General features: G+C 44.5%; 50 protein-coding genes (2 of these 50 cut by a window edge). 25 read left to right on the top strand and 25 right to left on the bottom strand.

Annotated elements, in window-relative coordinates; all coding sequences use genetic code 11:
- The 3 genes from RLN88_RS01665 to RLN88_RS01675 all read left to right on the top strand — a co-directional run.
- Positions 1–601, top strand: partial view of a TMEM175 family protein gene (locus RLN88_RS01665; RefSeq protein WP_350219631.1) — the 3' portion only. It extends 149 nt beyond the left edge of the window; the window shows 601 of its 750 coding nt (coding positions 150–750); its start codon lies beyond the left edge, outside the window; its stop codon occupies positions 599–601.
- 69 nt (positions 602–670) lie between these two features.
- Entirely contained in the window at positions 671–2,278 is a 1,608-nt protein-coding gene (locus RLN88_RS01670) for an amidohydrolase family protein (protein WP_350219632.1), read from the top strand.
- 217 nt (positions 2,279–2,495) lie between these two features.
- Entirely contained in the window at positions 2,496–3,488 is a 993-nt protein-coding gene (locus RLN88_RS01675) for a CBASS cGAMP-activated phospholipase (protein ID WP_350219633.1), read from the top strand.
- Here RLN88_RS01675 and RLN88_RS01680 read toward each other — a convergent pair.
- A complete protein-coding gene (locus RLN88_RS01680) occupies positions 3,485–4,027 on the bottom strand; it encodes an LOG family protein (RefSeq protein ID WP_350219634.1) in 543 nt (180 codons plus the stop codon). The two genes, RLN88_RS01675 and RLN88_RS01680, sit on opposite strands and share 4 nt — an antisense overlap.
- Before the next feature lie 296 nt (positions 4,028–4,323).
- On the opposite strand from RLN88_RS01680, the gene RLN88_RS01685 reads away from it, so the two are divergent.
- The 5 genes from RLN88_RS01685 to RLN88_RS01705 all read left to right on the top strand — a co-directional run bounded on the left by RLN88_RS01685 (position 4,324) and on the right by RLN88_RS01705 (position 11,405).
- On the top strand, positions 4,324–5,325 hold the full coding sequence (locus tag RLN88_RS01685) for a pirin family protein (protein WP_350219635.1): 1,002 nt from the start codon (positions 4,324–4,326) through the stop codon (positions 5,323–5,325).
- Positions 5,326–5,418: 93 nt separating this feature from the next.
- Positions 5,419–6,621: a DNA polymerase IV gene (gene dinB, locus RLN88_RS01690; protein ID WP_350219636.1), complete on the top strand. Its 1,203-nt coding sequence runs from the start codon at positions 5,419–5,421 to the stop codon at positions 6,619–6,621.
- A gap of 247 nt (positions 6,622–6,868) precedes the next feature.
- A complete protein-coding gene (locus RLN88_RS01695; RefSeq protein ID WP_350219637.1) occupies positions 6,869–9,847 on the top strand; it encodes a DNA polymerase III subunit alpha in 2,979 nt (992 codons plus the stop codon).
- Positions 9,848–9,897: 50 nt separating this feature from the next.
- Positions 9,898–11,001 (top strand): TRAP transporter substrate-binding protein, encoded by a 1,104-nt coding sequence (locus tag RLN88_RS01700; protein WP_350219638.1) that lies wholly within the window; start codon positions 9,898–9,900, stop codon positions 10,999–11,001.
- 2 nt (positions 11,002–11,003) lie between these two features.
- Positions 11,004–11,405, top strand: a complete 402-nt coding sequence (locus tag RLN88_RS01705; RefSeq protein ID WP_350219639.1) for a nuclear transport factor 2 family protein — start codon at positions 11,004–11,006, stop codon at positions 11,403–11,405.
- A gap of 53 nt (positions 11,406–11,458) precedes the next feature.
- Here RLN88_RS01705 and RLN88_RS01710 read toward each other — a convergent pair whose 3' ends face one another.
- The 8 genes from RLN88_RS01710 to RLN88_RS01745 all read right to left on the bottom strand — a co-directional run bounded on the left by RLN88_RS01710 (position 11,459) and on the right by RLN88_RS01745 (position 25,044).
- Complete coding sequence (locus RLN88_RS01710; RefSeq protein WP_350219640.1) at positions 11,459–16,471, bottom strand: cadherin domain-containing protein; 5,013 nt, start codon at positions 16,469–16,471, stop codon at positions 11,459–11,461.
- A 133-nt stretch (positions 16,472–16,604) separates the two neighbouring features.
- On the bottom strand, positions 16,605–18,047 hold the full coding sequence (locus RLN88_RS01715) for a tetratricopeptide repeat protein (protein ID WP_350219641.1): 1,443 nt from the start codon (positions 18,045–18,047) through the stop codon (positions 16,605–16,607).
- Complete coding sequence (locus tag RLN88_RS01720) at positions 18,028–19,599, bottom strand: tetratricopeptide repeat protein (protein WP_350219642.1); 1,572 nt, start codon at positions 19,597–19,599, stop codon at positions 18,028–18,030. The genes RLN88_RS01715 and RLN88_RS01720 overlap by 20 nt, the downstream gene beginning before the upstream one ends.
- Positions 19,596–20,897: a TRAP transporter large permease gene (locus RLN88_RS01725; RefSeq protein WP_350219643.1), complete on the bottom strand. Its 1,302-nt coding sequence runs from the start codon at positions 20,895–20,897 to the stop codon at positions 19,596–19,598. Before RLN88_RS01725 ends, RLN88_RS01720 begins: the two co-directional genes overlap by 4 nt.
- Entirely contained in the window at positions 20,897–22,201 is a 1,305-nt protein-coding gene (locus RLN88_RS01730) for a hypothetical protein (protein WP_350219644.1), read from the bottom strand. Before RLN88_RS01730 ends, RLN88_RS01725 begins: the two co-directional genes overlap by 1 nt.
- Positions 22,170–22,679: a TRAP transporter small permease subunit gene (locus RLN88_RS01735; protein WP_350219645.1), complete on the bottom strand. Its 510-nt coding sequence runs from the start codon at positions 22,677–22,679 to the stop codon at positions 22,170–22,172. Before RLN88_RS01735 ends, RLN88_RS01730 begins: the two co-directional genes overlap by 32 nt.
- Positions 22,680–22,741: 62 nt before the next feature.
- A complete protein-coding gene (locus RLN88_RS01740) occupies positions 22,742–24,226 on the bottom strand; it encodes a serine hydrolase (protein WP_350219646.1) in 1,485 nt (494 codons plus the stop codon).
- Between the two features lie 68 nt (positions 24,227–24,294).
- A complete protein-coding gene (locus RLN88_RS01745) occupies positions 24,295–25,044 on the bottom strand; it encodes a helix-turn-helix domain-containing protein (RefSeq protein ID WP_350219647.1) in 750 nt (249 codons plus the stop codon).
- Between the two features lie 126 nt (positions 25,045–25,170).
- Between RLN88_RS01745 and rlmN the strand changes: the two genes are divergently transcribed.
- Positions 25,171–26,211: a dual-specificity RNA methyltransferase RlmN gene (gene rlmN, locus RLN88_RS01750; protein WP_350219648.1), complete on the top strand. Its 1,041-nt coding sequence runs from the start codon at positions 25,171–25,173 to the stop codon at positions 26,209–26,211.
- 1 nt (position 26,212) lies between these two features.
- On the opposite strand, the gene RLN88_RS01755 is transcribed toward rlmN, so the two are convergent.
- The 5 genes from RLN88_RS01755 to RLN88_RS01775 form a co-directional block, all read right to left on the bottom strand.
- Positions 26,213–26,584, bottom strand: a complete 372-nt coding sequence (locus RLN88_RS01755) for a hypothetical protein (RefSeq protein WP_350219649.1) — start codon at positions 26,582–26,584, stop codon at positions 26,213–26,215.
- 36 nt (positions 26,585–26,620) lie between these two features.
- Positions 26,621–27,529 carry a rhomboid family intramembrane serine protease gene (locus RLN88_RS01760; RefSeq protein WP_350219650.1) on the bottom strand — a complete coding sequence of 303 codons (909 nt, stop codon included), beginning with the start codon at positions 27,527–27,529 and terminating at the stop codon, positions 26,621–26,623.
- Positions 27,530–27,532: 3 nt separating this feature from the next.
- Positions 27,533–28,321 (bottom strand): rhomboid family intramembrane serine protease, encoded by a 789-nt coding sequence (locus RLN88_RS01765; RefSeq protein ID WP_350219651.1) that lies wholly within the window; start codon positions 28,319–28,321, stop codon positions 27,533–27,535.
- Between the two features lie 83 nt (positions 28,322–28,404).
- Entirely contained in the window at positions 28,405–30,228 is a 1,824-nt protein-coding gene (mutL, locus tag RLN88_RS01770; protein WP_350219652.1) for a DNA mismatch repair endonuclease MutL, read from the bottom strand.
- Positions 30,225–30,569: a hypothetical protein gene (locus RLN88_RS01775; protein WP_350219653.1), complete on the bottom strand. Its 345-nt coding sequence runs from the start codon at positions 30,567–30,569 to the stop codon at positions 30,225–30,227. Before RLN88_RS01775 ends, mutL begins: the two co-directional genes overlap by 4 nt.
- Before the next feature lie 83 nt (positions 30,570–30,652).
- On the opposite strand from RLN88_RS01775, the gene RLN88_RS01780 reads away from it, so the two are divergent.
- The 3 genes from RLN88_RS01780 (at position 30,653) to RLN88_RS01790 (ending at position 34,770) form a co-directional block, all read left to right on the top strand.
- Positions 30,653–32,890, top strand: a complete 2,238-nt coding sequence (locus tag RLN88_RS01780) for a serine hydrolase domain-containing protein (protein ID WP_350219654.1) — start codon at positions 30,653–30,655, stop codon at positions 32,888–32,890.
- A 71-nt stretch (positions 32,891–32,961) separates the two neighbouring features.
- Positions 32,962–34,107 (top strand): N-acetyl-alpha-D-glucosaminyl L-malate synthase BshA, encoded by a 1,146-nt coding sequence (gene bshA / locus RLN88_RS01785; RefSeq protein ID WP_350219655.1) that lies wholly within the window; start codon positions 32,962–32,964, stop codon positions 34,105–34,107.
- A 48-nt stretch (positions 34,108–34,155) separates the two neighbouring features.
- Positions 34,156–34,770 (top strand): sterol desaturase family protein, encoded by a 615-nt coding sequence (locus tag RLN88_RS01790; RefSeq protein ID WP_350219656.1) that lies wholly within the window; start codon positions 34,156–34,158, stop codon positions 34,768–34,770.
- A gap of 3 nt (positions 34,771–34,773) precedes the next feature.
- Here the strand turns inward: RLN88_RS01790 and RLN88_RS01795 are convergent, their stop codons facing one another.
- The gene (locus tag RLN88_RS01795; protein ID WP_350219657.1) at positions 34,774–34,935 is read right to left on the bottom strand and encodes a hypothetical protein; all 162 of its coding nucleotides are present in this window, start codon (positions 34,933–34,935) and stop codon (positions 34,774–34,776) included.
- A gap of 104 nt (positions 34,936–35,039) precedes the next feature.
- On the opposite strand from RLN88_RS01795, the gene RLN88_RS01800 reads away from it, so the two are divergent.
- The 6 genes from RLN88_RS01800 to RLN88_RS01825 all read left to right on the top strand — a co-directional run bounded on the left by RLN88_RS01800 (position 35,040) and on the right by RLN88_RS01825 (position 41,696).
- Positions 35,040–36,137 carry a vWA domain-containing protein gene (locus tag RLN88_RS01800; RefSeq protein ID WP_350219658.1) on the top strand — a complete coding sequence of 366 codons (1,098 nt, stop codon included), beginning with the start codon at positions 35,040–35,042 and terminating at the stop codon, positions 36,135–36,137.
- Positions 36,137–37,642: a sigma 54-interacting transcriptional regulator gene (locus RLN88_RS01805; RefSeq protein WP_350219659.1), complete on the top strand. Its 1,506-nt coding sequence runs from the start codon at positions 36,137–36,139 to the stop codon at positions 37,640–37,642. Before RLN88_RS01800 ends, RLN88_RS01805 begins: the two co-directional genes overlap by 1 nt.
- The gene (locus RLN88_RS01810; protein WP_350219660.1) at positions 37,632–38,282 is read left to right on the top strand and encodes an AlbA family DNA-binding domain-containing protein; all 651 of its coding nucleotides are present in this window, start codon (positions 37,632–37,634) and stop codon (positions 38,280–38,282) included. Before RLN88_RS01805 ends, RLN88_RS01810 begins: the two co-directional genes overlap by 11 nt.
- Before the next feature lie 94 nt (positions 38,283–38,376).
- Positions 38,377–39,711: a PhoH family protein gene (locus RLN88_RS01815; protein ID WP_350219661.1), complete on the top strand. Its 1,335-nt coding sequence runs from the start codon at positions 38,377–38,379 to the stop codon at positions 39,709–39,711.
- A 72-nt stretch (positions 39,712–39,783) separates the two neighbouring features.
- A complete protein-coding gene (locus RLN88_RS01820; protein WP_350219662.1) occupies positions 39,784–40,446 on the top strand; it encodes an ABC transporter ATP-binding protein in 663 nt (220 codons plus the stop codon).
- A gap of 83 nt (positions 40,447–40,529) precedes the next feature.
- The gene (locus RLN88_RS01825) at positions 40,530–41,696 is read left to right on the top strand and encodes a mechanosensitive ion channel (RefSeq protein WP_350219663.1); all 1,167 of its coding nucleotides are present in this window, start codon (positions 40,530–40,532) and stop codon (positions 41,694–41,696) included.
- 55 nt (positions 41,697–41,751) lie between these two features.
- Here RLN88_RS01825 and RLN88_RS01830 read toward each other — a convergent pair whose 3' ends face one another.
- Positions 41,752–41,934 (bottom strand): hypothetical protein, encoded by a 183-nt coding sequence (locus tag RLN88_RS01830; protein WP_350219664.1) that lies wholly within the window; start codon positions 41,932–41,934, stop codon positions 41,752–41,754.
- 159 nt (positions 41,935–42,093) lie between these two features.
- Here RLN88_RS01830 and RLN88_RS01835 point away from each other — a divergent pair, with 159 nt between their 5' ends.
- From RLN88_RS01835 to RLN88_RS01865, 7 genes are all read left to right on the top strand, one after another.
- Entirely contained in the window at positions 42,094–43,545 is a 1,452-nt protein-coding gene (locus tag RLN88_RS01835) for a BatD family protein (protein WP_350219665.1), read from the top strand.
- A 5-nt stretch (positions 43,546–43,550) separates the two neighbouring features.
- On the top strand, positions 43,551–44,633 hold the full coding sequence (aroC, locus tag RLN88_RS01840) for a chorismate synthase (RefSeq protein ID WP_350219666.1): 1,083 nt from the start codon (positions 43,551–43,553) through the stop codon (positions 44,631–44,633).
- 36 nt (positions 44,634–44,669) lie between these two features.
- A complete protein-coding gene (locus RLN88_RS01845) occupies positions 44,670–45,986 on the top strand; it encodes a dicarboxylate/amino acid:cation symporter (RefSeq protein WP_350219667.1) in 1,317 nt (438 codons plus the stop codon).
- 2 nt (positions 45,987–45,988) lie between these two features.
- On the top strand, positions 45,989–47,401 hold the full coding sequence (locus RLN88_RS01850) for a dicarboxylate/amino acid:cation symporter (RefSeq protein ID WP_350219668.1): 1,413 nt from the start codon (positions 45,989–45,991) through the stop codon (positions 47,399–47,401).
- A 217-nt stretch (positions 47,402–47,618) separates the two neighbouring features.
- A complete protein-coding gene (locus tag RLN88_RS01855) occupies positions 47,619–48,206 on the top strand; it encodes a NifU family protein (protein ID WP_350219669.1) in 588 nt (195 codons plus the stop codon).
- A 34-nt stretch (positions 48,207–48,240) separates the two neighbouring features.
- A complete protein-coding gene (locus RLN88_RS01860) occupies positions 48,241–48,720 on the top strand; it encodes a YciI family protein (protein ID WP_350219670.1) in 480 nt (159 codons plus the stop codon).
- Positions 48,717–48,986: an acylphosphatase gene (locus RLN88_RS01865; RefSeq protein ID WP_350219671.1), complete on the top strand. Its 270-nt coding sequence runs from the start codon at positions 48,717–48,719 to the stop codon at positions 48,984–48,986. Before RLN88_RS01860 ends, RLN88_RS01865 begins: the two co-directional genes overlap by 4 nt.
- On the opposite strand, the gene RLN88_RS01870 is transcribed toward RLN88_RS01865, so the two are convergent.
- The 9 genes from RLN88_RS01870 to RLN88_RS01910 form a co-directional block, all read right to left on the bottom strand.
- Positions 48,983–49,951, bottom strand: coding sequence for an endonuclease/exonuclease/phosphatase family protein (locus RLN88_RS01870; RefSeq protein WP_350219672.1), 969 nt, complete (start codon positions 49,949–49,951; stop codon positions 48,983–48,985). The genes RLN88_RS01865 and RLN88_RS01870 overlap by 4 nt on opposite strands.
- A gap of 65 nt (positions 49,952–50,016) precedes the next feature.
- Positions 50,017–50,778: a hypothetical protein gene (locus RLN88_RS01875; protein WP_350219673.1), complete on the bottom strand. Its 762-nt coding sequence runs from the start codon at positions 50,776–50,778 to the stop codon at positions 50,017–50,019.
- Positions 50,779–50,897: 119 nt separating this feature from the next.
- Positions 50,898–53,879, bottom strand: coding sequence for a protein translocase subunit SecDF (gene secDF / locus RLN88_RS01880; protein ID WP_350219674.1), 2,982 nt, complete (start codon positions 53,877–53,879; stop codon positions 50,898–50,900).
- Positions 53,880–53,964: 85 nt separating this feature from the next.
- Positions 53,965–54,321 carry a hypothetical protein gene (locus RLN88_RS01885; protein ID WP_350219675.1) on the bottom strand — a complete coding sequence of 119 codons (357 nt, stop codon included), beginning with the start codon at positions 54,319–54,321 and terminating at the stop codon, positions 53,965–53,967.
- 21 nt (positions 54,322–54,342) lie between these two features.
- Positions 54,343–54,951, bottom strand: coding sequence for a uridine kinase (udk, locus tag RLN88_RS01890; protein ID WP_350219676.1), 609 nt, complete (start codon positions 54,949–54,951; stop codon positions 54,343–54,345).
- Positions 54,944–55,528: an RdgB/HAM1 family non-canonical purine NTP pyrophosphatase gene (gene rdgB / locus RLN88_RS01895; RefSeq protein WP_350219677.1), complete on the bottom strand. Its 585-nt coding sequence runs from the start codon at positions 55,526–55,528 to the stop codon at positions 54,944–54,946. The genes udk and rdgB overlap by 8 nt, the downstream gene beginning before the upstream one ends.
- Positions 55,529–56,155, bottom strand: a complete 627-nt coding sequence (locus tag RLN88_RS01900; protein WP_350219678.1) for an FKBP-type peptidyl-prolyl cis-trans isomerase — start codon at positions 56,153–56,155, stop codon at positions 55,529–55,531. It lies immediately after the preceding gene.
- Positions 56,156–56,164: 9 nt separating this feature from the next.
- The gene (locus tag RLN88_RS01905) at positions 56,165–57,064 is read right to left on the bottom strand and encodes an FKBP-type peptidyl-prolyl cis-trans isomerase (RefSeq protein ID WP_350219679.1); all 900 of its coding nucleotides are present in this window, start codon (positions 57,062–57,064) and stop codon (positions 56,165–56,167) included.
- Positions 57,061–57,671, bottom strand: the 3' portion of a protein-coding gene (locus tag RLN88_RS01910) for a DHH family phosphoesterase (protein WP_350219680.1). It continues 400 nt past the right edge of the window; only the last 611 of its 1,011 coding nucleotides appear in the window; the start codon falls outside the window, past its right edge — the gene reads right to left on this strand; the stop codon is at positions 57,061–57,063. Before RLN88_RS01910 ends, RLN88_RS01905 begins: the two co-directional genes overlap by 4 nt.

The following is a 57,671-nucleotide window of genomic DNA, read 5'->3' on the forward strand; positions in this document are numbered from 1 at the left end:
TGACGAGCTCAGAAAATCGATTGAGGACATCATCCCCTCGTTCATTTGCATTGTGCTCATCGTAGTGATTTGGTACCAACATTATGTCTTTTTCATTAGATATGGGCTGCAAAACACCAAAACCGTCACCGTAAATACCTTATTGCTTTTTACGCTTCTGATCTACGTTTATCCCTTGAAGTTTCTGGCAAGATTTCTTGTGGAGCTATACGGAGGGTTGATTTTTGGGAAGCCGGACAATTTCATGAATGATTTTGGTGGGGAGATGAATGGGGAAAACATGACTCTGCTGATGACTGCCTATGGAGCAGGTGCCACGCTGATCTTCATGACTATGGCCTGGCTTTACCGCCATGCTTACAAAAAGCGGGATGAATTGGAACTGGACGACTATGAATCTTTTGCCACCAAGGTAAGCCTGTGGCAAAATGTGCTGATGAGTGCTATTCCTTTTCTTTCTACTATCACAGCGTTTTTTCACCCATTCGGTCAGGGTGCATTGAACTTTGCTGTTGCAGGGTTCATCTACATGCTGTATCCTCCGGTTATGATCACGTTTGGTTACAGGGTAAGGAAAAAATCGAAGCAACTTTTTGGGTAGAAAACTTACCAGTTTTTAGGTATTGAGTTTGAAGTGAGGAATGAGGAACTTAGCCTCTACCTACTCACTATGAAAAAATACGCTGACCTACACTGTCACCCTCATTCGCGTGCATTTCACTGGATGCGCCACACAAAGAGTGAAAAAAGAGCGGATAAGTACCACCCCTGGAATATTGTCCTGAGCAACTTCAAAAAACAGGAAAAAGGCAAGAGGGCCTTTAGCTATTCACAATGTGACCCTGTAAAGCTCTGGAACGGGAAAACCAAGCTGGTATTTGCCTCGCTCTATCCATTTGAAAAAGGCTTTTATAAAGGTGGCCAGATTGATCAGAACAAGCTCATCAGACTCCTTGATGTACTTTCTACCTCAGGGCTGGGTTTTTTAAATCCACTCAAATGGGTTCAGGCCATCTTTGCGCTGGTCACAGGTGCACCCACCATCCTGAAAATAGCCAGGGCTTTTTTGCAGTCTCTACTAATGCGCATGCCCATCCGACGGATCAAGTTCTTTATTTCAAAAGATTATGACTACTATGACGAGCTGATCCTTGAGCGTGACTTTCTGCTCAGCAAGAGTGGAGCGAAGAAGCAAAACAATATTTACATACCCGGCATTCGGAGGCTCTGGAAGCGCACAACCAAGCTCCGGAAGACTTACCCCGAATCCCTGGATGCCACTGGAAAGTATGTGGTTTGCTCGGATTATGCGGAAGTAAAATCTACACTTGACAGCAACGAAATTGCGATGGTGCTGACCATTGAAGGGATGCATGCTTTAGGAACTGATACCAATCTGGACAAAGTCAACGATCGGATTGCAGCTTTAAAAAAATGGCCCAAGTCGGTTTTATTCATCACCTTCGCGCATCATTTCAACAATTTTCTGGGAGGCCATGCACACAGCATGCCGGATGCGCTCCGAATCCTATCTGATCAGACAGACGGAATGAACGAAGGAATGAGGCCCGAAGGGGAAAAGGCCCTTAAGCATTTATTGGGATTGAATGATCAACTTCAAAAGGAGAGTTCCCTGGGCAGAAGAATACTGATCGACCTGAAACATACAGCCGCCAAATCGAGGAAATGGTATTATGAAAAAATCGTAGCACCATGTATGGATAAAGGTGACACGATCCCTGTGATTTTAAGTCATGTGGGATATAGCGGATGGCAGACGCTCGATGAGACCATCGCCTATGCAGACAGGGAAAATGACTTTGACAACAAGGATGGCTTCTACCCCTGGAATATCAATGCCTGTGGGGAGGATGTCGTTTGGGCGGCTAAAACCAGCGGATTGATTGGGATATGTTTTGATCAGCGCATCCTGGGAGACCCCAAAGACAAGGTCAACAGCATCGATCTGATCTGGAAAAACCTGAAAGCCATGGTGGATGAGATTTTGGCTAGTGATCAGCTAGACTTAAATCAAAAAGCGAAATGCTGGAGCATCTTCACGCTGGGGACGGACTTTGAAGGATACATTGACCCCACGCAAGATTATGGAAACTCCCTACTATTCGATGATTTTGAGCATGATCTTTTCCAACGAATGAAAACACTAAGCGAAATAGACGGAGCGAAATATCACTTACAAGATGAAGCGGCAGTTGAGACGGCAGTAAGAGGTATATGTTTCGAGAATGCACATCAGTTTTTGAAGGCCCACTTTTAGCTTTCGATATACAGATGATTTCAATCGGTGAATGGGAGCGTGATTTGCCAGATTACCCAATTTAGGGTATTGATATACAGGCACATACCTGTCGATCTTTATGGAACATTTAAACATCACTATTATGAAAAAGTTAACCCGCCTGGTATTTATCGCATTAGCGCTCCTTTTAGCCCTCTTCGGATTCAAAAAAGTACGAGTGAATAAAAACTAACCTATGGCAGAACTAAAAAGAATTTTATCCATCGATGGTGGAGGCATTCGCGGGATCATTCCCGGTCAGATTCTGGTAGAAATGGAAAGAGAGTTTGGTGTTCAGGTTGCCAGAGACTTTGACCTGGTTTCAGGCACCAGCACGGGAGGCATCTTGGCATGCGCTTTCCTTTTGCCGGGCCAAACATCGCCAACAAATCCGAAATTTTCTGCTAAGGAGGTCGTAGGCCTCTACTTTGAGCGGGGAGATAAAATCTTTGACGTTCCATTCTTTCATAAGATCAGGACAGTGGCTGGGATTCTTGATGAGAAGTATCCGGCCAAAGGAATTGAAAATGCCCTCAACGATTACTTTGGAGATGCTTGGCTAAAGGACTTGCTCAAACCCTGTGTCATTACCACCTACGATATTGAAAACCGAAAGGGCCACTTCTTTGGTCAGCATAAGGCTAAGAATGACCCGGATTACAACTTCAAAGTGAAAGATGTGGCACGCGCTACCTCGGCAGCACCTACCTATTTTGAGTGTGAGCAGGTGACCTCAGAAGCTGGTAACTCTTTTACCCTCATAGACGGAGGAGTTTTTGTAAATAACCCCGCACTAGTCGCTTATGCGGAGGGCAGAACCATCTTCGAGATGGATGGTGATGAGGCCACTGCCAAAGACATGAAGATCTTATCCATTGGCACAGGCCACAACCGCAAATCATACAAGTACTCCAAAGCCAAAAACTGGGGGATGGCCGAATGGGTGCAACCAGTGATCGACATCATGATGTCCGGCTCTGCGGATGTAGCGCATTACCAGTTGGACAAAATTTATGGTACCATTGATAATCCTGATCAGTATCTACGCATAGATGGAGATTTAAAATCCACTGATATCGATCCTGATATGGACTGTGCCACACAGGAAAACATGAGCAAACTCAAAGCATTCGGTCAGCAGCTTTTTGAAGAGAATAAGGAGAAAATTGAGGAGTGGCTAGCCCTTTAGCTCTTAGCAACCAACCGTGCGATCAATTCGACAGGCTCACTCTCTACTATCGCTTGATCACTCAAAGATTTATACAAAAAGCCCTCGGCTTCCATGTGATCAAAAAAGGCAATGAAGTGATCGTAATAGCCTTTGGTATTGAGGAACGCACAGGGTTTGTTGTGGTAACCGATCTGTGCCCAGGTCATCACTTCAGTCATTTCTTCCAGCGTACCCACACCCCCCGGTAAAGCAATGAACCCATCTGATAGATCAGCCATTAGAGCTTTACGTTCATGCATATCTTTCACACGGTATAGTTTAGTGATGCCCGTATGAGCAACCTCCATTTCATAAAGTTTATCGGGGATTACTCCAGTGATGATGCCATTGTTTTCCAAAGCGGTTTCAGCAACTACGCCCATCAGCCCCACATCTCCGCCACCATACACAATCTCGATTCCTTTTTTCACCAATGCTTCGGTCAGCTCCCGTGCTGCTTGTTCATAGACCGGCTCATTACCCATTTTAGACCCACAGAAAATGGCGATTCGTTTCATAGAGTAAAAATAGTAAACCGATTACTCCAAGTAATCGGTTTACTGCGCTGAACTCTACCTATCCGTTCTGAGTTAATCATTAAAGTAACGTGAATATCGAATAAGGTTAAAAGAAACAGCATTATTCCCCTCTTCGGAGGGGTAGGTCAGTAAAAATAAATGTTTCTTTTAACCACCAATATGATTCAAAATGCTCTTTCTGTTAACCCACCTCTTCCTCCTCCAGGGGAGGAGACTAAAAGTGTCATTTTGAATCTATTGTCGATGCTTATCTAATATCAAAAACATCAAACAACATGTCAGCAATCAAACAAATTAAGCCGCTCGGCTTTCCATGGGAGACCCAAGATCCGTTCCTGTTTTGTGTGTACCATCGAGATCTTTTTCCAAAAGGAAACGATGAAATGGGCCCTGATCCGGAACATTTGAGAGGTCGTATGATTGGGCAGGATTTTACCATCAAAGATGGCTGGCGTATGTACCATGGCAGCAAAGTGCCAGGCTTTCCACAGCATCCGCATCGTGGATTTGAAACGATCACTGTAGTGCCTGAAGGCCTGGTGGATCACTCCGATTCCATGGGCGCGACCGGACGGTTTGGTCAGGGAGACGTACAGTGGATGACCGCAGGAAAGGGAGTGCTCCATTCAGAAATGTTTCCGTTGATTAACGCTGACAAAGACAATCCCATGTTGCTGTTCCAGATTTGGCTGAACTTACCGCGAAGAAGCAAGTTTGTGGAGCCTCATTACAAAATGCTCTGGGCGGAAGACATTCCGGTTCACAAAACCGAGGATGCGGAAGTAACAATTGTGGCGGGTGATTTCAACGAAACCAAATCACTGGACACCACGCCGGATTCCTGGGCGGCAGATCCCGAAAATGGAGTGGCCGTGTGGCTTATCAAGATCAAGCCGAATGGCCAGTTAGAGCTACCAATCGCTGACGCAGCAGTAAATCGATCCATCTATTTCTATAAAGGGGAAACATTGGATGTAGATGATCAAACCCTCAATGAGCAACAAGGGGCAGACCTGCATGCCGATCAAAAAGTGGTACTGAAAAACGGAAGCAAAGAAGCACATCTTCTTTTACTGCAGGGCAAACCAATTGGCGAACCAGTAGTGCAGCAGGGACCTTTCGTGATGAACAGTCAGGAAGAAATTTATGATACCATCCGTGAGTTTCAGCGTACCCAGTTTGGTGGATGGCCATGGCCGAAAGATGAGTTTGTGCATCCCAGAGAGAAAGGTCGCTTCGCCCTCCATGCCGATGGCAGGGAAGAGGTGAAGAGCTGATCCCATTTTATCTGATAAAAATCTACGGGAAAAAGACCGCTAACAATTACTAATAATTTTAGTATTACCAAAATAAGTAGCTAAATTTACGATATGGAGCGGTCAATTCTTCACATGGATTTGGACACGTTTTTCGTGTCTGTAGAGCGGTTGAGAGACAGTCGGCTGGAGAAAAAGCCTATTCTCATCGGTGGGTCCAGCGACCGGGGGGTAGTTGCGGCCTGTAGTTATGAGGCGCGCAAGTTTGGCATTCATTCGGCTATGCCGATGAAGCTGGCCATGCAGCTGTGCCCGGAGGCTATCGTGATCAAGGGTAGCCACGAAGACTACACCAAGTTTTCTAACGAGGTAACAGAGATCATCAGTGAAAATGTACCTGTTTTCGAGAAGACGTCTATCGATGAGTTCTATGCGGACCTGTCGGGGATGGATCGGTTTTTTGGCTGCTACAAAATGGCCAGTGAGCTGAGGGAAAAAGTGATCAAAGAAACGAGTCTTCCAATTTCTTTTGGCTTATCAATCAACAAGACGGTTTCCAAGGTAGCTACCGGAGAAGCCAAACCAAACAATAAGCTGTGGATCGAGACGGGCAGGGAGCGAAATTTTCTGGCGCCTCTTCCGGTGAATAAAATTCCGATGATCGGTGAAAAAACCCATCAGACCTTGATTGGTCTGGGTGTGCGTTTGGTACAAACCCTTCAGGAAATGCCCCGTGATTTGTTGGCGCAGATCTTTGGTAAAAATGGGGTTGCCATGTGGGAGAAAGCAAACGGGATTGACAACTCCCCGGTGATCCCATACTCCGAGCGAAAGTCGATCTCTACTGAGCGCACCTTCGATCAGGATACGACTGATGTTGTCAGGCTCAGAGAAATCATACTGGCCATGACGGAACACCTGGCCTTTCAGCTTCGATCAGAAAACAAGCTCACCTCGTGTGTGGCGGTGAAGATCCGGTATGCCGACTTCAACACGTACACGCAGCAGATCAGGGTGCCCTACACGTCGGCGGATCATATCCTGATCCCTCGAATTTTGGAACTGTTCGATAAGCTCTATGATCGACGCTTACGAGTGCGATTAGTCGGTGTGCGTTTCAGTAGTCTGGTGCATGGTAACTATCAGATCAACCTGTTTGAAGACACGGGCGAGATCATCAATCTCTACCAGGCCGTAGATCAGATGCGGATGAAACATGGTGACCGCTCGGTGGTCCGGGCAAAGACAATGAATGTGAAAGCCCTACGTACTTTTAATCCGTTCAAAGGGGATTTGAGGATTTCCAAAACGGGGTGAAAGTATCCCCCGTGGCGGGGAGCCAATGCTATTAGGCTAAGCTGCAAAATGTCCCTCTCTCGGAGAGGGTGAAGGGAGAGGACAGAAGAGAACTGCTTAGCGTAATGGCATTGTGTCGGGGATTTAAATATGAACTATGAAAATATCTAGCCAAAACAACTACGAATACAACAAAACTTTAAAGCCGAAGTGTTTTCCTCCCCCTTACCCCCTCCAGAGGGGGAGATTGCTAGGTGAGTAATTGATCATGTACCTCAACACCCATTCATATTACAGCTTTAAGTTCGGCACCCTCTCCGAGGAGGATCTGCTGGCAGAGGCTAAAAGGTGTGGAATTAATGAGCTGGCACTAACCGATATCAACTCCACTGCAGGCAGTCTCAACTTCGTTCGATTAGCCAAGGAACAGGAAATCAAACCTGTTCTCGGAATTGATTTTCGAAATGGGAACGAGCAGAAATTTATCGGGATCGCAAAGAGCAATGAAGGATTTCAGGAGCTGAATGAGTATCTGTCTGAGCATCTTCATAAAGAGAGAGACTTTCCAGATCGGGCGCCGGTATTTGAGCAGGCATTTATTATCTATCCATTTCAATTTGATTTTGACCGGGAGCTGGAGTCGCATGAATATTTGGGCGTGCGTCCCCGGGACATGGTGAAGTTTACCATGACAAAGTGGAGCAAGCAACTCGACAAGCTGGTGGTGTTACAGACGGTTTCTTTTCGGGAGGAAAAAGTCAGCTTCAATATGCACCGTCTGCTTCGCGCGATGGATCAAAACACCTTGCTGAGCAAGCTTTCGAAAACACAGGAGGGTAATCCTGATGATGTGATGTATCCACTTGGAAAATTGCTCGAGTGTTATCGAGACTATCCCGAGATTATCGTGAACACCAAGCGGTTGTTTGACCAATGTGCAATCGATTTTGAGTTTGGAAATTTTGAGCGGCACCAAAACATCAAAACGTATACCGGATCGGATGAGGAAGATTGGAAGTTGTTGGTGGATCTATGCGAGAAAGGGCTACCCTATCGATATGGGGATCATCCCGAATCGGAAATTCACGAACGACTGAAAAAAGAGCTTGACCTGATCAAAACCAAGGGGTTTATCTCTTACTTTCTGGTGAACTGGGACATTCTGAATTATGCCCGGAAGATGGGATATTATTACGTAGGACGCGGGAGTGGGGCGAATAGCATCGTAGCATATCTACTTCGAATCACAGATGTAGATCCGGTGAGTCTGGATCTGTATTTTGAGCGTTTCATCAACCTGTTTCGTCAGAATCCACCGGATTTCGATATTGACTTTTCCTGGAAGGATCGGGACGACATCACCCGCTACATCTTTGAACGTTTTGGTCAGTCTGAGAACGGATTGAAGGTGGCGCTTCTTGCGACTTACAGCACCTTTCAGCATCGGGCAGTAATGCGGGAGCTGGGGAAAGTATTTGGATTGCCTGGGTATGAGATTGATAAAATTGCCACAGAAACCGACCAATCCAAGCTGGATCATATCGGTCGTCTGATTCACCGGTATAGTGCCCGGCTGAAGGATTTTCCCAGCCACCTGAGTATACATGCGGGCGGCATCTTGATTTCTGACAGACCCATTCACTACTTCACGGCGACCAGCCTTCCGCCAAAGGGCTATCCGCTCACCCATTTTGACATGATCATCGCAGAGGATGTGGGACTTTATAAGTTTGATATCCTAAGTCAACGTGGGTTGGGCAAGATCAAAGACACACTGGAGGTGATTGCAAGGAATTGTCCGGATGTAGGTGATATTGACATTCATGATTTTAAACGATTTAAGGATGATCCGGTCATTCGTGAGCGGTTGAAAAATGCAGACGCGATTGGATGCTTTTACATTGAGTCACCAGCCATGCGGATGTTGCTAAAAAAGCTGCAGGTGCAGGAGTACATGGGATTGGTAGCCGCCAGCTCCATCATTCGTCCGGGCGTAGCTAAGTCAGGAATGATGCGGGAATACATCCTCCGCTATCGCTATCCCGAGCGAAGAAAAGAAGCACATCCGGTGTTGTGGGAAATCATGCCCGACACGTACGGTGTGATGGTGTACCAGGAAGATGTGATCAAGGTGGCGCACTATTTTGCTAAACTAACGCTTGGTGAGGCAGACGTGCTGCGTCGGGGGATGTCGGGAAAGTACCGGTCGAGGGATGAGTTTCAAAAGGCACGTGATCGATATTTTGAAAACTGCAAAGATCTGGGTCACCCGTACGAGCTGGCAGCAGATGTCTGGCGGCAGATTGAAAGCTTTGCCGGGTATGCATTTGCCAAAGGGCACTCAGCATCCTACGCCGTGGAGAGTTATCAAGCGTTATTTCTCAAGACCTACTATCCGCTCGAGTACATGGTGGCGGTGATTAATAACGGTGGAGGTTTTTACCGGGTGGAGTTTTATGTGCACGAGGCACGGATGCAAGGTGCAGAAATTGAGGCGCCTTGTGTCAATCATAGCGAAGGACTGACAGTTATTTTGGGTAAGACGATTTACCTGGGGTTAGGAATGGTCAAGGGGTTGAATACCGAGGTGATTGAAAAGATATTGATGGAGCGTGAGATCAACGGGCAGTACCTGGATTTGGGTGATTTCATTGAGCGCGTGGATGTTTCGCTTGAGCAGATCAAGCTACTGGTGAGAGTAGGAGCACTTCGCTTTTGTGGGCTTTCAAAAAAGGAGACGCTTTGGCAAGTGCATTTCCAGTTAGGGTCTGGTGTGTCGAGAGAAAAGAACCAGCTATTTCACACACCAATGAAATCCTGGAAGCTACCAAACCTGCATCAGGACCCCAGGGAAAGTGCTTTCGATGAAATGGATCTGCTGGGGTTTCCGCTGTGTAATCCTTTTGATTTACTGGAGGCGGACGAAAGAGGCATCCTTTCACGGCAGCTGCCTGATTTTCTGGGGCAGAACGTAACCATGCTGGGCTATCTGGTGGCTGTTAAAAATACAGGCACATCAAATGGTAAGCGGATGAACTTCGGCACGTTTGTAGACCGGGAGGGTCAGTTTATTGACACGGTACACTTTCCGCCATCAGCAGCGGCCTGGCCATTTCGGGGATCAGGCGTGTATCGTCTTCAGGGTAAGGTGGTAGAAGAGTTTGATTTTTACTCCCTGGAAGTGACCAAGATGGAGAAGCTGCAATATGTGAATATGGAGAAGGAGTTGCTTCGAATAGAATATTAAACCGATTACTCGAAGTAATCGGTTTAATGGTTCTTATTAGCTTTAGTGCCATGAAACGTCGCAACTTTCTCACCAAATCTGCTCTGGCTGCAGCAGGCGCTACCACATTGGCATCCTGCATAGAACCCGAAGAAAAAAGCCAGGGTCCCTACATTAATTTCAACAACACCTATCGGTGGAAGATGACCACCACCTGGCCACCTAATTTCCCGGTCGTGGGAGAGGGTTGCAAGCTCCTTGCGGAGTGGGTAAAAAAAATGTCGGGAGGACGAATGGAAATCACCGTGTACGGTGGAGGTGAATTGATTCCGGCGCTGGAAGGGTTTGATGCGGTGAGCAATGGAGCAGTGGAGATGAATCATGGTGCAGCGTATTACTGGGCAGGAAAGGTGCCTGCTGCACAGTTTTTCGCAGCAGTTCCTTTTGGAATGAATGCCCAGCAGATGGGATCGTGGATTATTTCGGGCGGAGGTGCGCAGCTTTGGGAAGAGCTTTATGAGCCGTTCAATATTCAGCCAATCCTTTGTGGAAACACGGGTGTTCAGATGGCTGGATGGTTCAAGAAAGAGATTAAAACGATTGAAGATCTTCAGGGATTGAAAATGCGTATTCCGGGACTGGGAGCGAAGGTGTTGGAAAAAGCAGGGGGAACGCCGGTATTGGTTTCAGGGGGTGAGATTTATACCAATCTGGAGCGAGGCGTGATTGATGCCACAGAATGGATTGGTCCGTTTCACGATTATCTGATGGGCTTTTACAATGTGGCTAAATACTACTATTATCCTGGATGGCATGAGCCAGGACCCGCTTTAGAGATGATGATCAACAAACCCAAGTTTGATGCATTGCCATCTGATTTACAAGAGATCATTCGCACCGCCTGCTATCGTACGAACCGATGGATGGGGGCGGAGTTTGACGCAAAGAACGGTCAGTATTTGCAGAAAATTATTAATGAAACTGATGTGGAAGTAGCGCCTTTTCCAGTGGAAGTGCTGGAGGCATTGAAGGGATACACCAAGGAGGCATTGACTGAGCTGTGTGAAAAGGATGCGCCTAGCAAAAAGGTGTATGAGGCCTTCGATAAATTCCGAAAAGATGTGAGCGTGTGGATGAATGTGAGTGAGCGAATGTTTTACGAACGAATCATGTAGTTATGAAAAAAGCAGTTTTTACCATGCTGGCCATTGTATGTGCCAACCTGCTATTTGCTCAGACACCCGAGGAGCTTGCCAATGAGCAACTTGAAGCCTACAACAATCGGGACATTGAGGCCTTTCTCAAACCCTATTCTGATTCGGTGAAGGTTTACAATGATAAAAGAGAACTACTCTATCAGGGCAAGGAAACTATGCGAGTACAGTATGGAAATATGTTTGCACGCACACCGGAATTGAATTGTAATCTCCTTAATCGAATTGCAGTGAATAACACAGTCATTGAGCATGAGGAAGTAACATTTGGAGAAGGGAGAAAAATTTATGCTATCGTGATGTATAAAGTGGCTGAAGGAAAAATTCAGGAAGTTTATTTCCTGGATAGAAAAGACGCAAAATAAAAAAAGGCGACTCCTGGAGCCGCCCCATCGCAATAGCCATAGCTAATGCTGCCTTAGTTTGCCTTTATGATTCGCTTAGTTTCGGTTGAGTTACCATCACTGATTTTTAACAGATAGATGCCGGCCTTAACTGCTCCCAGGTCTAGTTGAATATGCTGACCATTGGCGATTTGCAGGATTCTTCCATTGAGATCAATCAGCTGCACGTTCAATGATTTGTTTGCTCCAATGTTGATAAAATCAGCTGTTGGATTTGGATAAACCTTGAGATTTAAATCTTCAGTTAATCCAAGTGGAGCCTCCGTCACTGTGAAAGTGAAATCATCAGATATTGTGCCTCCATTGCCATCGTTCGCAGTAACGGTAATCGTGCTCACACCAACACCGACCTCTAAAATTTGAATTTGATTTCCACTGATAACCGATGCAGTTACTACACTTTCGCTACTGCTGGAGACAGAAATATTTAAGTCATCGCCATCAGGATCCGAAAATACACCAGCATAGCTGATGGATGTAGAGCCAAAACCTTCTTCTGCGCTTTCATCATTAAGAGATGCAATCACTATTGGAGCTTCATTAACATTGGTGATTGAAATGGTGAATATTTCCTCACTCGTCAAACTTCCATCGTCCACCATCACTCGTATGCTGTAGCTGTTCTTTATTTCGAAATCGAAACTTTCACTAGTCAACAGTTGATCATTCGAAATCGAAAATGAAGCATTATCATCACTACCTGAACCGTCTACCAAGTCATAAGTAAAGCTACCAGACAGGTCTTCCCCGAAGGTGCTCAAGTTGCCCACCAATGTTCCGGCATTCTCATTTTCATTGATTGAGGAGTTATCCAATTCAATAGCAGTGATTTGAGCAGGCAGGTCATTTACAGAAATTGCAAATTCCTGCTCGAAAGTTAAGCCTCCTTGATCGGTTACGATGATCTCGAGATTGTACGTTGATTTTGTTTCGAAATCAAGTAATTCAGCCGTCACCAGCTGGTCACCGCTGATGTCGAAGGCTTCATTGTCTGTGTTGCCTTCTTTTAAAGCGTAGGTGTGGGTATCCACTTGATCTTCGTCTTGTGGAGAAAGGTTACCAACGATTGATCCTGTTGGATTACTTTCATTGATAGTGAGGTTTGAAAGAAAAACATCCGTAGGTGCTTCGTTCACATCCAGAACATTCACCCGAATGGTTGCTGTCTCTACAAATTCACCATCAGTGACCTCCGCTTCAAATTCAAAGAAATCAGATTCTTCAAAATTCAGGAATGAGCCGTCTTCCACGGTCAATTGCCCATCCGATGAAATTTGGAATACTGCGCCGATTTCTCCGGCTAGATCCGAGAAGGTAAGAGTGCCCTCCTCAGGGTCATTGGCAGCAATTTGACCAATCAAAGTTCCGTTTGATGAGTTCTCATTAATCTCAAAAATCTGATCGGCAAACTCTGGTGCTTCATCTACGTCATAGACAAAAATTTGAACAACGAACTCATTTAATAAACCTCCAGCGTCTGTGACTCTCATTCGTACTGAAAATTCACTTTGAGATTCGAAATCAAAATCGACTAACGTAATAAGGAAATATTCCTCATCAATTTCATCAAAACCAAACTCAAATTTGCCATTGTCATCATCTCCTTCACCGGCGACAAATGCTAATGAGAATGTATCACCATCATCTTCATCATCGATATAAAGGGTGGTGAACATAGTGCCTGTTTCTACTCCTTCATCAAACTCATTTTCATCAACATCCAAACCATCCGGTGCTTCATTGAGATCATTGATCGCAATTTCACGAATGAATTCAGTTGATAATCCTCCCTGATCCGTCACTCGAATCCTCACAGAACGAGTGGCTTTTCCCTCATGGTTGAGGGAAAATCTGGCATAAATGATATTGTCAGTAATGCTAAATGAATTATTGTCATCGTCACCGTCACCGGATACAAGATCGAAATCATGAGTATCAGCACTATTAGGATCGTACGGAAGTAGCACACTCACGATGGCATCATTACCGGCATTTTCGTCCACCTCCGGGCTGGACAAGGTCAGTCCTTCCGGGGCAACATTTCTTTCTGAGATAGTAACAGACCATACTTTGTCAATGTCATCTTCCGATGTAACCGTATACGCAACAGGGCTTGTGTAGTCTCGGGCTATCGTAGGGTCGGGGGTGATACTAGCGCCAGGAGGAACGAGAATATCAACTGCCAGGCTTGATAAATCTGTGTCCGGATGAGCACTTGCCGACACAGTGGCATTCTCAGCGTCGATGACCAGATCAGCTGAATTTTCAAAAGTAAGTCGAAGTATATCATTGAATCCACTTCCCGGGACTTCATAGGCTCCTTTCATCGGGAAAGAACCTCTGGCAATACCATTGATGTCGTTTGGTATGCCGGCATCAAGGATGGTACGGATTTGCGAATTGTTATTGAGGCTGCTATTGAGCGACAAATCACCAACTGATGGATCATTAAAACTTACATCCTCTGCACTTGAATTGATATACGTTGACTTAAAATCAGTAGTAGAGGTAATGCCTGTGGTAAACTGAAGAGGTAGTGTGCCGGACACATTATTATAATCTACATCCCTTGCACCAGTACCTGTAGTCCACTGAAATCCCCGTCTGGTCCCAGGACTTGTATTGGCAATGATGTTGTTCTTGATTTGCAAATCTGAAGGATCTCCTAAAACCTCAATCCCCGTGTAAATACCGGTAGCATTGCCACTACCTGAATCTTCGATATTGATAGTATTGTGAAATACTTTGACTGATCCTGAAACTTGCTCTTGTAACCGAATCCCAAAATTTGCTCCGGCCCGTTCCGGAGCTAACGAGATGCTATTATTGAATACATCCACAGTGCCCTCCACAGTGCCTCCAATATCGATCGCCGCAAGGTATGAAACGGATGAGCTTGGCCTGTGCGTAATGTCGTAAAATTTATTGTTGGAGATGCTTACACTCTCAGCACCATTAATGAAAACCCCTTGTAGAATGCCGCGTTGTTCAAAGCCATTTGTTGTGAAGTCGCAATTTTCAACAACCACATTGGCTGTGTTGCCGATTACCCTTAGTCCATACAGATTTTGGCCGTTGATACCAGTTAGGTTCAAAAATTTAACATGTCTGATTTCTGCAATGGAACCGCCGTTAAATACTGCGAAGCTCAAACTTTTGAAGGTAAGTACGGATTCCCCCACACCTCCGGGTCGTCCATCCAGTATGATATTGTATCCACCAGTGCCGTGAAAAGACTGGGTGATTTCTGTAGCTCCAGCCTCCGGTCTTATAGTAATTGTATGATCTACAAGGCCCGATCCTGTAAAAAATGAAGTCCATTCACCATTATATCCGTCTTCCAGTTCAAGAATGACATCATTGTCAATTCCGAATATTGCAAAGGCATTTGATGCTTCAGTTATGCTTGCAAAATCTCCTCCTGTGCCAATGCTGTAGGTGCCACCCGACCATGGGTTTTCCCCGGTAATGTTTGCAAACCAAATGAAAGAATCTGTTCCATTGGCAGCAGTTACGGTGAAGTACGGGGAGAACTGAATGGTTTCACCAAAATCAAAAGGCTGTCCACTTTCAGGTGAAATAGTTGCACCTGGTGCTAAGGTGAAAACCGGTGAAAAGGTAAGGTTGGCCGTTGGGTTTTCAACCCGAACAGTAAAGCTGCCCGTGGTGGTAAATCGTTGGATTGTTACCCCGGAAAATTCCGGAGCGGTTACATTGTAAATGTTATTATCTGCGTCCGAAAACGGAGATTCTACCGCTCCTCTGGTGGCTAGGCCAGCATTTCTTGCGTCTCCATTGATATCAGTGGTTTGGCTTGGGTTCAGAGTCCTGAATCCTGGCTCGTTCAAAAGCGCAGATTCGGTAAGACTCAAGTCATTATTTGCGAAATCAACAAAATTGAATAGGGTGTAGCCGAGGAATTTGTTATCGGGGAACTCGGATACGACATTTCCAACTTCATTGTTGTAAAGGTAGTAAGCGTTTAGTGCGGCCGTGCTAAAGCTAAGACCGAACGCATTATTTTCAGCAGTAAGGCTGCCTCCATAAGAAATGAATTGCTTTATGGCTCCTCTGGTGCATCCTGAGCCACAATCAAAGCTATTGTAAATAATGTTGTTGCTTACAGTAGCGGTTCCGGAATGATTGAAATACAAGGGGTAAACTTCAGTAGTGGCGTTGGAAGTTGACCCACCATCAAATGCGATCGTATTGTGGCTTATTTCTCCGCCGATACCATAATCAACGTAAATACCATATATTTTTTCTACATCAATGTCCCCTACAGCGATCACATTGTTATAAGCATTCAGTCCGCTTCTGGAACTTATAGCGGTGTAAGTACCAATGCTTCCTGTGCTCACATTTGGACTTTCGAAAATGTTGTTTCTAATAGTAACACTTGATGCCTTTGTGTTGTCATGGTTGATGGCGAGCATATAGGGAATTGCTGTATCAATTACTGATGTTGAGAACCTACAGTTCTCAATGATCAACTCTTCAGGATCATTGATGCCCCCACCAATTGTTCTTATTCCTTGCACTTTGAATACAATATTGCAGTGAGAAACAGTGACGTTTTCGGTTTGACCTTCAAAGCTGATCCCCGCCAAAGCTCCTGAAGTGGAATTATTAGTGAGCGTTAAAACTGGTGATCCTATCCCCCCTGCTCTACCATCAAGAGTCACATTTCTGGCCCCTGTGAAATCCAGAATTTTCCCATTAGCTGAATTTATGATCTCTACAGAAGCGGCACCTGCTTCCGGCCGTATGACCAGTTCATAGTCTGCGTTTCCGTCATAATTGCCAATGATATTATAGCCATCTTCTACATGGCCATCCATAAACTCCAATGTAACATTCCCGGAGATACCTGTAGAGTTGAGCTCCGTAATAGCATCTGCTAATGTTTCATAGGCTCCTCCAGAGCCTACAGAATAGACGCCACCGGCTATTTGAGCACTCGCCACGCCCATCATGAGGAGCATGAAGGCGAGCAACGAAATTTTGTTAACTAAGATTCTTTTCATGGCATTGCGATTTTGTTTGACTCAAACTTCTCGCAATACCATAAGAATTCTCCTGACCTAATGGGCTAGGTTTTGACTACCCGCGCGGGTAGTTTTTTAAAAATCATCGAATAGAGGCTATAATTGACGATTATCAGGAACGACCAACAATAAGATGAAGCGCTTCTTTTCTATTGTTAACACCCAACTTATCGTAAATATTCTTAAGGTGATACTTTACTGTATTAACAGAAACAAAGACTTCCTCTGCAATTTCCTGATTGGTTTTATCTGAGGCTGTCAGGTTTAGAATTTCAAACTCCCGCTCACTTAGTGGTTGATGAAGCTGTTCATTTAGCTCCTCAAGGCTAAGCTTTATGGCACTGCTATCTCCAAGCAAGGAATTTATTTTAAGTCGTAAATTTTCAATTTCTTCTGCAAGCAGCTTTTGTTTTAGTTGTGCTTTTTGTTTGAGTGAGAGGATGATAAACCCACCCACAGTCACACTGAAAATCAAAGCACCTATCAGGAAATACTTTTCTCTTTGCTGCTGCAATAATCGCAATGAAGCAATAGCCAATTCCTGCTCCTTTTTTTCGGTCTGGTATTTTGTTTCCAGCTCAGCTATTTGTCTGGATTTTTCTTCTGTAAATACCTCCCCTTCAATCTCATTCTTCGATCGGAGATAGCTTAATGCAGAACGGTAATCACCTGTCTCCAGTGATATCTGACTCAGAAGTTCATAAGTATATATTTCATCTTGGGCAAATTGAAATTCCTTGGCTATTGCCAATGCTTCTTCAGCCATTGTTTGTGCATCGCTCAGCCGACCCATGTACATAAGGTTTTCCGCTTTGCTTTGCAACGTATTCTGAATGCCTGAGGACATATCAATTTCTTTGAAAACTGCCAGAGCTTCGTCATAAAGCTCATTGGCTTTTTGGTATTGCTCCAGATAAAGTGTGTATACGGTTCCTGAGTTCAGTAACGTATTGGCATATCCTTCTTTTTCGTTAATGGCACGGAATAGTGCTGCGGCTTGTTCGTAAAAGCGTAATTCGGCTTGAGCATCATCATTGTATCCGGCCATCATACCCAAATTGTTGAGCGCATGACCCCAGCGTAGCGTGTCATTGAATTGTCTGGAAAGCACCTCTACTTTCTGAAAGTATGCTACAGCTTTTTGATCATCCTCCTGCATCATGTAATCAATCCCAAGATTATTGAAGGCATCAATGAGCGTGACGGTATCCATAAATTCTTCTGCGACTTCTATTGCTTTAAAAGAAAAAGCGGTTGATTTATCATAGTCTGCGAGAAAACTATAGCTAGTTGAAAGTGCAACATAGATTTGGCCTTTCTCCTTATTCATTTGGAGTAATTCGCTAATCCTAAGTGCTCGATTACAGATAATTAAGGCAGTATCCGGGTGCGTTTCTGCATATTCCTTGGCTAGTTTGGTCAGGTTAATTAAATATAATGGGTCTGACTCCTTCAGGTTGCTCAACTCATTCTCCAGACTGTCGATGGAGGTTTGAGAGGCAGCATTTAGAGATAAAAGAATGAGAATAAAACACTTAAGATGTTTTAACCACATAGTCTAAGGCTTCTTTGCGATTGTTCACGCCTAATTTACCATAGGTATTTCTCAAATGAAACTTGACTGTGCTTACAGAAACAAAAAGCAAATCAGCTATTTCACCATTGGATTTGCCTTCCAATGTTAGCTTCAGGACTTCAAATTCCCTTTCTGAAAGGGGAGTGTTTATTTTCTCATTTAGTTGATCGGCATCAACCTTAGGTTCAGACGGACTAATATTCAGGTCAATTAATCGCTTTTTTAAAGCCTCTATTTGAAGGTCCTGGGCTTCTTGTTCTGCCTTCATTTTTCGTGTCCGCTGACGATAAAAAAGTACTAATAAAATGACAATCAAAATGGCACTACCACCGCCTACGAGGATGATGATTCTCGTATTTTGAAGTTCTGCCTTTTGAAGATCAGTCTCTAGTGAAAGCCGTTCAATCTCAGATTCTTTTCTTGCCGTTTCAAACTGGACTTCAAGATCGGCAACTTTATTATTCAGGTCTTCATTAAGCTCTTCTTCTCTTAATCTGTAAGCTTCTTGAAGTGCCTTGTATGCTTCTTCAGGATTCCCAAGCTGGTTATAAATATCTGCTTTAAATCTGCTGATCTTGGAAGAATAAAGGTTTTTGCCCAGTTCTTCATTTAAAGCCTCGGCCTTTTTAATGTATTCAATGGCTTTAGAGGGTTTGCCGGTATCCATCATCCATTCAGCATAATTGCCAAACGTATTTGCCAGGCCAGCCTTATCCCCCATTTCTTCCTTGAGAGCAATTGACTTCTCATAGTGAGGTCCGGCCAGGTGTATCATATCCGGTGTGTCATGATATACTGAGGCGAGGTTGTTGTGTGCATTAGCTTCTTTGATTTTGTCATTGAACTCAATAGCGATACCAAGTGATTGTTCATAGTACGGAATTGCTTCTGAGTATTTGCCCATGTTTTTAAGTACTATCCCAATGTTATTCAGTGTATTACTTAAAGAAAGCTTTTGGTCATATTGTTCTTTGAGCTTGGCTGCTTCCTTGTAGTACTCCAATGCTTTTTCCCATAATTCCATTTTTTGATATACAATACCAATATTGTTCACCGAACTAGTAATGCCCTCGTCTTCCAGATTCTTTCGTATTTCATATGATTTATGAAGAAGTTCAAGGGCCGTATCATATTTGGCTTGATAGGAATAGACTAGTCCGATATTGTTGAACATCGCCCCCATCCTTGTGCTGTCATTCAACTTCATAGACGTCTTCAAACAGGATGAAAAGTAGAATATGCAGGAATCATAATTTGATTGAAAGAAATGAATATTTCCCATTCCATTATCCATAGAGGCAAGGCAGGTTAAGTTACCTATTTCTAGAGCGATTGATTTGCCCTTTGATATATAATAAAATGCAGAGTCGGGATTGGAGCGTCCAAATTGCATGGCCAACTTGCCATATAGCAAGGATTTAACTGAATCACTTGAGCACGTATCAATCTGTTGTTTCAGGTCTGACGTACTTTGGGCTTGCACAGGATGGATAATAATTGAAAAGAGTACAAATATGAAAAGTGGCTTCATCCAACCAATTTAACCAACCCCGGGAATACAATCAATAAAATGAGGAATAACAACTGGATGATCACGAAGGGAATGATGCCCCGGTAGAGGTGACTGGTCTTCACTTCTGGTGGTGCTACACCTTTGAGGTAGAAAAGCGCGAATCCAAATGGTGGTGTGAGGAAAGAAGTTTGAAGGTTAACCGCTAGTAAGATCCCAATCCAAATTAAGTCCACCTCCAGTGCCACAAAAATGGGGGCCACTACCGGCACAATGATGAAAACAATCTCGATGAAATCAATGAAAAAGCCGGAGATGAAAACAATGATCATGACCACAATCAGAAAGCTGGTGGCGTCAAGGTTAGCGCTTTCAATAAGTGCGAGCAAAAATTTGTCTCCTTCCAACCCTCTGAACACAAGAGAAAATGCGGTGGCACCTACCAGGATCATAAAGACCATAGAAGTGAGCATGGTGGTTTCTTTCATCACCTCTTTCAGCATGGAAAGGTTAAATTTCTTACTCACAACTGCCAGGATCATTGCGCCGAATGCCCCCACACCGGCTGCTTCTGTGGGCGAGGCAATGCCTGCGAAAATGGATCCCAATACGATGACAATCAGCAGAAATGGAAACAGAAACGATTTAAACACTTCCTTAGAAAAGCCCGCATCCCTGAAAGCCTGAATTTCTTCTCTCGGCACAGCAGGAACAAGAGCCGGCTTGAGCTGACCCATCGCCAGAATGTAGAGGAGATAAACGACCACCAACCCAACGCCGGGCACCACAGCGGCTAAAAACAAATCGCCCACCGAAACATTCAGCACACTCCCAAGCAACACCAAAACCACCGAAGGTGGAATGATCTGGCCCAAGGTGCCCGATGAGGCGATCACTCCGGTGCTGAGTTTTGGTGAGTAGCCTTTCTTCAGCATGGTTGGCAAGCTGATTAGCCCCATCGTGACCACCGTCGCTCCGACGATTCCGGTAGATGCCGCGAGCATCGCCCCTACCACCACCACTGCTATGGCCAAACCCCCTCTGATGTTTCCAAAAAGCATGCTCATGGTGTGCAGCAACCTTTCTGCAATGCCGGACTTTTCCAGCATCATGCCCATGAAGATAAAGAGCGGCACGGCCAGCAAAACGAAGTTTTGCATGGTGCCAAAAATCCTGAGCGAGAGGAGGTAAAAGAAGTCTGAATCAAAGACAATTAGCCCCACAATCACGGACAAGCCTCCCAACGTAAAGGCCACCGGATAGCCAAAAAGAATGGCCAGGAAAATCACACCAAACAATATGAGGGGCAGGTATTCCATCAGGGCTTATCGTAGATAAAGTAAATGTTGCTGATCGTCTGCAGCGAATAATTGTCCTTCTCTATTATCTTCTGTGATAGCTCCTTCATGCCTGTCGTATCTATACCAATCCTCAGGAAATGAGGTCCTCTTTCCAATTCCTTGATATCAATGAAGGCCGTAAACCCAAATTGAAAATTTGTGGGATGTTGGGTTTTGAACCAATTGACGTTTTTGACCTGATTATCGTCGATTTGGACATTTAGCCACTCATCAAAAAGGGCACTGACAGAATCTGACGGAAGCTGATGCCATTCATTTTTATCACGGCTTTTTCCTTCTGCAAAATAGATTCCCCCGAAGGAGCCCATATCTTTTAGGAATATTTTCAATGTATTGTCATTGATAATATCCGATTGGATGGTGGCAGCTAGAAAGTCATTGGCGTCTCTTGTTGATTCGTAGTTTGCCGAATTGTAATCTCCCGATTTTGCTGACATATAGTATCGGTCTCTTGCAGCATCTGTGAAGTTATTTTTTAACCACATGTATCCACCCGTAATACCTAAAACGATAATTGGGATGAGATAGGATTTCCAGCCCTTCGTATTGGAAATAAGCACCAAAAGCGACCTGCGGTAGAGAAATGAAAGCGTAACAACCCTGAAAAAGAGCGCCACATAATAAAACCAGTCTGCCGACCAGTTCATTCTTCTAAACCAGCCGTTTGTCAAAAAGTCGATAAATACCAATAACGCAAGGAAGAAGTAGAAAAGGATCAAAATTCCTACAACCCCTGCAAAGTAGGAGTTGCTTTCCATCAGGGGCTGGATCAGTTCGAAAGCAAAAATGAATGAGAAAATAAATCCCCCAAAACCAACAAGTGTACCAAAAAAGATGAATGAAATACCATAAATGATCGAAGACAGTTCTTCCAGTCTTAGCACCATTTTTACCAGCGAACCTGATTTGGATAGCTCTTTCCTGAATTTACCTTTAAATTTTAGCGACTCCTGATTTACTCCACCAGGAAATACATAGCTAAGCCCCACAGATGCTACCCACACACCCCTGACCAAAATGTGGAGGATGTATCCGAAACTCAGGAGCCGGACGGCATTTTTGATCAGTGAGGCCAGGTTGTGTATTTGGCTGCCCCGCTCAAAATGCTGAAGGGAGGTTCTGTCGATGTAGTCTGGCACCTGATACAATGCATAGAGCACAAGCGCAGAGATGAGCAACTCGGCTTCCCAGCTATTTAGCTGGATCGTCTTTAGCCACTTAGGTGTTTGTTCAGCTTTTTGTGACTTCTTGCCTTCTTCCATTTCTTATAATATTTATGGCCTTTAAGATCAGGGAAATTCCTTGCAATCCAAGGAGAAAAAAACCTACAGGAATGGTGGATTTGATGATCCAGCGTGCAGGCAGCCCGCCAGGTTGGGGGCTGGTTTCCCCCAATGAATAGGAGCTCTCTACGAAAGATAAAGACTCCCAAAACCCAACCGCACAAAATGGCAATAGCAGGAGCAGAGTCCCAATCAAATTGACCCAGGCCTTTTTGCTTTCTGAAAAACTGTGGTAAAAAACATCCACTCTCACATGCTTATCCTCCTGGAGTGTCCAGGCGGCACCCAGCAGAAAGATGACCGCAAACAAATGCCACTCCAGCTCAAAGGAAGCGGCGGAAGTAGCGTTGAAAACGTAGCGGAGAAAAACATCTATGACAATGACCAAAACCAGCAGCACCGTAAGCCATGAGGTGGCTCTCCCGATGAGTGATATGGCTTGGTCGATGATTCTCACAAAAACGAAAATAGCGAATCCAAAAGACTTGGATTCGCTATTTCATAAATAGAATTGAGGGGTTAGTTTACCCGTTCGAATACATCTCCGTCGTAATTCATATTCACTACCTTGTTCTTTTTCACATTGAATGAGCACACATTTCCCGAGCCCGCAAATTCGATCCGAATGGAGTTCTTATCTGTAAATGGTGTTGCCACGGTTTTGAGAGGCCCCATGGTCACATGAAGATCTCCGTTCTTCTCCTCGATTTTCACCGTGCCTAAGTACTTATTTTCATAGGTGCCAGCGTATTCAGATTTAGGTAGTTCGAGTTGCCACTCTCTTGCATTGATCTTTTCATAGTGAGCATTTATACTGGTTTGAACATCCGTTATTCGTTTCTTCAGCGCCTCGATTCTTTCATCGTAATCATTGACATCATCCACATTCCCCAGGTAATAATCATAGATATACGAAGCAATTAAGTTGGAAACATTATCTCCAAATGCAGGCTCATTAGCAAAGACTGCTATGCCTATATTCTTTTCCGGCATGATGGAAATATGAGAGAAAAAACCATTGTATCCGCCAAAATGATAGTTGATTCGCTCTCCTCCAAATTCAGCATTGACCCAGCCAAGTCCATAGCCTCTGTCTTTGAAAATATCACCCTCCCGATCGTATGTTGCGGATGGCTTTAGTACAGCCTCAATTTGTGATTTTGGGATCACCTGCTCACCGTCGAGTTTTCCTCCATTCAGGAAGGCCATCATCCAGTTGGCGGCATCTTTAGGGCTGCACAGCAGGCCACCGGCCGATTGCATCATGGCATCATTTTTCATCAGGTAGGAGCGCTCAGGAGTGTTGCTTCTATAGCCAACATATGGCCAGGCCATGCTCCACTTTTCCCTGTCCGACTTGGAAACATACGCCGAAGTATGCTCCATATTTAGTGGACCAAAAATCTTTTCCTGGAGCAGGTCCTGCCACTTCCAGCCAAACTCAGCTTCCAGGAGTAGGGCAAAGAGATTGTAGCCGAGGTTGCTGTATTCATACTCACCCACTTTTCCTTTTTCCGTTTTTTCTTCGAGTAGCATTGTCAGGATTTCCTTAGACTTATCGCCAGTGTATGCTTCTCTGAAAACGATGTAGCCATTTTCCAATCCGCTGGTATGATTCAGCAAATGCCGGATGGTCAACTCCTCAAAAAGCTCCCGGTTCTTCACTTTGCTGAATGGTTTGTAGGTCGTTAATGGTGCATCCAAATTAATCACTCCCTCATCTGCAAGCATCTGGCCAAGCAATCCGGTAAATGATTTTGTGATGGAAGCAATGTAATAGGCTGTTTCCGGTGTTGCCTTCAATCCCATCTCAGGATCCGCATCCCCGTATGCGCTGAGGTAGGCCACTTTTCCATCCTTCACCACGGCAATCCCAATACTGGGAACCATGGGTGCAGCTTCCATGGCTTTTTCGATAAAATCATCAAACAGTTTTTTCTCCTGCGCAGAAATAGGCTTGATGAAGAAAGCAGCCAGCACAAAGAGTGTTAAGATTCTTTTCATAGTCTTTATTTTAAGTTTATGGCCAAAGGAAAGGCCTATCAGCAGGAAAAAATTGAACGAATGAAACCTCAGGCAATTATTTTTTTAAAACCTTTTGGGGTGGTGCCTACTTCCTGCTTAAAGTTTCGGATAAAGTGGCTCTGATCGGCAAATCCGTTTCCAACTGCGATCTGACTAAGAGATTGTTTTTTTTCAAAAATGGAAGCGATGGAGTTTCTGATGCGTAGACTTTTGATATAGTCTTTGATACTTAACCCGTAGTACTTCCTGAAAACACGAGCCAGATACACCGGATGTATCCCGTATTTGTCGGCCAGCTCAGAAGTCTGGATGTTTTGAGTGAAGTTCAAATCCAGATAGGATTTGATATGATAAATCCATTCGGGAATTTCATCGGAGGCATTTTTTGATGTACCCAGGTGTGCCAAAAAGGAATTGATGATTTGCTTGCGTTCCTTCAAGCTTTCTGTATTAAAATATGGTTGAAAAGTATTCCAGTTGATCCCGTACATCCCCGTCCATTCTTTCAGCACATCTCTGGCTTTTGTATCGATGATGGATTCATCCTTCAGGTAAATGCAGAGTATTGAGCAATCGTCATCGTAATGATCACTATGAAGGACATGAGCAGGTTTAATAAGTGTCTTGGCCCGACATACTTCTCTTGAATCACCGTCTATTAGTTCCTGAAATCCACCTTTCAGGATCAGGCTGATAGCAGAAAACTCATGTGTATGTGGTGGCATGTGGAGCCCTTTCTCATAGTGTGTCTGGGTTACACGGATCAGTTCGTCATCTTTGATGATTTGCTTCTTCAATGGTAGTGGCTATTTGTACTATAGATGAATTTTAGAATAAATAGTTGTACCCCCAACCCTTAAAAGATGTTAATATCAAAAAGCACTTGTTTGATAAGCTCCTGAAAATCAATCTACCTTTGCAGCATGAAGGACATCAGGAAAGAGTCGTTGGATGGGTTAATTGCCTGGTTTGAAAGCCAGGGGGAAAAGAAATTTCGGGCGAAACAGGTATGGGAATGGCTCTGGGTGAAATCCGCCAAGTCTTTCGATGAGATGTCCAACCTCTCCAAAGCACTGCGGGATAAACTCAAAGATGAATTTGTCATCAATCACATCACCATCGACAATTCGCAGCTGTCCAATGATGGCACGATCAAGTCCGCATTCAGACTGCACGACAAGCACTTGATTGAAGGGGTTTTGATTCCGGCTGATGACCGGATGACCGCCTGTGTTTCTTCCCAGGTAGGCTGCTCGCTGAGCTGCAAGTTTTGTGCTACCGGGTATATGAAACGCGAACGAAATCTGGATGCCGGAGAAATTTATGATCAGGTGGTGGCGATTCGGGATCAGGCGGAGGAGCATTACCAAAAGCCACTTTCAAATATTGTCTTTATGGGGATGGGCGAACCATTGCTCAACTATAAAGGCATGATGGAAGGAATCGACCGGATCACGGCAGAGGACGGGCTGAACATGTCTCCCAAACGCATCACCGTCTCTACCGCTGGTATTGAAAAAATGATCCGGAAGCTGGGAGACGATGAAGTGAAATTCAACCTGGCACTTTCACTGCATGCGGCTGATGATAAAAAGCGCGACACGATCATGCCGATCAATGAGACGAATACCCTGGAGGCCCTGCTTCAGTCGCTCAATTATTTCTATGACAAAACCGGCAACCGCATCACGTTTGAGTACATCCTGTTTTATGACTTCAACGACTCCATTGAGGATGCAGAAAAGCTGTTGAAGTATGCGCGCAAAGTGCCGGGTGTCCGAATCAATATCATCGAGTACAACCCTATTTCCGAAGCGTCATTCACCAAGGCTGATCCTGAAACCATTGATCGCTTTGCAAATCATTTGATCAAAGGAGGCATTCACACCAGTGTGCGCAGAAGTAGAGGAAAAGACATTGATGCGGCTTGTGGGCAGCTGGCCAATAAGAGCAAAGTGGCTTAGGTTAATCCGTAATCACAGCACATTCTCCAGAAATGCAATCCATGCTTGGAGGGGTCTCAAGAGCACAATCTGAGCCAATACCTGTTTGTTCGTTGTATTGGGAGTTTAGCTCATTGTATTCCTCTATCAGGTCGTCCAGCTTTTGCTGATCCGTGGCACTTGAGTGAACAATGAATTTTGTAGGCCCACCGCAAGGCTTCACGCCAATAGGGCTTGCGATACATGCATCGGAGGACTCACACGATGTAATGATCAGCTCTTCAATCTCATCATAAATGCCATTCATCTGGCTTAGCAAATCATCTGAAGTAGGAGTGTCTTCCTTACAGCTCAACACGAATAGGAGCGGAAGGATCAATAAATACCGGCTCATAGTTTTTTATTTATCAAGGCAATAGCAAAATCTGTGCTACTTCTTGCTTGCATTGAAAAGCTTTTGCTTTTCATCTTTGGTGAGGCTTTCGTATCCTTTCTCCGAAATCTTATCCAGAATTGCGTCGATTTCAGCTTGAGGAGTCTTGTCCCCACCGGATGATTGGGAAGCTGTCTCTTGACTTGGCCTTCTATTGCCGGACCGGTGGGTCACTTTGATTTTTGGCTGAGGCTTAAACATACTTTTCACAAAGTGAATGAATGAGATCACCCAGCTACCCAGGTCGGTTCCTTTGTTGAGCTGTGAGATGTACACCCAGCCGACTAGCGCTCCGCCCATGTGAGCGATCTCGCCTCCTGCATTTGATCCGGTAGTCCCGATGAACGACATGAACACATAGAAAATTGCAATGTACTTGATCTTGACCGGGCCGATGAAAAGCAAGAAAAACGTATAGTTGGGCATGAATACGGCTGCTCCTACCACAATCGCATAAACCCCGGCAGAGGCTCCCAGCATCATCGATTCGGTTACACGATCCGCATAGAACGGGAGGAAATTGTATATGAAAATATAAAGCAGTCCGCCGGCCAGTCCTCCCAGCACATAGAGCGCGATCACTCGCTTACTATTCAAAAACTCCTGAATGATTCGCCCGAACCAAAAGAGGAACAACATATTAAAAAGGACATGAAAGAAATCATAATGGGTGAAAAAATAGGTAACCAGGCTCCATGGCTGCAGGAGCAGTGCGCCTACATCCGCTGGCAACTGCAGCTTTCTGAAAATCCAAAAGAAGGTATCCGTTGCACCGCTTAGGTCAAAGAACACCTTGAACACACGAGCGGCCACAAACACAATCGCGTTGATCAAAATGATCTGGACCACCGCATTGTTTGGCTTGCTCCAGGCGTTCGAAAATTCTTCCTTTATTCCTCCGTTCATCGTCTAGTAAAATCTTCGGGTGTCGTTTTTCCAGAATTTCAACAAAATAAATGCAATCAGCATTCCACTCAGGTGGGCTAGATGTGCCACATTGTCTCCCGGCATTCGGTTAAACTCTGCATAAAGCTCATACATGGCATAGAAAAACACCAGATACTTGGCCTTAATAGGGATAGGAGGAAAGAGCAGAAACAGTTCCGTATTGGGAAACAGAAAGGCAAAGGCAAACAAGATTCCAAATACAGCACCGGACGCCCCAACCATATTTCCATTGGTGATTACACCTTGATATATGCTTTTAACAGCAGCTACAGTCTCAGATTCATAAGCCGGATTTTCGTAATAAAGGTCAAGTAATTCTCCACCTCGAGCGACATTGATAAAGGATTTATTCTTGATAATAAATTTCTCAAATGCTTCCGGACTGGGGTTTTCCATGTATGCCTCTGCCGCATTTTTTAATGGCAGCTTTTCCACCGCATCAGCCACGCCATAGAGTACTCCGGCACCAATGCCGCATACCAGATAAAAGATCAGGAATCGCTTGGATCCCCACACCATTTCCAGCATGGGGCCAAAAACCAGCACTGCGATCATGTTTCCAAACAAGTGCCACATGCCGCCATGCAGCCACATGTAGGTGAGAAACTGGTAAGGGGCAAACTCTGCTGAATAGACCACCCTCAAACCAAACCAGTCATTGATTGGGAGCCTCAAAAGCGAGGAAAGCAGCAGGATTGCCACATTGATGATCAGGATATTTTTTGCTACGGGGGTGAGTCTTCTAAACACGTTATTTATCTCTTAGTTTTAATATTTTTTGGTTTCAAAGTTGAAGCAAATCATACAACTTTTGAGCTTCTTACCTCCAACTTCTAGCTTTTCCTAAACCATTCATTTATTTGCTCTAAGCTAACCAAAACATACGTAGGATTGCCATCCGGGGTATAATTTGGCTGCTCACAGGCAAAGAGCCGATCCATCAGGTGATCCATCTCTTCTTCCTTGAGCTTGTTGCATCTGCTTCCGGCTGTCCTCTTAGCCAGGGCTCGTGCCAGGCTTTCATTCCTGGGCAGGTTCAGCTTTTCAGCGTTGAATTTGTATTGCTCTATGAGACCTTCAAACACCTCCTTTTCGTTGCAGGGTGCCAGCTCAGCAGGGATGCCCTGGATCATCACCATGCTCTCGCCCATCTGTTCAAACTCAAACCCCAACTGGTTGATCTCCTCCTTTAGTTCCATCGTAAGCGCAAAATCCGAGGGGTTAAGCGCAACCTGCTGTGGAAACATGCACGACTGAGAAGTGCCCGATCCGGACTTCATGGAGCGCTGATACTGCTCAAAAAGGATTCGCTCCAGCGCCGAAACTTTGTCCAACACCACCATCCCGCTCTTCACTTGCCTCAGCAAATAACGTCCATGGAGGTGATAAGTTGGCTTTTTTTCCTCCTGCTCCACCGGCTGGTTCATGGAGCTGGTGAAGGTGGTCTGTACCACCCGCTCTTTCTCAGCCTCTTCAATGGTGGCGATCTCCTCCTGAGAAGCTGAAGCATACAGTTCATTCAGCTTGTCCAGCCGCTCCTGGTTGCTCTCCAGCGACCGGAATGAGCTGTAGTCCCGGTCTTTCTTTGAGGTTGCTGACTGATTTTCCCGCTGGAAGTTGAGATGCTCAAAACTGACATCCGAAGAGAAATCTAAAGAGGGAGTGACATTGAAGGAAGCCAACGCCTGACGCACAGCAGAGTTGATCACTCCATAAAGCATCCGGTCATCATCAAATTTTACTTCGGTCTTGGTGGGATGCACATTGATATCCACATGCACCGGATCAATCTCGATGAAGAGTACATAAAAAGGAAAGTAGTCTTCTTTTAGAAGCCCTTCATACGCACGGGTCACAGCGTGGTTGAGGTAGCTGTTTTTGATAAACCGATTGTTGATAAAAAAGAATTGCTCACCTCGGGTTTTCTTGGCGTTTTCCGGTTTACCAACATACCCTGTGACCTTTACCAAATCCGTTTCTTCGCTGCATGGCACCAGCTGCTGCTGATAGATTTTTCCAAAAAGCTGGACAATTCGCTTGCTCAGCTTCCCGGCATCCAGCTTGTATGTTTCCAGATCATTTTGCACCATACTGAATGCAATTTCCGGATTAGAAAGCGCTACCCGTTGAAATTCATCATTGATGTGACGAAGTTCAACAGGGTTTGATTTTAGGAAATTTCTTCTAGCCGGCACATTGTAGAAAAGATTCTTTACACAAATGGACGTGCCTTGGTTGTAAGCAATTGGCTCCTGGCTTTTTACCTCAGAAGACTCGATGATAAGCTGGGTGCCAAGTTCATCTTCTGCCTGACGTGTTTTCAGTTCCACCTGCGCCACCGCAGCAATAGAAGCCATCGCCTCGCCTCGAAATCCCAAGGTTCTAATCTTAAAAAGATCTTCTGAGGTCCGGATCTTGGAAGTAGCATGCCGCTCAAAACTCATACGTGCATCCGTTCCACTCATCCCGCATCCATTGTCCACTACCTGGATGAGTGATTTCCCTGCATCTTTCACAATTAGCTTAATAGATGTAGCGCCGGCATCCACGCTGTTTTCCAGCATCTCCTTCACCACTGATGCAGGGCGTTGTACTACCTCACCAGCAGCAATCTGGTTGGCAATGCTATCGGGCAATAAGTGAATAATGTCACTCATTTGCGTCTCCTGAAAGATTTGAGTCTGTAAATCAGGTAAATCGGTACCAGCAGCCAGAGGAGGTAATAAAATACATCATTACCAAACTGGAGCCATCCTAGCACCATTGCGCCAAGCAGTGCAGCAATCCCCAGCTGTATCATGGAAGTGGCAGGTGCTGATTGCGTTTTTCTTTTGAAAGAGATTTTAGAAGAATGGTATTCATTCGGTTCGCTCCCATCCATCCTTTCTTTGATTCGTTCAGTTCGCTCCCTGATCTCCTCCTTCACGGGATCGTAATACCTTGGCTGTATTCGAAACTGCTGATGCTTTGGTAGACGAAAAAGAGAAGGAAATCGCATTGGGTATAATAATTGTCGAATGTTGTGTTATAGAACACGACATGAATGAAAAATTGTTCAAATTTAATGTCATAATAGCGTTTATGAGAGGTTATCTCCAAATAGTATTCATTCTCATATGCATCTCCGGTTATGCACTCGATACAGAACCCAACGAGGAGGTCTGGATCGACGGTAGCTCCTTTTATAAGGCAATCAAACACAGGAAAAACTCCACACTCTACTTCAGGGAGTGGGCTCCTTACGCCCGCCAATTCCTTGAAGACGAAGATTATTTTGTTGCTATCCAGTTGGATAAGGCATTTGATCCACTACCGGACGATAACATTGACCTTCCCAATCTCACCACTCTGGCAGCAATCGGGGAGCCTCAGCTAAGACAGGATTATTATGGTTTCCTGGAAAGTTTTGGTCGCACGTATGGCATCAATCACATGGTATTGCCGGACACTATCAGTCTCTCACTGTTTGAGAAAGAGGTAATTCGGGAGGCCAACAAGCACTCACCTTTTTACTTTTTGCACAAATCTTCGCTTTCTTATTCTTTGCCTGATACCAGGCGCGAATTTGAGAGTGAGGCAGACGCTACTCCAACCATCTGGGTGACAGCTCAGGATGAGAGTACAAAGAAACTGAGCAAGTGGAGCGACAAACTGGACGATGATGAACGGCTATCTTTTTATACCAGGTTAAGAGCAGCAAAGTTGGTGGAGTTTATACCTGCTTTCGAACTCCCCCCTTCGTTGACCAATTCCATTTTCACAGCCAGCACAATTGCCATTGACCCCCATGAAAGATTCCCCTTGCAGGATCACCGGATTTCCTACATCGGGACGGATCAGCCGCTAAAGAGAAGGCTAAGCCAGTATACCACGGTCCTCGGTTATCGGGTTTCAGGAGTGCCGTGTATTGTGGATTTGAGGAATGAAAAGGAGAAGGTCATGGAAGGTGACATTGTGATTGGATACGAGCCGCAAAATTCAGATGTCACCACACTGCTATTGCCCAAGTTAGAGATAGCTGATCAAGATGTATTGGTCGGAAAAATGCTTTTTGGGGCTAATGGCATCAAGGGGAGAAGCTCTCTGAAAGGGGCACGACAGATCAGAAATTACGGATATCTCGGATACGCAGGTCCAGAGTGGTCAGGTCTTGATTCGTATCACCTTCAATGGATCGATTCACTGGCTAATGATGCAATTAAGAAATTTGCAACCCCGGGAATGCAGGTGGCAGTGGTGAAAAACGGATCAGTGGTGCTGGAAAAGGAATACGGACATTTCACCTACGATAGCCTGCAGCCAGTTTCAAAAAAAACCATTTATGATATTGCTTCCGTCACAAAAGTAGTGGCCACCCTTCCTGCGATTGCACTCTTAGTGGATCAGGAAAAAATCCATCTTGACGATTCCCTCAGCAGCTATTTGAAAGAATTTAGCAAATCCAATAAATCCCAGGTGACCATTAGGCAGCTACTTGCGCATAATGCTGGCTTGCTTTCCTACGTGCCATTCTGGAGTATGATGATGGATGGCGATCGGCTGGATGCCTTTTACTACAAAACTCCTGAGGATGAGGCGAAGGACATCCGAACCTATGGATTGGAGCCAGATCCGATTATGCTCGATTCACTGAAAAGCTTCATCGTTCGTTCCAAGCTGATTAAAAATCCTTCGGAATATAATTATAGCGATCTGGGCTTCATGATCCTGCACCTTCTGGTGGAGAGGGTTTCTGGTGTGCCGTTTGATCAGTTTGTGATTGAGAATTTCTACCAGCCGATGGGTTTGAAACACACTGCATTTAACCCTATTCGAAACGGTATTTCACCTCGTGATATTGCTCCGACAGAATACGATCAGCGGTACAGAAACTACCAGGTATGGGGAGAGGTGCACGATCGCAATGCCCTGGTTTTTGGAGGAGTGGCAGGTCATGCCGGTTTATTTTCCACCGCACTGGATATGGCCAAAATGATGTCCATGTTCCTAAATGATGGATATTATGGAGGCAGACAATACATATCAAAAGAGACACTTGATCAGTTCAATTTCCGGTACTTCGAAAACAATCGCCGTGGACTTGCGTGGGACAAAAAGGACGGCAAGAAAGACTCGGCCTCCAGGCTGGCAAGTGATCAAAGCTTTGGCCATACAGGATTTACTGGTACGATGGTCTGGGCCGACCCGGAAGAAGACCTTATCTATGTCTTTCTTTCCAACCGAATCTATCCTGATGCGAACAATTGGAAGCTTGGCGAACTCAACACCCGGACGACCATTCATGATGTGATTTACCAATCCATTCGAAGCGTCAATTGATGAAATCTCAACCAATGAAACTTATTCGTGAAAGTGGTGGTTAAACACCCTTGAAGAAATTGATCAAATAGATGAAGGTAGGAATTGTATGTTATCCCACGTATGGGGGCAGTGGTGTGGTAGCCACAGAGCTCGGAAAGGCATTGGCCAAGGAGGGCCATGAAATCCACTTCATCACCTACTCCCAGCCCACCCGTCTCGATTTCTTCAACCCCAACCTTTACTATCACGAAGTAAGTGTAAAATCTTACCCGTTATTTCAATATGCACCGTATGAGCTGGCACTGGCCAGCAAAATGGTAGATGTGGTACTCAATGAGAAGCTGGATCTACTGCACGTACACTATGCAGTGCCTCATGCTTCAGCGGCCTATATGGCTCAGCAGATTTTGAAGACCAAAGGATATGAAATTCCATTCATCACCACACTGCACGGCACAGACATCACAATTGTGGGAAAGGATGCCACAAACGAACCAGTGGTCACTTTTTCTATCAACCAGTCGGATGGGGTGACGGCAGTTTCAGAAGACCTGAAGAAGGATACGCTGGAGCATTTTGACATTAGCGTCCCGATTGAGGTAATACCCAACTTCATTGACCTGGATCGATTTAAGAAGCAGCCCAAGGAACATTTCAAAAAGGCCATTTGTCCAAACGATGAGAAGCTTGTGGTACATACCTCCAATTTCCGAAAAGTGAAGCGGGTCGATGATGTTTTGAAGGTTTTTTGCGAACTCAGAAAAGTAGTTCCGTCTAAACTTTTGTTGATTGGTGACGGCCCTGAGCGCAAAAGGATGGAAGATATGGCGAGGGAGATTTGCACAGAGGACATCCGGTTTTTAGGTAAACTGGAAGCCGTGGAGGAAGTGCTTTCTGTAAGCGATCTTTTCCTTATGACTTCCGAAAAAGAAAGTTTTGGTTTGGCTGCCCTGGAGGCAATGGCCTGCGAAGTACCAGTGGTATCTTCTAATGCCGGTGGTCTTCCTGAACTAAACCTCGAGGGAAAGTCTGGCTATGTGTGTGAAGTTGGGGATATTGATGCGATGGTGAAACGCGCAATCCACATTTTAGACAATGAAAATCTGGAGTCTTTCAAGCAAGGCGCACTAGCCCGTGCCAAAGAATTTGACATCAAAAATATTTTACCAAAATACGAGACGTTTTATCAGTCTGTTTTAGAAAAACATCAAAAGTCTTTATCAGAGAGTTTATAAAAATTTAGGGTTGTTTTTCCCTAATTTTGCCCTCAAGAAAACTAAGCAATGGAATTAAAGAATAAGCCACACGCAAAAGGAACGAAAGCACTTTTCAGGAACAAGTTCATGGAAAGGCTTACACGAACTCATATTGCGATTCCGCTTGTTGTGTTTACGATTATTTCTACCGGTTTGATGATCTATGGATTCGATAAATCCTACCTGACTACTTTAACAGCGATAGGCTTGTTTTTTGCCGGACTGTTGTCTTTCACTTTAGTGGAATACATCATGCATAGATTTCTTTTTCACCTCCCACCCACTACTGAGAAGGCTGAGAAATTCGCCTATACAGTACATGGGGTACATCACGACTATCCCAAGGATAAGGACCGATTGGCTATGCCCATCCCATTGAGCATCACTTTGGCTACAGGATTTTTCTTCTTCTTCAAGCTATTCATGGGTAACCTGGTGTTTGCATTCCTACCTGGATTCCTGATCGGATACGCAGCATATCTTTGGGTTCATTACATGGTGCATGCATTCCAGCCACCTAAAAACTTTTGGAAGATTCTTTGGGTGCATCACGGTATCCACCATTATAAGGAGCCAGAGAGTGCATTTGGCGTATCATCCCCACTCTGGGATGTGGTGTTTCGTACCATGCCAAGAAAGTAGGATTTAGCTTTTTTTACCCTTTTCTTCTTTGGCCTTTTTGGCAGCTTCCTTTTGTTTCCGCTTTTCGGGAGAAGCCGGCTCCAACGTAGCTTTGAATAAGAAATCCCTTGTTCCCCAAAACAAATTGGTGATCAATGATGCGAGTATGGGTCTTCTACCAGGCATTAATCTGATGATTATTGTCTGTTAATTTAACTCAAAAAATTCTCATTTCATTATTCTGCCAAGATTGGAAATCATTCTTTGAGGTTTTTGGTTAAGTTAATGCTATGATCGGATACCGATTTACTGAATTCATTCCTGAGAAAAATAAGGAGCAAAGCACGTTTGATAACCTGCTCAATATTTTTCTTCAGCTACTTGTAATCACCTCGGGAGATGTGAATGAGGCCCTGAGCTGGCTGACTAACCTGGATCGGGAGCATGGGATTTCCAATGCAGAATATGGCATTGGAAATTTTATCGACGATCTCAGGGCAAAGGGCTACATCGACGATAAAAACGAAAAGGGGGAGTTTAGAATTACGGCAAAGAGTGAGCAGGAAATCCGAAAAAGTGCGCTTGAGGAAATTTTCGGTAAGCTGAAAAAATCAGGAAAGGGAAGCCATAGAACAAATTATACTGGTGCCGGTGATGAAATCACTTCGGACTATCGGGAGTTCCAGTTTGGGGATTCTATCGAGCAGATAGAGATGACAGAGAGTCTCAGAAATGCCCAGATCAACCACGGGTTGAATGACTTGATGCTCACTGAAAATGATCTGGAGATTCGCGAGCAGGAGTACAAGACGCAGACCTCCACAGTGCTCATGATCGACATCAGTCACTCTATGATTCTTTATGGCGAAGACCGGATCACTCCGGCCAAGAAAGTGGCTATGGCACTGGCAGAGCTGATTCGGCGAAAATATCCTAAGGATACCCTTGATGTGATTGTGTTTGGCAATGACGCCTGGCAAATAGAAGTCAAAGATTTACCATATCTCAATGTAGGTCCCTACCACACGAATACGGTAGCAGGACTGGAGTTGGCAATGGACCTGCTGAGGAGACGCAAGAATAAGAACAAGCAGATATTCATGATCACCGATGGCAAACCCACCTGCCTAAAAGAAGGGATCAAATACTACAAAAACAGCTTTGGGCTTGATCCGAAGATTTTAAATAAAACCATGAACCTGGCTGCACAATGCCGCCGGATCAACATTCCTATCACCACATTTATGATTGCCTCTGATCCGTACTTACAGCAATTTGTGCGGGAGTTTACGGAGGTAAATAATGGCAATGCCTACTACAGCAGTTTACAGGGCTTGGGCAACCTCATTTTTGAAGATTATCGAAGAAATAGAAGAAAGAACTTTTGATGCACTACCAGAAATTAAGCACCGAAGAAAAGCGGAAGATCCGCACGCTCGGCGAATTGAAAAAGTCCGGGTATAGCCCTCAATCCATCAAGGAGGAATTGAGAGCCAATTTGATTCAGGCCAAAAAGGAAGGAAGAAATATTTTCGAGGGGATTTGGGGATATGAAGACACGGTGATACCGGATGTGGAGCGTGCCATCCTCTCCCGGCATAACATTAATTTTCTGGGTCTCAGAGGTCAGGCCAAGACCCGTATGGCCCGCATGATGACATTGCTTTTGGATGAGTACATTCCGGTAATAGAGGGTGCTCCCCTCAATGACGACCCACTTCATCCGATCTCCAAATTTGCCAGGGAAAAAGTGGCCGAGCTTGGGGATGATGTGCCGGTTGGCTGGATGCACCGGGATGAGCGGTACACCGAGAAGCTGGCCACCCCGGATGTGACTATCGCCGACCTCATCGGGGATGTAGACCCCATTAAAGCAGCGAGCCTGAAACTACCCTATTCAGACGAACGAGTGATCCATTTTGGACTGGTGCCACGATCCCACCGGGGCATTTTCGTCATCAACGAACTGCCCGACCTTCAAGCGAGAATTCAAGTGGCCCTGTTTAATATTCTACAGGAAGGAGACATCCAGATTCGCGGTTTTAAATTGAGGATGCCATTGGACGTGCAGTTTGTTTTTACGGCTAACCCAGAGGATTATACAAATAGAGGGTCTATTGTGACACCACTTAAAGACAGGATTGATAGCCAGATTATCACGCATTACCCATCTTCGATTGAAATTGGGAAAAAGATCACTAAGCAGGAGGCAAGAATAGCTAAAGAACAAGAAGAAGGAGTCGAGATTTATGACTTGGCGAAAGACCTCATCGAGCAGATTGCTATTGAAGCTCGAGATAGTGAGTATGTAGATGCGAAGAGTGGGGTCTCTGCCAGACTAACTATTTCAGCTTATGAAAATCTGGTAAGTGCCTGTGAGCGGAGAATGCTTATAAGTGGTGACAATAAAACCAGTGTTCGGGTTACCGATTTCATCGGAGTGATTCCATCTATCACCGGAAAAGTAGAGCTGGTGTATGAGGGTGAGCAAGAGGGCCCGGGAATTGTAGCCAATAATCTGGTAGGGAAGGCCATTCGGTCTCAGTTTATCAATTATTTTCCTGATCCTGAAAAGGAGCGAAAGAAAGAAAAAGGCAATCCATATGAGCCGATTAAAGACTGGTTTGAAAAGGGAAACATGGTGGATCTCACCTTCGATGCAGACGAGAGAGAATACCGGAAGGAGTTGAAAAATATTCCGGGCTTGGAGGACTTGGTAAGCAAGTATCAGAAGACTTCCCACGAAGGATTTAAGTACTTTTTGATGGAGTTTGCGCTATTTGGATTGGCAGAATATAGCCTGCTGAGCAGGCATCAGTTGCAGCAAGGCATGCAGTTTAAAGATTTATTCACAAGTATGTTTTCCATGCCGGAAATGGGGGATGATGAATGAGCAGGTCAAAGAGATACTTAAATTAATTCGTGGTGGAGAAGGCCAGATAGTAGAATTCAAAAAGAAGGCCAACCACCCGGAAAAAATTATTCGGGAGGTAGTGGCATTTGCCAATACGCTCGGAGGACATCTTTTCATAGGTGTAAATGATGATGGCTCACTCGCCGGCCTAAAATACCCCGAAGATGAAGAGTACGTGCTGACCAAAGCCATCCGGGAGTTGTGTCGTCCGGCTATTGATTTTAAGGTCGAGTTTATTCAGGTAAAAGAAGATATTGAGATTCTCCACTACCATATTTTGGAAAGCAAAAACAAACCCCATTTCGCATTTCTGGACAAGCGCCACAGGTACGGAAAAGCGTTTGTACGGTCAGCCGATCACTCCATCCAGGCCAGCTATGAAGTAAGGCAAATTTTGAAGCGAACCAATACCAACTATAGCCCAATTGAGTTTGAAGAAAAGACCCGAGAGCTCTTTAAATATTTCGAAAGCCAACCAGGAATTACCCTTGAGGAATATGCACAGCTGAGCGGTCTGAATAAAAAGCTAGCTTCTAACAAGTTAATTCATTTGGCTTTATCCGGTGCTTTAAAAATTGAGCCTAAGGAGGGCGGTGATATCTTTATGCCAGTGGAATAATTTTCGTCAAATTCCTTCCTATTCACTTCTTTTTTTCAGGCGAAACTCCAATATTACAGTCAATCCTTTTTGGAACTGTAAACCACACATCGGCATGGCTAAATCCTCTTCGAAGAAGATTTTTGTTCTGGACACCTCTGTCATTTTATTTTCTCATGATTCCATCCTCAACTTCGCAGAGCACGATGTGGGATTGCCCATCACAGTGCTAGAGGAGCTTGATCAATTTAAGAAAGGAAACGACACCAAAAACTTTGAAGCCAGGGAATTTATCCGTCTGCTGGATCGATTGGCCAAGGATCACAGCCTACAGGACTGGATTCCATTGAATGGAAAAACCAAGGGCTGCTTTAAAGTGATTATGGATTCCGATAGCACAATAGATGCTACCCAGATTTTCAATGACCGCAAGAATGATCACCGCATTCTCAATGCAGCACTTACGGTAAAGGAACAGGAGCCAAACCGAAAAGTGATCCTGGTTTCCAAGGACATCAACCTGCGATTGAAAGCCAAGTCATTAGAGCTGACGGCTGAGGATTACGAGACCGGCAAAATTAAAAATGTCAATACACTCACCACCGGCAAAACAGAGCTGGAGGATATCAATTCCGAACATATCGACGAGCTTTTTCAGAAGAACCGCATCGATCGGAAGAAGATTTTGAAGCGGAAAAAATTCCCGGCCAACAACTACTTTATTCTAAAAAGTGAGAAAAACTCTGTGCTTGGGTACTACAATCCTCAGGAAGATTTGGTAGAGAAGGTAGAAAAGCAAACGGTGTACGGGATCAAACCAAAAAATGCAGAGCAAACCTTTGCCATGCATGCTATGCTTAATCCAGAGATTAGGCTGGTAAGTATCAATGGAGTGGCAGGAACCGGGAAGACACTCCTTGCGCTGGCCTCCGCCCTGGAGCAGCGACGAAACTTCAAGCAGATTTACCTGGCACGACCGATTGTGCCGCTTAGCAACAAAGACATTGGATACCTGCCAGGCGATATTAAATCAAAACTGAATCCTTACATGGAGCCATTGTGGGACAACTTGAAATTTATACAGCATCAGTTTAAAGAAAATGATAAGGAGTTTACCCGCATTACAGACATGGTAAATCAGGAAAAGCTCATGATCACACCACTCGCCTACATCAGAGGTCGAAGTTTGTCAAACATCTTTTTCATCGTGGATGAGGCTCAAAACCTAACTCCACATGAGGTGAAGACGATCATCACCAGGGCAGGGGAGAATACAAAGATCATTTTTACCGGAGATATTTATCAGATTGACACCCCGTATCTGGATTCACAGTCGAATGGACTTTCCTATTTGATTGACCGGATCAAGGATCACCCGATGTTTGCCCACGTCACTCTGGAAAAAGGAGAAAGATCAGAGCTGGCAAACCTGGCCAATGAGCTTTTGTAAGGGAAATTTTCAGTAGATGCATCAAAAATTGATGGGATTCGTTAGGTTTAGTTTGTCAAAAAACTCAAATCAATGATTAATCTAAAAGACGTTAGCAAATTCATCGAATCCAAGTATCAGCGAACCTTCATTTTAAAAGGCGTAGATCTGGAAATTAAGGAAGGTGAATTTGTGAGCATTATGGGGCCTTCCGGTTCAGGAAAGTCCACTTTGCTTAATATTATTGGAATGCTGGATAAGCCATCCGAAGGAGAATATTACTTCATGGATGAGCCTGTGCATAAGCTTAGGGAAAAGCGAATTTCAAGAATCCACAAAGAGCATATCGGCTTCATTTTCCAGGCCTACCACCTGATCGATGAACTTACTGTATACGAAAACATCGAAACACCACTCATCTACAGAGGTGTAAAGGGGAAAGAGCGTGCAAGCATGATTGCCGAAATGCTCGATAAATTCAACATGGTAGCAAAAAAGGATCTCTTTCCAGAGCAACTTTCCGGCGGTCAGCAGCAGCTGGTGGGAGTGGTTAGGGCGATTATCGGCAAACCGCAATTACTCCTTGCTGATGAGCCAACAGGAAATCTTCACTCAGGTCAGGGCGAAGAGGTGATGGACGTGCTAAAGCAGCTCCATGCAGACGGTATGACTATCATTCAAGTAACCCACAACGAAAAATTTGCAGGATACGGCTCCCGAATTATCCAGCTGGAGGATGGCAGGGTAATGGACTAGCCCAATATGGCTAGATGGGTTTTTAATCCTTATATTTGGATTAAGAGAAGATTATTTTTAACGAAACCTATCTAACCATGAATATGCCCGATTATTTAGAGCGATTGATCCACACAATAAGTGATTCACTACCAGGCGTAGTGGGAGCAGTAATTGTACTGATCATTGGATGGCTGTTTGCAATACTGATGAGAAAAGTGGTGCATGGCCTGATGAAAAAGACCGAGTGGGACGAGCGCTTGCTTGGTAATACTATTTTGGATACCAACAAGTTCATCGCCAACCTGGTCTACTACATCCTCATGCTCATCATCCTGCTGATCGTGTTGGAGATGCTCGGGGTAAGCTACGTACTGGATCCGATCAGAAACATGCTTAATGAATTCCTTGGATTCATTCCGAACATCCTTGCCGGTATGGCCATCATTTTCATTGGCTACATCATTGCCAAGTTTATTTCCAATTTGGTGAAAATGGCGGGTAGTTTCTTCGATCGGCTGGCCAATAATATGGGCTTTAAAGAGACCGACAAGCTGGTGCATTTTATCCAGCAAGTGGTTTTCATTGTCATATTTATTCCATTCATTATTCAAGGCTTGAATGCGCTTCATCTGGAGGCGATTACTAATCCGGCGAACAATGTACTTCACCAGATGCTGGACTCTGTTCCAAACATCATTGGCGCTATCCTCATTATCTCCATTTTCGTGGTGGGAGGTCGCTTCATTACTTCCTTTGTGAAAGACCTGCTGGCAAATATTGGTATCGATAAGCTGGTGGATAAACTTCAGCTAAAGTCAGTGCTTGGCAAGCAAAAACTTTCAACCATTGTGGCCAACATCATTTTCTATTTCATGGTCTTCTTTGGAGTGATCTCGGGAGTAGAGATGCTTGGGCTGGATCGTCTGGCAGAAGTGTTGCATACCATCCTGAACCTTTCCGGAAATGTGCTTTTTGGATTGATTATTTTGGTGATGGGCAACTTCCTTGGATCAGTCATTCATAAATCCATGAATGCGACAGGTGAAAATACGTTCGTAGCTGGCATAGCCCGTGTGGCAATCATTGGCCTCTTTCTTGCTATTGCGCTGCGCACCATGGGTATCGCTAATAGTATTGTGGAACTGGCCTTTGGCCTTACCCTGGGATCCATTGCGGTTGCGGTAGCATTATCATATGGATTGGGAGGTAGAGAGGCCGCCGGCAAGCACATGGAGCAAATCCTGAAAAGACTACAAGGAAAAAAATAAAAACCGACCAACCTGAAAAATAAAGCCCCGGTTCAAAACGAATTGGGGCTTTTTATTATCCTGCAAAACAAGCCGCAAGGATGGGCCTGTACCTTCTGCCAAACTTTTCATAACACCATTCCTTCAACAAAAGAACCTCGTCAGGGATCAGCGCTTTGATTGCCTTTCGGAGTTCCTTCTCGAACAGCCGCTTATCAAAGCTTACTTTCGATAAAATAGTTTTGAAGTACTCTAGCATGTGAATAATTGTTAATGATCAAACCCTCACCTTAAATTTGGCGTTGGGTCTGACGAATGATTGATTATAGCATTTAGTTGATTAAATAGATCGAACCGTACAAGAAACAAGCGCGATTGAATCATACGATTTACTGATTGCATTGAATAGACAATACACATGAAATTAACGAACAAGTTCTGGATAGGTTGTGCTCTCATCTTAGTATCTGCGGCAAACGTCTTAGCTCAGGATGTTTCCATTAAGTTAGGTCAAAACGAAATTGGAATCAATCAGTATTTTACCGTAACTATTCAGGTGGAAAACGACCGATTGAAGCAATACAGTGAGTTCCCTGAAATTCAGGGATTTATCAAACGAGGTACCTCATCATCCACCACGACAAACTATGTGAATGGCAGAATGTCATCCACCCAAAGCCTCACTCAAAACTATCAGGCTACTGAACAAGGAACCTTCACTTTACAGCCCTTTTCCATGTCTATCAATGGGGACGATGCAAAGTCTGAAGGCACGCAGATCGTGGTGGGAGAGGCTGTACAACGGCAATTAAGACGAAGCGCATTTGGACGGGATCCATTTGAAGATCTTTTTAACAACCGGTCAGAACCGGAAGAATTTGTAGATATCAAGGCCGATGCATTTGTAGCCCTCTCGGTGGACAAAGAGGAAGTGTATGTCGGAGAAGGATTTACTGCGACCCTCGCCTTTTACGTGGCAGAGTCCAACCGGGCAGAGATGAGGTTTTATGATCTGGCCAATCAGATCACAGAAATTGTCAAAACGGTTAAGCCACCAAATTGCTGGGAGGAAAATTTCAGTATCGATCAGATTTCCGGTGATCCGGTCTCTATCGGAGGAAGAAACTACACCCGGTACAAAATCTATCAAACAGCCTATTACCCCTTGACCATTCAGGACATTGATTTTCCGTCCATCGGTTTGAAAATGATCAAATACAGGGTGGCTAAGAACCCGTCTTTTTTTGGCAGAAACAGGCAGGAAGATTACGAGACCTTTTATTCAAAAGAGCGAAAGGTGAAGGTAATGGACTTGCCACCGCACCCATTAAAAGAGCAGGTGGCTGTGGGAAATTATCGTCTGGAAGAGGAAGTGAGCAAAACCCAATTGGAAACAGGCCAGAGCTTCAACTATAAATTCAACATTGTGGGCGAAGGGAATGTAAGCGCCATTGAAGCGCCAGACCCAAACAAAGGCGATGAATTTGATTTCTATGCGCCAAACGTGACCCAGCAGGTGAATCGAGCAAATGGAAAGGTGCGAGGCATCAAAAGCTATGATTTCTATGCGATTCCAAATGAGCCTGGCGAGTACAAGCTATCAGACTTTTTCTCATGGATTTATTTCAATCCGTCAACAGACTCCTATGATACGCTGAAATCCGAATATTCGGTTTTGGTAGGAGGTGAGAGCAGAAAGAATTTATCCATCGCCTCAAATGATCTGGGAGATTTTTATGATCAGATCGCCACAGCCGATAATGATCTAAGGACGATCGATGGCAATGACTGGGTTATCATCATTGTTAATATCTTTATTGCTTTAACCTTGGCCTTCACAGCATACATGCTGTTTAAAAAGGCATCCTGATCTTAATGAGCAACTCATTCGGCAATATTTTTAAAATCACCTCCTTTGGCGAGTCGCATGGGCCTGGTGTGGGTGTGGTCATTGACGGATGTCCGGCAGGTATTTCATTGGATCAAACTTTTATCCAATCAGAACTGGATCGAAGAAAACCGGGCCAGTCCCGTATCACCACCCAGCGAAATGAGGGCGATGAATTTGAGTTTTTTTCCGGGGTTTTTGAAGGAAAATCAACAGGCGCACCAATTACCATTCTTATCAAGAATCAAGATCAGAAGAGCAAAGATTACGATCATATCAAAGAGGTCTATCGGCCGTCTCACGCGGATTTCACTTACCAGGAAAAGTATGGAATACGGGACTACCGGGGAGGAGGCCGAAGTTCTGCTCGAATTACTGCGGGATGGGTCGCTGCGGGGGCTGTGGCTAAGCTGATACTTGATCAGACGGGTGTGAAATGTCAGGCCTATGTTTCTCAGGTAGGAGAATTGAAGCTCCAAAAGAATTATGAAGAGCTTGATCTGGGCAAAATCGATTCCAATGAGGTGAGATGTCCGGACGAGGAGATGGCAAAAGAAATGTTCGAGCTGATTGACCAAACAAGAAAAGATAGGGATACGATTGGAGGGGTGGTGACAGGGGTGATTTCCAATGTCCCGGTTGGGCTGGGAGAGCCACTTTTTGGAAAGCTGAATGCAGCGTTGGGTCATGCCATGCTATCCATCAACGCAGTAAAAGGATTTGAGCTGGGGAGTGGATTTGAGGGAGTAAAAATGAAAGGTTCGGCGCACAACGATGCGTTCGTAAAATCAGGAGAAAAAGTTGAAACAAAAACCAATCACTCTGGCGGTATTCAGGGAGGTATCTCCAACGGTCAGGATATTTATTTCAATGTAGCCTTCAAGCCGGTAGCCACCATTATGCAGGATCAATCCTCAGTGGATAAGGATGGAAATGAAGTGACTGTGAAAGGAAAAGGACGCCACGATCCATGTGTGGTGCCTCGAGCTGTTCCAATCGTGGAAGCAATGTCAGCACTTGTCATGGCAGATTTCTATTTATTGGCTCAAACCAATAAATTGCGAGGCTAAGACAACATTGACCTAACTCAATAATCAGCTTCACAAATGATTAAAAAGCTACCCCTTCATACCAAAATCCTGATTGGCATGACGCTGGGACTTGTATTCGGAATGATCTGCATACAGTTCCCGTCGCTCTCCGGCTTCACCATTGATTACATCAAACCAATTGGCACCATCTTCATCCGCGGGTTAAAAATGATCGCCGTGCCACTCGTCCTTGCATCGTTGATCATCGGGGTGGCCAATATCGGGGATATCTCCAAGCTGACCCGAATGGGCGGAAAGACCCTGCTCATCTTCATCGTAACTACAGTGATCTCCATTACCATCGGCCTTTCCATTGTGGCAATTGTGAAGCCCGGGCATAAGCTTCCGGAAGAGACCCGTACAAACCTGATGGAACTGTACAATTCCAACGCAGAAGGCAAGATCGACTTTGCCGAGCAGGTAAAATCCCGAGGGCCACTTCAGCCATTGGTAGACATGGTTCCTGACAATATTTTTCTGGCAGCTACGAGTAATAGTGCCATGCTACAGGTGGTGTTTTTCGCTATCATCATCGGCATAGCCCTGCTGAAAGTTCCAAAAGAAAAAGGAGCGCCGGTGATCGCTTTTTTTGATGGTCTGAATGACGTAATCGTGAAGGTTGTGGAGTTTATCATGCTCATCGCCCCCTATGGTGTTTTTGGGTTGATCGCATCTTTGATGATAGAAATTGCAGGTGATGATCCCACCAAGGCCTGGGAACTGCTTTACGCGCTTCTTTGGTATTCCATGACGGTAGTGGCCGGTATGCTCATCATGATGGTGGTAATTTATCCCTTGCTTCTTCGCATGTTTTCAAAAGTCAATGTCCTGGATTTTTTTAGAGGGATGAGACCAGCGATGCTCTTGGGCTTTAGTACAAGCTCCAGCACTGCCACGCTTCCAGTCACTATGGATCGGGTAGAAAAGCACTTAGGTGTCTCAGAGGAAGTGAGCAGTTTCGTGTTGCCACTGGGTGCTACCATCAATATGAACGGAACCAGTCTTTATCAAGGAGTTTCCGCTATTTTCATCGCTCAGGCATTGGGTTTGGATTTGTCACTTAGTTCCCAGTTAATGATCGTTTTGACAGCTACTTTGGCGGCAGTTGGGACAGCCGGAGTACCGGGCGCAGGGTTGGTCATGCTTGTGATTGTGCTTGAAGCCGTTGGGATTCCAGCCGCAGGTATTGCTTTGATCATGGCCCCCGAGCGGATACTTGATATGATCAGGACGATGGTAAACATTAGTGGCGATGCGGCAGTTTCCGTGGTTGTTGCTTCCACAGAAAATGCGATAGACGAAAGTGTGCTGAGAGAGCATGTAAATGACTAAAAATGAAAAAATTACCCTTACATACCAAAATTGTAATAGGCCTGGTTCTTGGCACCATTTGGGCGTTTGCTTCCAGCTATCTTGGATGGAATGAGTTCACCATCAACTGGATCGATCCATTCGGGACCATCTTCATCCGGTTGCTAAAATTTATTGCAGTTCCGCTTGTACTCTTTTCCATCATCAACGGAATCTCAGGGCTCAGTGATGTTTCCAGTTTGGGAAGATTGGGGGCAAAGACCATCACAGCGTACATGATCACCACATTTATGGCTATTGGGATCGGGTTATTGTTTGTCAATGTGATCAAACCTGGATCACACATCGATGAAACACAGCGCATAAAAAACAGGCTTTCCTATGAAATCTGGAGGCAGGATAATGGTATGGACATACCGCGGGATGGCAAATCATTTTTGTCTGACCCTAAGTACAACCAGTACCTGACGGAAGCCCAGGCAGAACGTGAAATGTCTGAGAAGGAAAAAAGGGATCTCGAGGCTAAAATGGAACGTGCCGAGAAAACCAAAGAGAGCTCTCCGCTACAGTTTGTGGTAGATATGGTGCCTGAAAACATCATTCTTTCTATTTCCAACAATCAGCTGATGCTCCAGGTGATTTTCTTCGCTATCTTCTTTGGCATCACCATTGTGCTCCTGCCACGGGATTCGGTGGCACCTGTGGTGGCTTTTATTGATAGCATCAACGCCATCTTTCTCAAGATGGTGGATTTGGTGATGAAGGCTGCCCCTTTCTTCGTTTTCGCATTGCTGGCAGGGGTTGTGGCAAAAATGGCCGACACACCTGCAGAAGTATTCGAGATTTTTATCGGGTTGGGCTCTTACTCCCTGACCTTACTTGGTGGGCTGTTTTTTGTGGTGTTTATCATGTACCCACTGATCCTTAAAATTTTTGTAAAGGACTTTTCCTATACCGGGTTCTTCCAAAAGATGAGCCCTGCCCAATTCCTGGCTTTTTCTACCAGCTCCAGTGCAGCCACCCTTCCGGTAACCATGGAGTGTGTGGAAAAAGGGATGGGGGTTCCTAAGAAGATTTCCAGCTTTGTGCTTCCGATAGGAGCCACCGTAAACATGGATGGCACCAGCCTTCATCAGGCAGTGGCAGTCATTTTCATGGCCCAGCTGCATTTTGTAGACCTCAGCATCAGTCAGCAGTTGACTATTGTGCTGACGGCCTCACTAGCATCCATTGGAGCGGCGGCCGTGCCTAGTGCAGGGCTTATTATGATGATTGTAGTGCTTCAGTCTGTGGGGCTGAATCCTGCCTGGGTAGCTATCATCTTCCCGGTAGACCGGTTCCTGGATATGTGCAGGACTGTCGTGAATGTAACCGGAGATGCTACTGTTGCTACATTGATTGCAAAATCTGAAGGTGACCTGGAGCCGGAGAGCTAAGCAAGCATCAGATAGGAAACGAGCAGGCACAGTCCAAGTGCTGCAAGAGTGAGAAATGCAATGAGCGAAATTTGCAATTTTTTAGTGACCATGACTTTGTGATTTAGGGTGATAAATAAACGATTCAGTAAGTATGGTAACTAGATAACGCAGAGCCCTCACCCTGCTTTCGAACTTTTCTACGAACTTTACAATTGTATTGCTAAACCTCCGAACTATGCAGACGACAGAACAGCCAAGAGTGGTCAATATTTACACAGAATCTAATCCAAACCCCAATTCCCTGAAGTTTGTGGTAAACTTCATGCTGATGCCAGAGGGTATAAGCAGGGACTATCCAAATGCGGAATCAACTAAAGAAGCGCCTTTAGCTAAGGCACTCTTCGAGACATTTGATTTTGTGACTGGGGTGTTTTACATGAACAATTTCATTACTGTTACCAAAAAGGAAGAGACCGAATGGTTCGAGGTGAAAGCTCAGGTTCAGCAGTTCATCAAGGATTTTTTGGTGGAAGGCAAGGATATTCTTACAGAAGAAATCAAGGATGATATTGATGCGGATCTGACAGGTGATGATGCGGAGGCAAAGATCAAAGGTGTGCTGGAAGAATACATAAAACCTGCCGTAGAGATGGACGGAGGGGCCATTAAGCTATCATCCTATAAAGATGGCATTGTGACAGTGACCCTTCAGGGTTCGTGCAGTGGATGTCCTTCATCTACCATTACCCTCAAAAATGGTATCGAAAACTTGCTAAAGCGAATGGTGCCTGAGGTGAAAGAGGTAGTTGCAGAAGAAGGCTGATTTTCTGAAATTAGGGTGGAAAAATCAATCTCTCATGAAAAATTTCAGCTTCCTCCCGGTTTTAATCATTTTGTTTGCGGCATGTGAGCCTGCTCAAAAACACGTGTCAGAAGAGTCTCAGGAAATAAGTGGCTATGATTCACTGCTAGCCGCCAAAATGGGGGCAGACGACTATGGCATGCGCCGATACGTAATGGCGCTTTTGAAGGCCGGCCCAAACAGGGATCAGGATTCCACTGAAGCGGCGCAACTACAAAGGGCACATTTGGATAATATCACCAGAATGGCTGAGGAAGGGAAGCTCGTATTAGCAGGGCCATTTTTTGATAATTGGGACGTGAAAGGGATTTACATTTTTGCGGTGGAAACTGTGGAGGAAGCGGAGGAGTTGACTAAGACAGACCCGGCAATCCAGGCGGGCAGGTTGATCATGGAATTGCACCCCTGGTACGGTAGTGCGGCCTTGATGCAAGTAGGAGATATGCATAAAAGGCTGGCGAAGGAGTCCATATGATTGCGTATCGAATTCATGTTGTAGGCAGAGTGCAGGGTGTTTTCTTCAGAGCTTCTACCCGGGAGAAAGCCACTAGTTTGGGATTAAAAGGTTGGGTGATGAATCAGCATGATGGGTCAGTGCTAATAGAGGCTGAAGGGGAGGTGGATAGCCTAAGCAAACTTATTGAATGGTGCAAGCAGGGGCCACCTCTTTCTGACGTTCAAAATGTTGATTTTGAATTAATCCCGGTTGTTGGACATGGAAATTTTGAAGTGGCTTACTAGTCTTTTTCTCCAAGGATGAAAGAAATCGGAAGATGGTCACTAAATCCATCAAAATCCAGATCTTCCTGACCAAACCTCACGGGGGTATCATATCGCCCGGAAACCATCCCATCAAACACTTCCAGACTCACCATATTCTCATCAAGCGAATACTTCCCTGATTTCTTCGCAATTCCTTTGGCCACCATGAATTGATCGATCATCATCGGGGTGCCGCCGTAGACATAGCTTGCCCGCCTAATGCCCAAAAGTGGCCACATCAGGTTGTAGAGATACGGATTTCGACCATAAACCACCTTGTCACGATCCATCACGCTTTGAGCATAATCAGTAAGTGATCGATTGAATGGCTCGTCATTGAAATCACCCATCACCACAATGGCAGCTTCATCACCTTTTACCTGCTGTATCCGTTCGATGAAGTAGCTGAGTGTTTCTCCGGTAATTATTCTATACGGCTCAGACTCATATTGTCCTCCCGACCGGGATGGCCAGTGGTTGCCTACAAGTATCAACTCATTTCCTGTTGCTCTACTTTTCACGGTAGCCTGCACAATCTCGCGGGTTGGGTATCGCTTCACCACTGTGTGGTTGAAGAATTCGTTTTCAAGGAATTCATATTTGTTGTGGTCGTAAATGAAAGCGACATCAATTCCGCGATTATCACTCATATCGTGGTGGATAAGCCGATAGTCTCGAGTGGAATTTATCTGGGATTTTAGGAGGTTGAGGACATGCGCATTTTCTACCTCGCAAACTCCCAGTATATCAGGGCCATCCCCATCGTTCATTTGAGAAATGACCCAGGCCAGCTTTTCGATTTTCTTCGCCAGTACTTCTGGTGTCCAATTCTTCAAATCGGCCTTAATTTTTCTTGCAAGGTCTTCGGGTCGTCGGGAGAATGGAGCATTTTGCTCGTCAAAAAGATTTTCGAGGTTCCACCAGGAGATGTAGTGAGTAATCATGGTATTAACTTTTTAATAAAGTTCACCATTACCTCTTTTATTTTCAATACCCTAAAAGGGGTAAATCACTTAGAAAAGTTTCGGATATCTTCCTCAGTCAGGTTTTTGGCTCCAATGAGATCAGAATCTGTCCCGATTTCAATCGCATTGGACTTCCATTCGTAGCTGGATGGCTGGATGGATTTTAATGGTATTCCATTCTTGAGCAAGGTAAAGGCCACAATTTGAATGTCTTCAACAGCAACATTTTCTCCATAATAGATCATGTTACTACCCAGCCCCCTGGTCTCGGTAGCCTGCTTTTCATGGATGTAGTACTTCAGAGATTTGAGCTTGTCAACCTTATTTTCATCCTTATCGTGCCGATAATACCGAATCACTACATCCTCTCTGGAACGCCCCTCCTCAAGGCCGACATTTTTAATGCTTAGGTAGTTTTTGATCAAATCATCAAGTGTGGGGTAGGATGACGCCACAGGTTTTGATTCAACTTCAGCCACCGGATCTTCCACTACTTCACTAGGATTTTTTTCATTTGCGGGACGCTCCTCAAAGCCTCCTGCCTCCCCTGTTTCAACTTCCTTAGGTTCTGTGTTAAAACCTATAGAATCTCCTGGGGGGTATGAGGTAACTTCACTTTCGGAATCCAGGCTTTCCTCGTCTCTGGCCAGCGAATCAATCAAGATGTAAGTGTCCTTCACTTCGTCATAATACACTTTGTCTTCCTTTCTTACATGGCTCGCCTCATCGTATACGAAAACCTGAAGCAGTTTGGCTAGTGCGATCAGGATGAGTGCCGTGGTGGCATAGGTAAGATGTTTCGCCATGGATTATTTGTGATTTGGTCACCTGAATTTACAGAAAATACTCAATGAGCACAAAAAAGCCCCCAATTGCTATTAGTGCAAATGGGGGCAAATCCTGATTTTTCAGTCAGGCTAAATACCTATTTCGTCTTTTTGTTCAGATCAATCACAATAGGAGTTGCGATGAAAATAGATGAATAGGTACCCACGATGATACCTACCAACAAGGCAAATGAGAATCCTTGAAGTACCGCTCCGCCAAACAGGAACAACACAATCACTACGATCAAAGTGGTAAGTGAAGTGATCAATGTTCTGCTAACTGTATTGTTTAATGATTCGTTGAAAACAGGGATCAGCTCAGAGCCTGATTTGATGCCCATATTTTCGCGTATTCTGTCAAACACAACCACCGTATCATTGATTGAGTAACCGATGATGGTTAGGATCGCCGCTACAAATACCTGATCAGCTTCGAATGAAATACCAAACATATTTGCAATTGCAAATGCTGACAGTACGAATAAGGTATCGTGGAAGAGTGCCACGATTGCTCCAAGTCCAAACTGCCACTTTCTGAATCTGAAAACGATGTAGATGAAGATACAAATCAACGCAATGATTGCCGACTGATAAGAAGAGTTCTTGATATCATCGGCTATGGTAGCACTCACTTTAGATGAACTTGAGATCGTAAAGTTTCCGTCGCTTAGCTGAGAACCATCCACGATGTAGGTCAGACCGGTTGTTTCGGAAAGTCCATTAATTAGCACATCCCTCACCTCAGCATCGGCCTCATCTGTCTCATCATCTATTTTGTAAGAGGTTGTAATTTTCAGCACATTGTCGGCCCCAAAAGTTTTTACTTCCGTTCCGGCATTTTCAAAATAATTGCTAAGTGAAGTCTTGATTTCCGTTGGGGTCTGAGCTTCATCAAAAGTGATCACATACGAGCGGCCTCCTTTGAAATCAACACCTAAGGTGATGCCTTTTACAACTAATGCCACAATCCCGATCGCAATGAAAATGGAGCTAAATGTGTATGCCAGTTTTCGCTTGCTTAGGAAGTCAATGTTGAGGTTTGTAAGGGCATTCTTAGAGAAGGCATTCGCAAATGAGATTTTCGCATTATCTCCTTTTTTGGAAAATGCCTCAACAATTACCCGGGTAATGAATACCGCACTAAAGAATGAGCACACAATACCAATCATCAATGTGATGGCAAAACCTTTAACTGGCCCTTGTCCAAGGGTGAAAAGAATGATGCCTACAATGAGTGTGGTAACGTTTGCATCAAAAATTGACCAGTATGCTTTAGAATAACCCGAAGAAATAGCAGCTTTTAAGCCTGCGCCATTTCTTAATTCTTCCTTGATTCTTTCAAAAATCAGTACGTTGGCATCTATGGCCATACCAATGGTAAGTACAATACCTGCAATACCCGGTAATGTCAATGACGTACCAAACTGGGCAAGTATACCCATGATAAAGAACACATTGAAGAACAGGGCCAGGTTGGCAATGAGACCACCTTTGGCATAGTAGGCTACCATGAAGACGATTACAATCACTAGACCGAGCATGATCGAATTCAGCCCCTGACTCTGGGCGACCTTACCAAGTGTTGGGCCAACAACTACGTCCTCAACAATTGTTGTGGGGGCAGGAAGTGATCCGGCTTTAAGAATATTTGCAAGGTCTTTCGCTTCTTCGATAGTCTGGAAGCCGCCCGAGATGGAGGAGCTTCCGTTAGGGATTTCTCCTCTTACCCATGGAGCTGAAAACACATAGTTATCAAGCACGATCGCAATTCGCTGACCTACATTTTCACGGGTCATTTTTGCCCACGTTCTTGAACCGGTGGCATTCATTTGCATGGTAACCTCCGGCTCTGCCCGCTCATTCAGGGAAGCCGTGGCGCTGGAGATGGTTTCCCCGGTAAGAGTAGCCCTTCCATTTCTGTTTGTTCTGATGGGGTATAGCTCTAAAAGATCTGGGCCTGTCAATTCCTCTCCTTTATCCTTTGGCTGCACATCCCAAAGGAATTTCATAGTGGCAGGGATCAAAGCCTGCACATCGTCTCTTTCCAGGATTCGGTTGATTTTAGCAGTATCCTTTGCATTGTAAATCAATCCACCATATTGAGGGGCATTTACCAAGAGCTCGAATAATGGTGAACTTTTGGGATTGATCAGGGAGTCAAGCTGTTGTTTTCTCAAAGAATCTTCCTCACTTGTTGCAAGAGAATCTCCTTCAGTATCCCCTCCAAGCAATGCGGTGATGTCGTCCTTATTCTGTTGTTCTTCCTCCGTAAGCGAGCCTGGGTTTTTCTTCATTTCTGCAGAGATGAGAGAGTTGATGGAAACCAGGACAGGGGCAATTTCCTGCTGCTGATATACCTCCCAAAATTCCAGTTTTGCAACTCCCTGAAGCAGCTTTCTTACCCGCTGTGGATTATCTACGCCCGGCAGCTCTATCTGAATTCTTCCAGTGCCCTGAAGTCGCTGGATGTTTGGCTGAGAAGTACCAAATCGGTCAATTCTGGTCCTGAGAATGTTGAATGAACGATCGATCGCACTTTCTACCTCGGTATTTATGATATCCAAAATTTCAGCATCGGTGCTTTGCAGGCTTATCCTGCCTCGGTTTGCTGCTGTGGCGAAAATTTGGGCCAGCTCTTTCTGGGGTGCTATTTCTTTGAATTCACTGTAAAACTCATCAACGAAATTTAGCTGAGTGCCTTTCACATTTTCCTTAGCTTGCGCCAATGCAGCGAGAAAATCAGCATCTCCGCTATTGCCACTCAGTCCTTTGATGATATCAATTGGAGAAACCTCCAGGGTCACGTGCATACCACCTTGAAGGTCAAGTCCAAGGTTAAGCTCTGTTTCTTTGATTTCTTTATATGTGTACTCAATGCCGAAAAGGTCGTAGACTGGCTCATTCCAGATTGAGTCCAGGTATCGCTGCTTTTCAGAAACATTCACCGAGCCATCACTTAGGCTGGTGGCTTCAGTAGCCTGTTTTTGAATGTTTTGAGAGATGTAAGTAAATGACAAATAATAGATACACAGTAGTGATATCAATATTGTCAGGAAAACGATAAATCCTTTGTTTTTCATGGTTATATGGTTTTGCTGCAAGGGTTATTTGCAGCATTTGTGTTTAAAATTTTAGATAAGAATTGGTAAAAATCGATCTCCAGAATTAAGGAGCATTTGGAGAGATAATTCTCCTGAAAAGTACTTTTAAGGCCTTTTGTGCTGCTGGGAGAAGAAGTTTTTCTTCCTGCACTTTATCCTTCTCTTCCTCTTGATGAATAACCTCAGTTACCAGATAGGATTGATAATCGAGGTTGATTTGCAGGTTTGAAGAAGGGACTGCAGGGCTTTCTGAAATCTGAAGTACTTCATCTTTGTCAGAATCAGACTGCTCAGAAGCATCTTGATTTTTTTGATAGACTGATTCCGGAACGATGGAAGCCTGCGTAAGCACAAAGATCCCCAAAACCACTCCGAAAGTAGTGTGCAAAAATTTCTTCGATATTTTTTCAGTAATGTTCAAAGCGGGGCAAATGTAGTAAAATCACGGATTTAGAAAAGCGGTGATCACTTTTAATGCGACATCAAAATTTTCATGATTGGGAATGATGAGATCGGCACAATCCCGTGAGGGCTCGATGTATTTTTTATATGCTGGGGTCACATGGTGTTCGTACCTGTATAAAACATCTTCCAGATCATACCCTCGCTCTTTTGCATCCCTTATGATCCTTCGTTTCATCATGAGGTAATCAGGCGCTTCAATGTAGAGTTTGAGGTCTAGCAGATCGCGGACACCCTTCATGTGAAAGACGAAAATACCCTCCACAAGTATGACTGGCTTGCTTTCTACTTTGATGAATCGAGGGTTCTGATTCTCCCTGTCATTGTTGTAGGTATATTCCTTTAGTTCGATGGACTCTCCCGCAATAAGCTGTGTTAAGTCTGAAGTGAACTTTGCTTCATCTATGGACTGAGGAGTGTCGAAATTTTCAATGCCCCTTTTGTCTTTAGGCTGGTGCTCTTTATCGATGTAGTAGTTGTCCATCGAATGGAGGGTGGAGTCGGGCAATAGTTTCATGAGTTCTTTCATGAAGAGTGTTTTGCCAGAGCCACTACCTCCGGTGATTCCTACTACTATTGGCTTATTCATTTATTTGATGAAGGTATTCTAGGAGTTTCTGAACCGCTTTAGCCCGATGGGAAATTCTGTTTTTCTCTTCTAAAGGTAGCTCGGCAAAGGTTTTATCATATCCCTTTGGGATAAATATCGGATCATAGCCAAACCCGTTCGTGCCTCTTTTGGTATTATGAATTGTGCCCTCAATAACTCCCTTAAATTGATGAGAATCCCCCCTTTGGTCAATCAGAGTGATGACGGTCTGGAACTCAGCCGACCGATCTGCTTTGTCTTGTAGTTTGCTGAGCAACAGATCCATGTTCGCATCATCGTCTCGTTGTTCACCGGCATATCTTGCAGAGTAAACGCCGGGCTCCCCACCCAGCGATTTTACGACAAGCCCACTATCATCTGCAAATACGGGAATATGTTTTCTCTCGAAAACATATGAAGCTTTGATTTGAGAGTTTTCTTCAATAGAAGTCCCGGTTTCTGCTATCTCCTCAGTAATCCCTAATTCGTAGAGACCAACGACAGATAAACCGTCAGGGACCATTTGTCCGATTTCCTTCACCTTGTTTTCATTATGCGAGGCAAAGCAGATTTGCATTTATTGTTTGGTGACTTTTATGGGATAGAGTTCGAAAGCTATGGGTGTGTTAGGAGCTATGAAGTAGCCTTCTCCATTTTGCCCGTATGCAAGATTTGAAGGAATCAAAATCAAGGAAGATCCTCCAACATTCAGATGCTTAAAAGTTGCAACGATTCCATCAACATACCCTGGAATAAATCCTGGGGTAGTACTTGTGGCTTTTGGCAAGGTCCATCCAGATTTGGAGTATGTGATTTTTGTTGGTGTATAAGAGATATTCCCAAAAACGGTAAACCCTTTCCCATCTATAATGATTGGATTTTCTGTATAATGAGCCTTTAAGGAGTCACCCACTTCTTTGATGGATGTATCAAAAATGGTATCTGAGAGAGTAAATCCAGTATAGTGAAATTCAACATGATCACTTTCGTCAATGGCTTGACCAGATCCTTGGTCTAGGATGATATATCTTACTCCGGATAGAGTGGTATCAAAATCATTATATCCTTTATCGGCCAGATAGTCTTCAATCAGATCTATATCAATGGCCTTTTGAATAGAAGGATCTTCTTGAATCAACACGTTACCATCACCGCAGGAAGACATAAATAACACAGAAAGAATTAGATAAAGAACTCTTTTCATATTCGTTTCTTATTCCCCTACTTTGACCAACTCTACGTCAAATACCAGGATGGAGTTTGCTTTAATAATGGGACTTCTATCCCTACTTCCATATGCAAGGGTACTTGGAATATAAAGTCGCGCTTTGGCTCCTTCATTAAGCAAAGCGATACCTTCGTCCCACCCCTTGATTACCTGACCTCTTCCCAATGGAAATGTATATGGCTCATACGGTTCTCTTCTTTCATCATAAAGACCCTTTTCCATTGCCATATCCTTATTGCTGGAATCAAAATATTCTCCGTCCAGAACCCATCCTGTGTAGTCTACAGTCACCTTTTGGCCAACTTCCGGTTTTGGGCCATTTCCTTCCTCAGTGATAACGTACCTCAGTCCGCTTTCAGTTTTTTGTGCATCGATATTGTTTTCCGTTAAGTAATTGTCAATGATTTCATTATCAATGGTAATTTGCTTTGCGGCTGCTTCCTCCGCTTTTTTAGCCACCATATCAAAGTAACCTTGTTCAGTTAACTGATCAATGTAGGCAATCTGAAATTTGATTTTGCTATCAGCAGCTATCGAGTCTGGCCTGGGAGCCCGGAAGGTTTTTTGAAATAGATCGGAGGCAGGAAGTTCAAAACTAACACTGTCTCCTACTTTAAGTCTGACTAAAACTTCAAATAATTCTCCCTGGTCCAAAAGGCCTTCGTTTGGCTCAACTTTTAAAGGAATGGGTTCACCCGCATCCATCATGATTTCACCTTCTTCTGTCGTATACTTGATACGAAGCATTGAAACCAGGCTGTCAACTGGAGAATCTCCACCCCCTTTCCGAAGATAAGTCACCTTCGTTCCTGCTTCTGTTTCAAATGAATTTGAACCGCATGCAGCTAAGCTGATTGCGAGTATGATGTATCCTAATTTTTTCATTTAACGTGTGTTTTTAAAATATCTTCTTCGATTAATTTTTTGAATTTCTCCTCCGTTTCTTTCAGTGAAAGCTCCGACATTCCACCGGAGGCATTCTTGTGCCCTCCGCCTCTGAAATATTCCTCCGCGAATTTATTAACAGCAAAGTCCCCGATGCTCCTAAAAGAAAGTTTTATTTCGTTTTCTCGCTGAATAATAATGGCTGCAACAACTATACCCTTGATGGAAAGGGCGTAATTTACCAACCCTTCCGTATCACCTTGCTTCAGACGGAAATCTTTGAAATCTTCTTCACCGATCACAAAGTACGCGATTCGGGCCTCTTCATTCACCTTAAGCTTTTCTGCCAGCGCATGACCTAGAAACTTCAGCCGGTGCAACGAATTAGTATCATAAATAAGCCGGCTCACCTTGTTGACATCTGCTCCAAGATCAATTAGCTCCGCCACCATTCGATGAATCTTGGAGGTTGTGGAAGGGTGCTTAAAAGATCCCGTATCTGTCATGATCCCGGCGTAAAGGCATTCAGCTATTCCTTTGTCTATGACTTCTTTCCCACTATAATCCACAATCAGATCATAAATAAGCTCTGCGGTGGCTGCCGCAT

The organism is Ekhidna sp. (assembly GCF_040223195.1).
In the GTDB taxonomy this organism is placed as follows: Bacteria; Bacteroidota; Bacteroidia; order Cytophagales; family Cyclobacteriaceae; genus Ekhidna.

Excerpts from the sequence above, each read along its gene's own strand:
- RLN88_RS01670 (WP_350219632.1), top strand. The coding sequence starts at position 671 with ATGAAAAAATACGCTGACCTACACTGTCACCCTCATTCGCGTGCATTT.
- RLN88_RS01675 (WP_350219633.1), top strand. The coding sequence starts at position 2,496 with ATGGCAGAACTAAAAAGAATTTTATCCATCGATGGTGGAGGCATTCGC.
- RLN88_RS01680 (WP_350219634.1), bottom strand. The coding sequence starts at position 4,027 with ATGAAACGAATCGCCATTTTCTGTGGGTCTAAAATGGGTAATGAGCCG.
- RLN88_RS01685 (WP_350219635.1), top strand. The coding sequence starts at position 4,324 with ATGTCAGCAATCAAACAAATTAAGCCGCTCGGCTTTCCATGGGAGACC.
- dinB (WP_350219636.1), top strand. The coding sequence starts at position 5,419 with ATGGAGCGGTCAATTCTTCACATGGATTTGGACACGTTTTTCGTGTCT.
- RLN88_RS01695 (WP_350219637.1), top strand. The coding sequence starts at position 6,869 with ATGTACCTCAACACCCATTCATATTACAGCTTTAAGTTCGGCACCCTC.
- RLN88_RS01700 (WP_350219638.1), top strand. The coding sequence starts at position 9,898 with ATGAAACGTCGCAACTTTCTCACCAAATCTGCTCTGGCTGCAGCAGGC.
- RLN88_RS01705 (WP_350219639.1), top strand. The coding sequence starts at position 11,004 with ATGAAAAAAGCAGTTTTTACCATGCTGGCCATTGTATGTGCCAACCTG.
- RLN88_RS01710 (WP_350219640.1), bottom strand. The coding sequence starts at position 16,471 with ATGAAAAGAATCTTAGTTAACAAAATTTCGTTGCTCGCCTTCATGCTC.
- RLN88_RS01715 (WP_350219641.1), bottom strand. The coding sequence starts at position 18,047 with ATGTGGTTAAAACATCTTAAGTGTTTTATTCTCATTCTTTTATCTCTA.
- RLN88_RS01720 (WP_350219642.1), bottom strand. The coding sequence starts at position 19,599 with ATGAAGCCACTTTTCATATTTGTACTCTTTTCAATTATTATCCATCCT.
- RLN88_RS01725 (WP_350219643.1), bottom strand. The coding sequence starts at position 20,897 with ATGGAATACCTGCCCCTCATATTGTTTGGTGTGATTTTCCTGGCCATT.
- RLN88_RS01730 (WP_350219644.1), bottom strand. The coding sequence starts at position 22,201 with ATGGAAGAAGGCAAGAAGTCACAAAAAGCTGAACAAACACCTAAGTGG.
- RLN88_RS01740 (WP_350219646.1), bottom strand. The coding sequence starts at position 24,226 with ATGAAAAGAATCTTAACACTCTTTGTGCTGGCTGCTTTCTTCATCAAG.
- rlmN (WP_350219648.1), top strand. The coding sequence starts at position 25,171 with ATGAAGGACATCAGGAAAGAGTCGTTGGATGGGTTAATTGCCTGGTTT.
- RLN88_RS01755 (WP_350219649.1), bottom strand. The coding sequence starts at position 26,584 with ATGAGCCGGTATTTATTGATCCTTCCGCTCCTATTCGTGTTGAGCTGT.
- RLN88_RS01760 (WP_350219650.1), bottom strand. The coding sequence starts at position 27,529 with ATGAACGGAGGAATAAAGGAAGAATTTTCGAACGCCTGGAGCAAGCCA.
- mutL (WP_350219652.1), bottom strand. The coding sequence starts at position 30,228 with ATGAGTGACATTATTCACTTATTGCCCGATAGCATTGCCAACCAGATT.
- RLN88_RS01775 (WP_350219653.1), bottom strand. The coding sequence starts at position 30,569 with ATGCGATTTCCTTCTCTTTTTCGTCTACCAAAGCATCAGCAGTTTCGA.
- RLN88_RS01780 (WP_350219654.1), top strand. The coding sequence starts at position 30,653 with ATGAGAGGTTATCTCCAAATAGTATTCATTCTCATATGCATCTCCGGT.
- bshA (WP_350219655.1), top strand. The coding sequence starts at position 32,962 with ATGAAGGTAGGAATTGTATGTTATCCCACGTATGGGGGCAGTGGTGTG.
- RLN88_RS01790 (WP_350219656.1), top strand. The coding sequence starts at position 34,156 with ATGGAATTAAAGAATAAGCCACACGCAAAAGGAACGAAAGCACTTTTC.
- RLN88_RS01795 (WP_350219657.1), bottom strand. The coding sequence starts at position 34,935 with ATGCCTGGTAGAAGACCCATACTCGCATCATTGATCACCAATTTGTTT.
- RLN88_RS01800 (WP_350219658.1), top strand. The coding sequence starts at position 35,040 with ATGATCGGATACCGATTTACTGAATTCATTCCTGAGAAAAATAAGGAG.
- RLN88_RS01805 (WP_350219659.1), top strand. The coding sequence starts at position 36,137 with ATGCACTACCAGAAATTAAGCACCGAAGAAAAGCGGAAGATCCGCACG.
- RLN88_RS01810 (WP_350219660.1), top strand. The coding sequence starts at position 37,632 with ATGATGAATGAGCAGGTCAAAGAGATACTTAAATTAATTCGTGGTGGA.
- RLN88_RS01815 (WP_350219661.1), top strand. The coding sequence starts at position 38,377 with ATGGCTAAATCCTCTTCGAAGAAGATTTTTGTTCTGGACACCTCTGTC.
- RLN88_RS01820 (WP_350219662.1), top strand. The coding sequence starts at position 39,784 with ATGATTAATCTAAAAGACGTTAGCAAATTCATCGAATCCAAGTATCAG.
- RLN88_RS01825 (WP_350219663.1), top strand. The coding sequence starts at position 40,530 with ATGCCCGATTATTTAGAGCGATTGATCCACACAATAAGTGATTCACTA.
- RLN88_RS01830 (WP_350219664.1), bottom strand. The coding sequence starts at position 41,934 with ATGCTAGAGTACTTCAAAACTATTTTATCGAAAGTAAGCTTTGATAAG.
- RLN88_RS01835 (WP_350219665.1), top strand. The coding sequence starts at position 42,094 with ATGAAATTAACGAACAAGTTCTGGATAGGTTGTGCTCTCATCTTAGTA.
- aroC (WP_350219666.1), top strand. The coding sequence starts at position 43,551 with ATGAGCAACTCATTCGGCAATATTTTTAAAATCACCTCCTTTGGCGAG.
- RLN88_RS01845 (WP_350219667.1), top strand. The coding sequence starts at position 44,670 with ATGATTAAAAAGCTACCCCTTCATACCAAAATCCTGATTGGCATGACG.
- RLN88_RS01850 (WP_350219668.1), top strand. The coding sequence starts at position 45,989 with ATGAAAAAATTACCCTTACATACCAAAATTGTAATAGGCCTGGTTCTT.
- RLN88_RS01855 (WP_350219669.1), top strand. The coding sequence starts at position 47,619 with ATGCAGACGACAGAACAGCCAAGAGTGGTCAATATTTACACAGAATCT.
- RLN88_RS01860 (WP_350219670.1), top strand. The coding sequence starts at position 48,241 with ATGAAAAATTTCAGCTTCCTCCCGGTTTTAATCATTTTGTTTGCGGCA.
- RLN88_RS01865 (WP_350219671.1), top strand. The coding sequence starts at position 48,717 with ATGATTGCGTATCGAATTCATGTTGTAGGCAGAGTGCAGGGTGTTTTC.
- RLN88_RS01870 (WP_350219672.1), bottom strand. The coding sequence starts at position 49,951 with ATGATTACTCACTACATCTCCTGGTGGAACCTCGAAAATCTTTTTGAC.
- RLN88_RS01875 (WP_350219673.1), bottom strand. The coding sequence starts at position 50,778 with ATGGCGAAACATCTTACCTATGCCACCACGGCACTCATCCTGATCGCA.
- secDF (WP_350219674.1), bottom strand. The coding sequence starts at position 53,879 with ATGAAAAACAAAGGATTTATCGTTTTCCTGACAATATTGATATCACTA.
- udk (WP_350219676.1), bottom strand. The coding sequence starts at position 54,951 with ATGAATAAGCCAATAGTAGTAGGAATCACCGGAGGTAGTGGCTCTGGC.
- rdgB (WP_350219677.1), bottom strand. The coding sequence starts at position 55,528 with ATGCAAATCTGCTTTGCCTCGCATAATGAAAACAAGGTGAAGGAAATC.
- RLN88_RS01900 (WP_350219678.1), bottom strand. The coding sequence starts at position 56,155 with ATGAAAAGAGTTCTTTATCTAATTCTTTCTGTGTTATTTATGTCTTCC.
- RLN88_RS01905 (WP_350219679.1), bottom strand. The coding sequence starts at position 57,064 with ATGAAAAAATTAGGATACATCATACTCGCAATCAGCTTAGCTGCATGC.